This window comes from Steroidobacter agaridevorans, assembly GCF_009932555.1.
Lineage (GTDB): Bacteria > Pseudomonadota > Gammaproteobacteria > Steroidobacterales > Steroidobacteraceae > Steroidobacter > Steroidobacter agaridevorans.
In genome coordinates this window covers 1,337,025-1,385,218 of the sequence record NZ_BLJO01000001.1, presented here as the reverse complement: position 1 = coordinate 1,385,218, position 48,194 = coordinate 1,337,025, and the positions used below count along the sequence as shown (strand labels likewise).

Sequence of the window (48,194 nt, the reverse complement as noted above, 5' to 3'; positions counted from 1 at the left end):
ACGCGGCAAACAACGCCGCATTGGTCGCGCCGGCCTGACCGATCGCCAGCGTGCCGACCGGAATGCCGGCGGGCATCTGCACGATGGACAGCAACGAGTCGATGCCACTGAGCATCTTCGACTGCACCGGCACACCCAGCACGGGCAGGCTGGTCTTGGCAGCCGTCATGCCCGGCAAATGGGCAGCGCCACCGGCGCCGGCGATGATCACTTCCAGGCCGCGCTCGCGCGCCTTTTCGGCGTACTCGAACAGCAAGTCCGGCGTGCGATGGGCCGAGACCACGCGCGTCTCGAATGCGATGCCAAGACGCTGCAAAGTGTCCGCGGCAGGCTGCAAAGTCTCCCAATCGGACTTCGAGCCCATGATGATGCCAACTAACGGTTTCATAAGGGGGATTGTATCAGGGGGCTGTGTTCGACAGGGCGTCGCGTAAGACACGGAACAGCTCGCGCCCGGCGGGCGTGACTTTCTGCGATGACTGCTGCTGTTCCTTGCGCGCCCGCTCGGTGAGCTTGCCGATGGCTTTGCTGTCGATGTGAGGCAATTCGGCTGCCAGGGCGGCAACCGCTTCGCTGCCTTCGCGCAGCAGCCGGTCGCGCCATTGCTCGATGCGATGAAAGCGGGTGGCCTCGACACGCTCTCGGGTGCGTTTGGCGTCCAGCGCCTCGCGGATCGGCTCTGCGTCGATTTTGCGCATCAGCTTGCCGATGTACTGTTTCTGCCGGTACAGGCCGCCATGAGCAGTGATCCGGCGAGCCAGCAGTACGGCATCGCGCAGTTGTTCGGGCAGGGGCAGGGCGTCCAGCTCGCTCTCCGACAGCTCGATCAGCGCCTCGCCGAGCGCCTGCAGATCGTCGCTCTGCCGCTTGCGGGCGCTTTTACTGGGGCGCTCGTCGTAGGAGCCGTCTTGGTCGACGTCGTCGGTCATGTCAGGACAGGCCGTTTCTGGGGGCGCAAGGATGCGGGCATGGCGGTCCCCATGCAAGTCGGTGCTGGGACCGGCCTGATACAATCCAACCATGGCCCAAGTTCCCACGACCTCATCCACCCAGCTCAGCCACTCGCAACAGGACCTGCAGGACCTGGTTGCCCTCGCGATCGAGGAGGGGCGCAAGCTCGGCGCCACCGAGTCCGAGGTCGGCGTCAGCGTCGACACCGGGCTGTCGGTCACCGCGCGTCTCGGCGAAGTCGAGACGCTCGAGTATCAGCGCGATCGCGGCATGGGCATCACCGTCTATCGTGGCAAACGCAAAGGCACGGCGAGCACCGCCGACCTGCGGCCGCAAGCGATCCGCGAGACCGTTGCCAAAGCCTTCAGCATTGCTGGATTCACGGCGGAAGATGAGTGCGCGGGGTTGCCCGATCGCGAAGATCTCGCGACGGAGATTCCGGATCTGCAGTTGTCACATCCTTGGGGCATCGAGCCCGACGCGGCGCGCGATCTTGCGGTTGCTTGCGAAGCGGCGGCGCTCAAAGCCGATAAGCGCATCGGCAATTCCGAGGGCGCGACGCTGTCGAGTCACCAAGGTCTGCGCGTGTTCGGCAATTCGCTCGGCTTCCTCGCCGGCTTTCCGAGCAGCATTCATAGCCTGAGCTGTGTCGTCGTCGCTCAAGAAGACGGCGAGATGCAGCGTGACTATTGGTACAGCTCGGTGCGCGATTGGCGCGAGCTCGAAGATGGCGAATCCATCGGCAAGACCGCAGCGGCGCGCGCGCTGCGTCGTTTGAATGCGAAGAAATTGTCGACGCTGACCGCGCCCGTGCTGTTCGTTCCCGAACTGGCTCGTGGGCTCATGGGACATTTCCTCGGTGCGATTCGCGGCGGCAGCCAGTATCGCCGCGCGTCCTTCCTGCTCGACGCCGCCGGTCAACAGATCTTTCCATCGTGGCTGCAGATCTCGGAACGGCCGCATATTCCCAAGGCGCTGGCCAGCTCGCCGTTCGATAGCGAAGGCGTGGTCACGCGCGATCGCGAGTTGATCAAGGATGGCGTGCTCACCGGGTACATCCTGAGCACCTATTCGGCGCGCAAGCTCGGGTTGCGCACCACGGGCAATGCCGGCGGCGTGCACAATCTCATCGTGTCGCACGGAACCGATGATTTTCAGGCGCTGCTGAAGAAAATGAACCGCGGCCTGATGGTGACCGAGCTGATGGGCCAGGGCATCAACGGCGTGACCGGCGACTATTCGCGCGGCGCCGCCGGCTTCTGGGTCGAGAACGGCGAGATTCAGCATCCGGTCAACGAGATCACCATTGCCGGCAATCTCAAGGACATGTATCGGGACATCGTTGCCATCGGCAGCGACGTCGATGCGCGCGGCGGCATTCGGACCGGTTCGGTGCTGCTCGAGAAGATGACGATCGCAGGCGAGTAGCCGCGAACCTCAACTCTTATTGATTGGATGCATGCTGACCGGGCATGTGATGGCCATGCGTGTGGTGGATGACGTTGGTCTGCTCGACCAGTTCCGCCACCGTCTTTCCCTTCAAGCTGTTCTGTAGCGCCTGCTCCGCGACTCGCGCCGCTTCCACTGCTGGCGCGACGTCTCTGCATTTGCTGAGGCGCGGGCCGGCGATGTCGTGACGCACGGCATCCAGCACGTCGCCCAATTCGATCGTATGCGGATCGCGCGCCGGTACCCAGCTGTCATCTTCCGCGACCAGCAGCAGCTTGCGATGTTCCAGCGCATCCAGGATGGGCGTGAGCGCGGCGCCCGGCAGATCCAGATGCTCGGCGAGACGATTCGTCGTCCAGCTATGCTTTGCCGTTTGGTAGTCGCAGACGATGAGATACATGATGGACAACGCGACGCGCTCGCGCATGCTCGAGTTCAGCGCGATCGCTCCGCGCCCCGGGCGCAGGTACTGCGGGTTCTGCACATAGAACGCCAGCTGTGCGCCGAGCAGCAGGATGAGCCAGGAAACATACAGCCAGATGAGCGCCACGATGACGAACGCGAAGCCGGCGTAGATGACCATCGTGGTGGTCGTGCTGGCAACGAATTGCGCCATCACCATGCCGCTGAATGCCCACGCCGCTCCGGCGGAGACGCCGCCAATCAACGCCGCACGCAATCGCACTTTCGTGTTCGGCACGAAGCCGTACATGAACGTGAACACGCCCGAGACCAGCAGATAAGGCGTGATCCGACCCAGGATCAACAGCATGGTGTCGAAAGGCCGGTAGTGCGAGAGCGTTTCCACGAACGTCGTGCTGCCGAGCGTTGCAATCAATCCCAAGGCCGCGACGATGACGGCCGGCCCGACCACCATGACGCTCAGATACTCGCTGAAGCGACGACCGATGCTGCGGGGCTGCTCGACCCGCCACACGAAATTGAAGCTTTCCTCGACCTTCTGCACGGTCGAGATCAACGTATAGAGCAGGAAGATCAAGCCGATCGAGCCGAGCACTCCGCCGCGCACGTTGTCGACGAAGGCCATCACCTGCTGGGTGATCTCGTAGGCGCGGTCGCCGAGCGGCTCCAGGAAGCTGTACAGTACCGGCTCGAGCTCGCGGTGATAGCCCAGGCCTTTGAGCACCGAGAAGGACAGGGCGATGATGGGCACGATCGACAGCAACGTCGTGTACACCAGGCTCATGCCGCGAAGGGTGAGCTCGCCACGGGCGATATCGCGTATCAGCGCATAGGGATAGCGCAGGATGCGCGTAAGTTTCCACAACGGCCGCCCGATGATGGATTCCGGCGGCTCGAACAGCCAATGTTCCAGGCGAGCTAGCAGCGGCGCGATCATGCTCGATCAGCCTGACATGCGCGTGAGGCGCGAGCAAGTCAATGAGTTACACATCCGGCCACTTCCCATCTCGCATCGTCTGCCTCACCGAGGAGACCACCGAAACGCTGTACCTGCTCGAAGAGGACTGGCGCATCGTAGGTGTTTCGGGCTTCACGGTGCGGCCGCCGCGCGCTCGCAAGGAGAAGCCGAAGGTGTCGGCGTTCACCAGCGCGAAGGTCGATCGCATCCGCGAGCTGGAACCCGATCTCGTGCTCGGCTTCTCCGACCTGCAGGCGGACATCGCCGCCGACCTGGTGCGGCACGGACTGAACGTTCATATTTTCAATCATCGCGACATTGCCGGCATCTTCGGCATGATCGGCATCCTCGGCGGCATGATCGGCTGCGAGGCCAAGGCGGCGCAGCTGTGCGCCAGGCTCGCCGCGAATCTCGACAGCATCCGTGCTTCGGCGGCGCAGTTCACGGCCCGGCCGCGCGTTTATTTCGAGGAATGGGACGAGCCGATGATTTCGGGCATCCGCTGGGTGTCGGAATTGATGAGCGTCGCCGGCGGCGACGATTGTTTCGACGACCACTCCCGTCAGTCGCTGGCGAAGCATCGAATCATCGCCGATCCGCAGGAGGTCGTGCGGCGCGCGCCCGATATCATTCTGGGGTCCTGGTGCGGCAAGAAATTTCAGCCCAAGAGCGTGGCCGCACGCGAGGGCTGGGGCGAAGTGCCGGCCGTCGCCAACGCGCAGCTGCACGAGATCAAGTCATCGATTATTTTGCAGCCCGGGCCGGCGGCGCTGACCGACGGCATCGCCGAGATTCACAACATCTTCAAGGCGTGGCAGGTGAGCCGAGCGGCGCGTTGATGGTGAAATAAAACGTCGCGCCTTCGTTCACCTGGGCCTCGGCCCAGATGCGTCCGCCGTGACGTGCGATGACGCGCTGGGCGGTCACCAGCCCGATGCCGCTGCCCTGGAATTCCGCGTCCGGGTGCAGCCGCTGAAATGGCACGAACAGTTTGTTCGCATACGCCATGTCGAAGCCGACGCCGTTGTCACGTACGAAGTAGATGTGACCGCCGGTGACGCCGGTTTGCACGCCGACAGTCACGCTTGGATGCTCGGCCTTGATCGTGAATTTCCAGGCGTTCGCCAGCAGGCAGTCCATGGCGATGCGGAGCAAGCGCGCATCGCCTTCGACGTGCATGTTGGGGGCGATGTCGAGTTGCACGTTGTGATCGGGATGCTTCTGTCGCAGAGCAGCCGCGGCATCCATGCACACTTGCGTGAGATTCACGGGCCGAATGGCCAGCTCAGCTGTACTGATGCGAGACAAGCCAAGCAGCGCCTCGATGAGGCTCGACATGCGCTGACTCGCATCGTGAATGCGCCGCAGATAATGCAGCGACTTTTCATCCAGCTGTTCGGCGGCGGTCTCTTGCAGGATCTGACTGAATCCGGAGAGGCTGCGCAGCGGTGCGCGCAGATCGTGAGAGACGGCGTAAGCAAACGACTCCAGCTCGCGATTTGCCGCCTGCAGCTGGCGCGTGCGCTCGACCACCCGCTTTTCCAGCTCGGCATTCATCTGCTGCACTTCGCGCTGGGATTCGAGCAGCGCGGAGACGGCTGCGTCATCGCGCCGCTTGTGCCGGCGGAGCAGGATGTATAGCAGGACCGCGGAGCCGAGGATGGCGAGCCAGCCCTTGCTGGTGTGCAAGAGCTGAAGCGTTTCCGGATCCAGGTCCAGCCACGCCAGCCAGCGATCGGTCACGAATATCCAGAGGATGCCAGCCGCCAGATAGATCAATGCGATCGTTCTTGGCATGCGAGCGCGGCAGTTATCCGGTCAGGCGGCGCAGCGCTTCGGCGTATTTCTCGCCGGTCTTCTGGATCACCTCGGCCGGCAGCTTGGGCCCGGGCGGGCGCTTGTCCCACACCAATGTTTCCAGATAGTCGCGCACGAATTGTTTGTCGAAGCTCGGCGGGCTGGTGCCGGGGCGATAACCGTCGGTCGGCCAGAAGCGCGACGAGTCCGGCGTCAGCGCCTCGTCGATCAGCGTCAGATGACCGGCGTCGTCGATGCCGAACTCGAACTTGGTGTCGGCGATGATGATGCCGCGGGTGAGCGCGTATTCAGCGGCGAAGCGATACAAGGCGAGCGCGGTGGCGCGCACCTGTTCGGCGAGGCCGCGCCCCACGATGGAAACCGCCCGCTCGTAATCGATGTTCTCATCGTGCTCGCCAAGCTCGGCTTTGGTCGCCGGCGTGAACAAGGGCTCGGCCAGACGATCGGCCTGTCGCAGACCCGCCGGCAACTGGATGCCGCAGACCGCGCCATTTTGCTGGTAGTCCTTCCAACCCGAACCGATGATGTAACCGCGCACCACGGCTTCGATGGGCAGCGCCTTCAGGCGCTTTACGATCATGTACCGATCGGCAATCGTCGCACGCTCGGCCGGATCGGCGACCACACTTTCCAGCGGCGTGTCCAGGATGTGATTGGGCACGATGTGCTTGGTGCGGTCGAACCAGAAGCGCGAGATCCTGGTCAGCACCGCGCCCTTGCCCGGGATCGGGTCGGGCAGCACCACGTCGAACGCGCTCAGGCGGTCGGTGGTGACGATCAGCATCTGCTTGTCGTCGATGGCGTAGATGTCGCGGACTTTGCCCTGGTAGATGCGCTTGAGGCCGCTCAAGCGCGACTCGAGCATGGGCGGGGAGGGCTGAGTCACTGATTTACTCGATGAAAATGAGAGGAAAAACACTGTTAACCGTCGGGCGAATGGTGGTGCAGCACGAGGCTGGTACCATTGTTAACTGGGCGAGCACATTTTTACTCGCCCAGTAATTGTCGCAGCGGGCGACGAGGGCTTCAAGCATCGATGTTTTGGCAAGGTAAAGCACTGGGCGCGCTGATCGGCGGGGTCACAGCAGGTCCAGTCGGCGCATTGTTTGGCACCTTTATCGGCCACCTGTTCGACGTGCAGGCCGAAAACGGGCTCGCCGGCCGCTTCGGCGGCGGCAGCGATGCGGACGATGCCGCCGCGGCGCAGATGTCCGGCATGGGCGTGCAGGAGGCTTTCTTCCGCGCCACGTTCCAAGTCATGGGACATATGGCGAAGGCCGACGGGCGCGTTTCGGAAAATGAGATCCGCGCGGCGCGCGCCATCATGGCCGAGTTCCGGCTGGGCGAACGGGAAATCGAGTTCGCCATTCAATTGTTCACCCAGGGCAAGGAAAAGGCGTTCCCGCTGGAAGCGACGCTGCGCGGCCTGCGTCGCATGTTGAGCGGCCGGCCCGACGTGTTGCGCATGTTCATCCAGATTCAACTTCAGACCGCGCTGTGGAGCGGCAGCTTCGCTCCAGCGGCGCGACAAGTGATGGCGCGCGTTGCGGCCTCGTTGGGTGTGTCGGCGTACGAGGTCGTGCAGATGGAGGCGCTCTTGCGGATGCAGCAGTCCTCCCGCCAGCCGTTCGAGGCGCGCCCCAGGGTCGATAAAGTCGCGCAGGCCTACGAAGTGCTCGGCGTCACGAGCGATGCGTCCGATGCCGAAGTCACGAAGGCATATCGCCGCTTGATGAATCAAAATCATCCCGACAAGCTGGTGGCGCGCGGCCTGCCGGAGTCGATGATGAAAGTGGCCGAGGAGAAAACCCGGCAAGTGCGCGCCGCCTACGAAGTGCTGCGTGAAGCGCGCGCGATGCGATAGATCACGAGGTCCTTGTCATGCCCAATCAACCCTGGATTGCTCCGTCCATTCTCTCCGCCGACTTCGCCCGCCTCGGCGAAGAGGTGAAAGCGGTGCTCGACGCCGGCGCCGACACCGTCCACTTCGATGTGATGGACAATCACTATGTGCCCAACCTCACCATCGGGCCGCTGGTGTGCGAGGCGTTGCGCAAGTACGGCATCACGGCGCCCATCGATGTGCATTTGATGGTGAAGCCGGTCGATCGAATTGTTCCTGACTTCGCCGCCGCCGGCGCGTCCTGGATCAGCTTCCATCCCGAAGCGAGCGAGCATGTCGATCGCACCATCGGCTTGATCCGCGAGCATGGCTGTCATCCGGGCATCGTGCTCAATCCCGCGACGCCGCTGAACGCGCTCGATTACGTGCTCGACAAGGTCGACATGGTGCTGCTGATGTCGGTGAACCCGGGCTTTGGCGGGCAGAAGTTCATTCCTTCCGCGCTCACCAAGCTGAAGAAAGTGCGCGAGATGATTGCAGCGAGCGGTCGTGACATTCGCTTGCAGATCGATGGGGGAGTGAAGGTCGACAACATCGGCGAGATCGCCGCGGCGGGCGCAGATACCTTCGTCGCGGGCTCGGCCATCTTCGGCTCGAAGGATTACCGCAAGACCATCGCCGACATGCGTAGCGAGATCGCGAAAGCGACCAAATAGCGAACGCCAGAAACAGAGAAGGCCGCTTACGCGGCCTTCATCGGTGAGTCGTCTCGCGACTCGGCGAGGTTCTATTCCTCGTCCTCATCGTCGAAGTCGTCGTCATCATCGTCGTCGTCGTCATCGGTGCGACGATTGGCGGGTGTCGTACCTGCTGTAGCAGCGCCAGCGCCAGCGCGGCCCGCGGCGGCAGCCAGCGGCGGCTTGGTCTTCATCTTCGGACGAGCGCCGAACACGACGATGGTCTTGCCCGTCGCGCGCAGCAGGCCCTGGTCTTCCAGCACCTTCAACACGCGGCCCGCCATTTCACGCGAGCATCCGACCAGACGCGACAGCTCCTGGCGGCTCACTTTGATCTGCATGCCTTCCGGATGAGTCATCGCATCCGGCTCGCTGCACAGATCCATGATGGCGTGCGCGACACGGCCGGTGACATCGACGAACGCCAGGTCACCCAACTTGCGATTGGTGCGATCCAGACGGGTGGCCAGCTGCGTGGCCAGTTCGAACACCAGGCCCGGGCTTTCGGCCGCGAGCTGGCGGAAGCGGGGATAGGTCATTTCGGCGAGCTCGCACTGCTGACGCGTGCGGACCCAGGCGCTGCGGGTGGGCTGTTCGTAGAACAGGCCCATTTCACCGAAGAACTGACCTTTGTTGAGGTAGGCGAGCACCATCTCGTTGCCTTCCTCGTCTTCGATCATGACTTCGACCGAGCCGCTGACGATGTAATACAGCACATCGGGCAGGTCGCCGGCATGGATGACGACGGTCTTGGAAGGCACCGTGCGAATCCGGCAGTAGCTCAGGAACCGGTTGATCGCCGGAATATCGCTCAATGGCCTTGCGCCCTCTTCCATACCCGCCCCTATTCGCCTTGTGCTTGTAACTAAATGACTTTAGTGGGATGACTTGACGACAATATGTCTTGCCGCGCCTTTTAATACAGTATGACCCAACACCGCAAGCTTTTGCTTGCACGGCAAAACTTTACGTCGACTATTTGACGGCACGGCCCAATGTCGTTCAGCCCCAAACTGTCTATTCCGTCACATTCTCACAGCCAGTACGCCGTCCGCGTCATCACTTTGGCGGTGAGCTTCATCAACGCCCGGACCGGCCCCGGCAACTGGGCGCCGCCGGCCAGTTCAGCATTGCGTCCATGACGTTCTTCGTCGGCGCTCATTTGCTGGATGATGGCGCGCGTGCGCGTATCTTCCGCCGGCAAACGTTGTAAATGTCCGTCGAGATGCTCGACCACCTGGCGCTCGGTCTCGGCGACGAAGCCGAGGCTGACTTTGTCTCCCGCCAGGCCGGCGAGGGCGCCGATGGTGAACGAACCCGCGTACCACAGCGGATTCAGCACACTGGTCCGGCCCCCCAGCTGTCGGATGCGCTCGGCGCACCAGGCGAGATGGTCAGTCTCCTCGCGCGCCGCTTCCATCAGCGAAGCCCTGGTTGCATCGGCTCGCGAAACGAACGCTTGCCCCTGATAGAGCGCCTGAGCGGCAACTTCCCCGGAATGATTGATCCGCATCAGCGCGGCGACGTGCCGGCGGTTGGCCGGGTTGTCGGCAATTTCGGGCGTTTCAGGCTGGTTTTCGGCCGGATTGGGCCGGCCCGCGACGTGGCTGGCGAACAGGGTCCGCAGGGTCTGGTCGGCTGGGGTCAACAGGCGGTCGAGGAGGGTGTAACGACGGCCGGTCTCGAGGCTTGAGTCCATGGGATTCATTATATATGTCCCCGCCCAAAGGCCGTTCCGGAGTGCTCCGGAGTCCGCTTCGGGAATCCTGCTCTAAATCCGGCTGTTACTGTGTTTGCATTGACCCCGGTCGTCCATTAGACTTGCCGGCCTTTTCGCCCCCTGGCTGGCAGGGGCGCATGAGTTTTCCCGGAGATTTCAATGAGTACCGTCTTCGCCAATGCGCAAACGGTCCGTCGTGACTGGTATGTGATCGACGCGACCGGCAAGACCCTGGGCCGCCTGGCTTCGCAGGTCGCCTCGCGTCTGCGCGGCAAGCACAAGGCGGCTTACACGCCGAACTGCGACACTGGCGACCACATCGTCATCGTCAACGCCGGCAAGATCCACGTGACCGGTCGCAAGCTGACGGACAAGTTCTATCATCAGCACACCGGCTACATGGGCAACTTGAAGAGCACCAGCTTGGAAAAGCTGCTCGACAAGCACCCCGAGCGCGCCATCGAGTTCGCGGTCAAGGGCATGCTCCCGAAGAACCCGCTCGGTCGGAAGATGTTCAAGAAGCTGCACGTGTTCGCGGGCGACAAGCACCCGCACACCGCGCAGCAGCCGAAGGCGCTCGAGATTTAATTCTTAAGGTACGCATTCAGACATGGCCACCCAGACCAATTACGGCACCGGCCGCCGCAAGACCTCTACCGCCCGCGTGTTCCTGCGCAAGGGCACCGGCAACATCCGCGTGAACGATCGCACGCTCGATGAGTTCTTCGGCCGCAAGACCGCGCGCATGATCGTGCGTCAGCCGCTGGAAGCCGTGAACATGGACAACACTTTCGATGTGGAAGTGACGGTCAAGGGCGGCGGCATCACCGGCCAGGCCGGCGCGATCCGCCACGGCCTGACTCGTGCGTTGATGGAGTACGACGAGACGCTGCGCAAGACCCTGCGCGACGCCGGTTACGTGACCCGCGACGCCCGCGAAGTCGAGCGTAAGAAGGTCGGTTTCCGCAAAGCCCGTCGCGGAACGCAGTTCTCGAAGCGCTAATCGTTCGATTGCTGGGGGATCGTCTAGCGGTAGGACTACGGACTCTGACTCCGTCAACCTAGGTTCGAATCCTAGTCCCCCAACCAATACAGCAAGCCCGCCCCTCGGCGGGCTTGTTCGTTTCTGGAGTAGTGAAGTTTGTGGCCCGCCTTCTTGCAGCGGGCCTTCTTGTTTTTGGGCGTTGTGGTTTTCGGAGTGGTGGCGCTTCGCTCCGTGGCTGGCAGCGTTGCTGGGATAGCCGAGCTTCTCGGAGTGGCAGAGTTGATGTCTGCTTCTAGCGCAGCAGTGATTTGAAGTTTTACTTCGCTGCTTGTCCGGAGCGCGGGGGTCCAGTGCGGATACCCTGTGGCAGCCGAGCTTTTCGGAGTGCAAGGGTCGATCTCGGCTCTTAACGCAGCAGTGATTTGAAGTTTTACTTCGCTGCTTGCTCGGAGGGTGGGAGTCCAGTGCGGGCACCCCGTGGCAGCCGAGCTGTTCGGAGTGCGAGAGTCGATCTCGGTTCATACGCAGCAGTGATTTCGGAGATTTGGTTCGCTGCCCGCCCGGAATTGGGGCCTCCAGTGCGGACCCCGGCGGTAGCGGAGCTTCCGGTGCGAGGGTCAATCTCGGCGTTCAAAGATTCACTTGCTCGCCCGGAAGGGGAGGTGCGGACACCTCTGAGGCTGAGGAGAGGATGACGCTGAGATCGCATCCCGTTGCGAGCGACAGCGAGAAACGCGAGCGCTCGTAGAGCGCGATAGCTGCGAACGAAGTTCGCGTGGTCGGCTCTCGCTTTAGACGCATCGGCAGCGTCAGGGGTGGGGTATCTCCTTCCGGCAGCTTTTCGGCACAGGGACGGGGCCGAAACAGCAGGGCTCACCATGGACGTGACGCGAGGAGCGCAATGCGCTCCGGCGGGCGCCCGGTGCTGGAAGGAGATACCCCACCCCTGGCGATGCGAACCACCGACGCCTCTTCTCCGAGAGCCACTGAGCTTCGATAATCGCGCCGCGCCTGAATCAACGAACCAACGCCGAACCCGAAGCCGAAAGATGCTCAACTCCCTCTACCCACTCATCCGTCCGCTCCTCTTCTCCCTCGAAGGCGAGCGCGCACATGAAGTGACGTTCTCCCTGCTCGAGCTCGCCCACTCACTGGGCATGCTCGGCACGCATGAGTCGAAGCCGGAAGAGGGCATCACACTCATGGGGCTTCGCTTCCCGAACCGGGTCGGTCTCGCCGCCGGGCTCGACAAGAACGCCAAACACATCGACTCCCTCGGTGCACTCGGTTTTGGCTTTATCGAAGCCGGCACCGTCACAGCACAGCCACAAGCCGGCAACGCGAAGCCGCGTTTGTTCCGACTCCCCGAAGCCAACGCACTCATCAATCGCATGGGCTTTCCGAATGACGGAGCCGAAGTGATCGCGCAGCGACTGGCGCAGCGCAAGTTCAAAGGGCCGTGCGGCATCAACATCGGCAAGAACGCGACCACCCCACTCGAAGATGCCGCGCGAAATTACGTCGAATGTTTTCGCGTCGTCGCGCCTCACGCCGACTACGTAACCGTCAACGTTTCGTCACCGAACACGACCAACCTCCGACAGCTGCAGCAGGTCGATCAGTTGCGTCCCATCCTCGATGCACTCCTCGAGGCTCGCGTGCAATCGACCTCAAGCTTGGGCAAGCAGCTGCCGATATTGGTGAAGGTGTCGCCCGATCTGTCGAGTGACGATCTTGCCGCGATCGCGCGGCTGGTTCGCGAGTTGGGCATCGACGGCATGATCGCCACCAACACCACGATCACGCGCGATGTCGTGAAGAGTGTGGCGAACAGCGAGCAGCAAGGTGGATTGAGCGGTGCGCCGATTCGCGCATTGGCGCTGAAGTCCATCCCCGTCCTGCGTGAGCATCTGGGCGAGGACGTGCCGTTGATCGCGGTGGGAGGAATCGATTCAGGCGCGGCGGCGGTTGCTGCCTTGCAGGCAGGTGCAGATCTGATTCAGATCTACACCGGCCTGATTTATCGCGGTCCGAAATTGGTCACGGAGATCCTGAGCGCCGTCAGAAAGTCTTCACGCCCGACGGCGAGCCCAAGATAACCAGATCCGCGGGGCGGCGTGCGAACAGGCCAACGGTCACCACGCCGGCGAGCTGATTGAGGTCGCTCTCCATCTGCACCGGGTCGACGATCGACAGACCGTGCACGTCGAGGATCTGATTGCCGTTGTCGGTGACGAAGCCTTCTCGATAGACCGGTTGTCCCCCCAAGGCAACCAGCTGGCGGGCGACATACGAGCGCGCCATCGGAATCACCTCGACCGGCAGCGGAAACTTGCCGAGCACATTCACCAGCTTGGATTCGTCGGCGATGCAGATGAAGCGCCGCGATGCGGCGGCGACGATCTTCTCGCGGGTCAATGCGCCCCCGCCGCCCTTGATCAGCCGTCGGTGACGATCCGACTCGTCGGCGCCATCGATGTAGAGGTCGAGCTCGCCCGCCGTATTGAGGTCGAGCACATCGATGCCGTGCCGGCGCAAACGCGTCGTCGAGCGCTCGGAACTGGAGACTGCGCCTCGAATGCGCAGCTTTTGCGCAGCCATCGCATCGATAAAGAGATCCACCGTCGACCCGGTTCCAATGCCGAGGATCGAGTCCTCCTCGACGTGGGCGAGGGCGGCGAGGGCGGCTTGCTGCTTCAGCTGATCGGCGTTCATGGTGTGCGGCTCGCGGGCGAGGTATTCGGAAAGGCCTATTTTTCCAGGGTCCGGAAACGACTGTGCCCGCTTTCGCGGGCACAGTCTTCATCATCATCTACTCAGAAGAACTTACTTCTTCTTGGCAGCCTTCTTCTTGCCGCCTTTCTTCTTCGCAGACTTCTTTGCTTTCGTTGCCATGATACTAGATCTCCATGTCGAGTTAGTCCGGGCGCAGTATATACATAAATTAAAAATGGCTAGCAAGAGGCGCGTGCAATTTTGTTGTGCCCGTTCTCATCGCGAGGCTCGTCGGCGACTCATCGATGCATCGTGCGATGCTCATTCGAGCGACTCGATGAAGCTCCATTCGCTCTTGGTGACCGGTGTGATCGACAGTCGGTTGCCGCGCTTGAGCACGATCATGTCCTTGAGCTTGCCGTCGGCATGCTTACGCAGCTCGTCGAGCGCGATGACCCTGTCGAATTTCCTGACGAGCTTCACATCGACCATGTCCCAGCGCGGCTGCTCTGGATCGCTCGCCTCATCGTAGTGATCGTGCTTCTTATCGAACTGCGTGGGGTCCGGATACGCCTCGCGTTGTACGGTGGCAACGCCTGCAATTCCAGGGATTTCGCAGCTGGAGTGATAGAAGAACACCAGGTCGCCCTTCTTCATCTCGCGCATGTAGTTGCGCGCCTGGAAATTGCGCACGCCGTCCCAGCCGGTAGTGCTGTTCTTGGCCTTCGCGAGCTGCTCGATGCCGAACACCGAAGGCTCCGACTTCATCAACCAGTAGTTCATGACGACTCCATGGAATGTGCGTGATGTGTGAAGTATCGCAGACCGCGTTCAGTCAGCATCCCATCCAGCGGCACGTCCCAACGATCGGGTTGCAGACGGGCGACGCGCTGGCATTCGTAGCCGACGCCGATGAGCGTCGGCCGGCGCCAGCGGCGTCCTGCGCGCAGGTGATGCAGGCTGCGATCGTAGAAGCCCGCGCCGCTGCCGAGACGCCAACCGCGCTCGTCGAATGCGACCAGAGGCAGCAGTACCAGGTCGAGTTTGCGCACCGGAATGGCTTCGGCATGACGCCGATCGGGTTCGGCGATGCCGTACCGGTTTACGCGCATCACGCTATCGGTTCGATAACGCACGAAGCGCATGCGGCTATGACGAAAGTCGGTGATGACCGGTAAGTAGAGCAGGCAACCGCGGCGACGTGCGACGTCGATCACATATCGCAGGTCGGCCTCGTGACCGTAAGCGAAATACACGGCGATACGAGACCCGGGGCGCAAGCGATGCGTCCCGTTCAAGAGGCGGGCGAATTGCCGATGGGCTTCGTCGCGTGCAGAGGGTGAGAGCGCACGACGAAGTTGCCGCATCTGCCGGCGCAGTTGCTGACGTTGCAGCAGTGCCGTCGATGCGGAAGAGAGAGAGGAGGCGCTACCCGCCTGTGCCGTCATGAGCCATTGCTCTCGACACGGAGCAATAGGTGGGACGCAGCCATGATAGCTAAGGCTTCCCGTTCGAGACGGACTTGCACACGGCTACCACGAAACCGAATCCCTGGGGTATTAACGTTAGGGTCGAGAGGTAACCCGACACACGTCGAACACCGCAGGCAGCGCCATAACAAAACCATTCTGAGTCTGCGTCCGTAACGCGCATCCGCAGTCCCAAGTTCATCCCACGTCGATCGATCGGCCGAGCGAGAGACTCACCGTGCCCGATATCAGGGTGGATACCGGGGCTTCAAGCCTACAACGGCAATTGTTGTCCTCGGCTCAGCGCCGATTCGACACGCTCGCGCATCTCGCGGACGCGCTCGCTCACTTCGCTCTCGATGGCGTCGTTACGATTGCGCTTGAGCAGCTCGTGCGCCAGGTTGAGCGCCGCCATCACCGCGATCCGGTCCAGGCCGACGATATTGCCGGCGTCGCGGATGTCGCGCATCTTGCCGTTGAGAAATTCCGCCGAGTCGAGCAGCTCGGAGCGCTCTTCGGGCAGGCAGGCGACCTGGTACTCCTTTTCCAGGATTCGCACACTGACACGGACCATACGGTCGCTCATGCGTTGTGCTCCATCGCCTTCAGGCGGCCAATCATCGCTTCGACCCGTGCGCGCACCTGCTCATTCTTCTGTAGCAGCGTGGCACGCTCGGTCATCATCGAGTCCTGTCGCTGGCGCAGGGCGCGGTTCTCTTCCTGCAGTTGGGAGACCAGCGCGACCAGCTCATCCACGCGTCGTTCGAGCTGTTTCAGCTCTTGATCGACACTCGCCCGGGCGGACCCGGTACTGCCAGTGGACGAAAAAGGATTCATGCGGTCGATTATGCGGCCCGCTCCCGAACCGGTCAAACCAGCGCCCGAAATCCGTCAAATCAATCGTCCGGGAGGCACAGTGCTAAGATAGGGGGGATGTTGCAAGTCACATTCGCTGAAGTCGCCCGCGTCCTCGAAGGACTGGGCTCGTCGGTGCCGGCCGCGGAAGCCCACGGTTGTCTGGTCGGCGCGCTGTGCACGTCGCCCGACTACCCGATGGAACGCTGGCTGGAAGAAATTATTCCCGACGCCGACCAGCGCGACGACGAACAGAGCCAGCAGCCGCTGCGTCTGTTGTATGCCGACACGCTCAATGCGTTGCGCGGCGAGGACATGGAATTCGAAGCATTGCTGCCGGATGACGATATTTCACTGGCGACGCGCGCCGGTGGCCTGTCGCAGTGGTGCCAGGGTTTTCTGTATGGATTCGGCACCGGTCAAGTCGGCACGCGCGCCGTGAAGCAGGAAGAGCTGCCCGGCAACGTCAACGAAATTCTCAACGACCTCACGCACATCGGCCGCGCCAGCGTCGAGCTCGACGGCGACGGCAACGAGAGCGAAGAAGAAGCCTACGCCGAAGTCGTCGAATACGTGCGCGTCGGCGTGCAATTGATCCACAACGAACTGATTCCGGTCGCCGCCCACCGCATCGATGTGGGGGATGAAGCACGCGACGACGACCTGGACGACGGCTCCGATCCCAGCACCCTGCATTGATTGATCGCCCAACCAGCGTAGAACATGCGCAAAGATGAATTCGCCCGCCGGCGCCGGCAGCTCATGAAGATGATGGGCCGTGGCGCCATCGCCATCCTGCCCGCCGTGCCCGAGAAGACGCGCAACAGCGACGTCAGCTATCACTATCGGCCCGATAGCGATTTTTTCTATCTGACCGGCTTCGGCGAGCCGGAAGCGGTGGCCGTGCTGATACCGGGACGCGCCCACGCCGAATATGTGCTGTTCACTCGAGAGCGCGATCCGACGCGCGAAACATGGGATGGCAAACGCGCCGGACCGGAAGGCGCGGTGCGCGACTACGGCGCGGACGATGCGTTTCCCATCAACGACATCGACGACATCCTTCCGGGACTGATGGAGCACTGCTCGCGTGTTTACTACACGATGGGCCTGCATCAGGAGTTCGATCAACGCGTGATCGGCTGGGTCAACTCGCTCAAGACGCAGGCGCGCACTGGCGTGCATCCTCCGCAGGAGTTCGTGGCGCTGGATCACTTGCTCCACGACATGCGCTTGTACAAAACGCGCCCCGAGCTGGACGCCATGCGCGAGTCGGCCCGGATCGCGGTCGCTGCCCACAAGCGCGCGATGCAGTTCGTCGAGCCGGGCCGCAAGGAATACCAGGTGATGGCCGAGCTGCTGCACGAGTTCAGGATGAACGATGCGGATATTTCGTATCACCCCATCGTCGGCAGCGGCGCCAATACCTGCATCCTGCACTACCACGAGAACTCCGAAGAGCTGCGCGACGGCGATCTGCTGTTGCTCGACGCCGGCTGCGAATACCAGCTGTATGCCTCCGACATCACGCGCACCTTTCCAGTGGGCGGCCGATTCACGCCCGAGCAGCGGGCCGTGTATGAAGTCGTGTTGGAGGCGCAGTACGCCGCGATCGACAAGACCCGGCCCGGCAATCATTGGAACGAGCCGCACGAGGCGGCGGTGAAAGCCATCACTCAGGGCTTGGTGAAGCTCGGTCTGTTGAAGGGCAAGGTGCCGAACCTGATCAAGGAAGGCGCGTATCGCCGCTTCTACATGCACCGGACCGGTCATTGGCTGGGCATGGATGTGCACGATGTCGGCGACTACAAGATCGGCGATCAATGGCGCGTGCTCGAGCCCGGCATGGCGATGACGGTCGAGCCCGGGATTTATATTCCGGCAGGCCTCAAGGGCGTGCCGAAGCGCTGGTGGAACATCGGCGTGCGCATCGAGGACGACGTGGTGGTGACCAAGGACGGCAACGAGGTGCTGACGGCCGGGCTGGTCAAAGACGCCGACGGCATCGAAAAGCTGATGAATGCATGAGTGACCCCGACGCCACGCCTTTAGTCGTCGATGTCGCCATTGCCGGCGGCGGATTGGTCGGCGCCAGCCTGGCGCTCGCTCTGGCTCAGCTGCAGCTCAAGGTCGCATTGATCGAGGCGGCGCCCTTCGGCGCTGTCGATCAACCGAGCTTCGACGATCGTAGTACCGCGATATCCAACGGCAGCCGACGCATTTTCGAAGCGCTCGGCGTCTGGCCGTTGATCGAACGCGAGGCGACTGCGATCCGTCGCATTCACGTTTCCGATCAAGGACGCTTCGGCTTCACGCGCATCGATGCCAAGGAACAGGGCCTGAGCGCGTTGGGCTACGTGGTTGTGAATCGAGTGATGGGCGCGGCGTTGTGGCACCGGCTGAAGACGGAGCCTTCGATCACCGTGCTCGCACCGGCCAAAGTGCAGTCGATGCAACTGCAACAGCACAGCCAGCGCATCGAATGCGCGATGGAGGGCGGCGTGCGCATCGTGGAAGCGAAGCTCGCGATCGCTGCCGACGGCGCCCGTTCCACCGTGCGGCAATCGGCGGGCATCGGCTCGAGCACTTGGGATTACGAGCAGGTCGCGCTGGTCAGCAACGTGCTCTCACAGCACTTCCACGATCACGTCGCGTACGAGCGTTTCACCAATGCGGGTCCGCTGGCGCTGCTGCCATTGACCGAAGGGCGGTTGGGCGTGGTGTGGACCTTCCGTCCCGACACCGCCAAAGAAATGACGGCCCTGAGCGATGCTGAATTCCTGGCGCGCTTGCAGGACACGTTCGGCTTCCGCCTCGGCCGCTTCACGCGCGTGGGGCAGCGGCAGTTGTATCCGCTGTCGTTGACGCGTTCCGATGAGTACGTCGCCGAGCGCCTCGCCATCGTCGGTAACGCCGCTCAAACGCTGCATCCGATCGCAGGGCAGGGATTCAATCTCGGTCTGCGCGATGCCGTGAGCCTCGCAGAGGTGCTGGCGGATGGGCTCGCTCAGGGGGGCGGTGAATTTGATTCAGGCGACGGCATGTGGCTGCAGCGCTATCGCGAATGGCGGGCCGCCGATCGCAGCAACATCGTGCGCTTCACCGATGGGCTGGTGAGGGTGTTCTCTCAGCCGCTCGGGCCGATCAGGCTGCTACGTAATGCGGGCATGTTGGCGTTCGATCTGATGCCGGCGGCCAAGGATGCGTTATCGCAGTTGTCGTTGGGGGCTGCGGGTCGGGTGCCACGTCTGGCGCGAGGCGCGCCGCTGAAATGAAAAACGGATTTCACATTCTGGTCATTGGCGGCGGCATGGTCGGTGCTTGCGTCGCCGCGCTGGCCGCCAGCAATCGTCACTTCGCCGACCTGCGCATCGCCGTGTTGGAGGCAAACCCGCCGACGCTGCCGCCGCCCGATGCAGTCGACGATATCGATCTGCGCGTATCCGCGATCTCACGCGCTTCAGAGCGCATCCTGAGCGAGATCGGAGCATGGCAGCTGATACCCCGCCAACATGTCTGTGCGTACGACGACATGAGCGTATGGGACGCCGCCGGCAAGCCGCGCGGTCCGGGCTCGATTCACTTCTCCGCCGGCGAATCGGGTGAGCCCAATCTTGGATATATCGTCGAGAACCGCCGCGTGCTGTGGTCGATCTACGACTGCGCCGCCTTTCGCGATCGGGTGACGTTGCTGCGGGGTGAGCTGAGCGGGCTCGAGTTCGAAGACGATCGCGCCACGGCCATCCTGAGCGACGGTCGTCGCATCGATGCGGCGCTGATCGTTGGATCGGACGGCTCCGGTTCCTTGAGCCGCAAGCTTGCCGGTATCGAAACGCGCGGTTGGGAATACGACCAACGCGCGTTCGTCACCCACGTTCGCACCGAACATCCCCATGCCCGAACCGCGTGGCAAAGATTCCTGCCGGATGGACCGATCGCATTCCTGCCGTTGGCCGATGGACGCAGCTCCATCGTGTGGACGACCACGCCCGAACATGCCGAGCGCCTGGTGAGTGAAGCGCCGGAGCAAGTCGCGAGCGAGTTGACGCTGGCGCTCGATGGCACGCTTGGCAAGGTCGAGCTGGCCGGACCTCGCGGACAATTTCCTCTGCGACTCACCCATGCCAAAGACTATTGCCGCGAGCGATTCGTGCTGGTCGGCGATGCCGCTCACGCCATTCATCCGTTGGCGGGGCAGGGGGTGAACCTCGGCTTCCTAGACAGCGCTGCGTTGGTCGAAGTGCTGGCCGAGGAGCTCGATGGCGGCCTGGCCCCTGCATTTATCGGCGAGCGACGCGTCCTGCGTCGTTACGAGCGCTGGCGCAAGAGCGAGAATGCGGTGGCATTGGGATTGGTCGACGGATTGAACAAGCTGTTCGGCAGCCGTGTCGATACTCTCGGCTGGGCGCGTCGCACCGGCTTGAGCATGCTCGACGGGCATGGGCTCGCCAAACGTTTCTTGATGGGGCGCGCGCTCGGCATTCGAGGTGCGGCGCCAGCGCTGGTTCGTTCGCATCGTTAAACTGCACGGACGCAAAGTCACTAAGGGGTGGGCCGGGAGATGCACAGCACGCTCTTCATCCAATCCCCGCCGGCGCTGGGCAACCAGTATGGCGACGATCCCTTTTTGCGTGCCTATTTGCAGCGGCGCCTGCCGGCCGGGATGTTGGCGCAGATCGAGCCGTCGCTCAGCGAGCTCGGCGAGTTGGCCGGCGGTGAGTTGTATCGACTGCAGCTGCAGGACCGGCTCAACGAGCCGACGCTGACGCAGTGGGATGCGTGGGGCAATCGCATCGATCGCATCGAAGTGTCGCCGCTGTGGCGTCGCGCCGCCGAGATTGCGGCGACCCAGGGACTGATCGCCATTCCCTATGAGCGTCGTCACGGCCGCTACTCCCGGATCCATCAGTTCGCAGCCGTTTACTTGTTCCATCCTTCCTCGGATGTTTATACCTGTCCCTTGGCCATGACCGATGGCGCTGCCCGCACGCTGACAGTTTCGGGCAACCAGGCGCTGATCGATCGCGCCGTCATTCGCTTGACCAGTCGTGATCCCGCGCAGGCGTGGACCAGCGGCCAATGGATGACCGAATCGACCGGCGGCTCCGACGTGGGCGCCTCGCTCACGCAAGCCGTGCGTGATGAGTCGGGGCAATGGCGGTTGTACGGCAAGAAATGGTTCACCTCGGCCATTACGTCGCAGATGGCGCTGACGCTCGCTCGTCCGGAGGGCAACGGTCCTGGCGGCAGCGGGCTTGCCATGTTCTTTGTCGAGACTCACAACGACGATGGCGCCTTGAACGGCATCCGCGTCGAGCGCCTGAAAGATAAATTGGGGACTCGCAAGGTGCCGACCGCCGAGCTCACGCTGGACGGTGCACGCGCCGAGCTGGTGGGCGACACCCGTCATGGCACTCGAAACATCGAGCCCATGCTCACCGTGACCCGCGCCTGGAACAGCGTGACCTCAGTCAGCTTCATGCGTCGCGCGCTGGCATTGGCTCGTGCGTATGCCCGTCAGCGACGTGCGTTCGGTGCAAAGCTCGACGAGCTGCCGTTGCACGTCGATACGCTCGCCGGGCTGGAAGCGGAAACGCGGGGCGCGTTCCTGCTGGCCTTCGAGCTGGTCGAATTGATGGGCCGGCAGGAGGCGGGCGAGATCGACGATACGCAGAAGGCGTTGCTCCGGGTGATCACGCCGATTGCCAAGCTACTCACCGCTAAACAAGCCGTCAGCGTCGTGAGCGAGTGCATAGAAGCGTTCGGGGGCGCCGGTTATGTAGAAGATACCGGTCTGCCGCTGTTGTTACGTGACACCCAGGTATTGCCGATCTGGGAAGGCACCACGAACGTGCTGGCATTGGATACCTTGCTGCGTGGAGAGCTCGGCGTCGGCTTGCCGGCATTGCGACAACGCCTACAGCTGGCTATGACGGCTCACGATCGCACCCCTAATATGGACGGTCGCCTGGCCAAGGCCGGCCAGCAGGCGCTGGCCGCAGTCGAGCATGTGTTCGACTGGTTGAGTCACAATGACGACCCGCGCCGCCTGCAGGCTCATGCCCGACGGGTGGCGATGACTCTGGGACGCGCGCTGGAGCTGGCGTTGCTGGTCGAGTTCGGCGATGTCGCCGCGGCCTGCCGGTTCGCCGCCGCGCCCGTGGATTTGCTGGTCGATATCAATAGCGAAGATTCCGCCCGCCTGATCGAATGAACAATCGTCACATCTATGTGCTGTCAGCGGTGCTGGCGCTGATCGGCTTGACGCTGTTCGCGTACAAGTCGCAAGTGCTCGGCTTTCCGCTGCAGCCGCAGGAACAGACGCGTGTCTGGACCATCGAGGCGGCGGTGCGCTTCGATCCGGGCCCGGCGGCGGTCAAAGCGACCTTGCGCATTCCCAATCTGACGCCGGGCTTTTCCATCCTGGACGAGAATTTCATTTCGCGGGGCTTCGGTCATGCGACCCGGTCCGCCCCGGCGGGACGCGAATCTCAATGGACGCTGCGCCAGGCGACCGGCCCGCAGACGCTGTACTACCGCGCGCAGGTGTATCGCGATGCCAGCCGCATCGCCGAGGACACGACGCCGCCCTTTCCCGAACAGCCGGTGCTGGACGAGCCATCGCGTATCGCGATGGAAGGATTGATCGCCGAAGTGCGGCGCCAGTCGGCCGATGTCGCGAGCTTCACGACCGAGCTGCTTCGTCACATCAATCACGCCGAACGCGATCCGTACGTCAGCTTGTTCATGAGCCGGGGCAGCGCGCCGGCGGATGCGGCCGAGCTGGCGACCATCTTTCTTGCCGGCGCTTCGATTCCCGCGCGCATCGCGCACGGCATTCAGCTGCGCAGCGTGCCCGGGCCGGTGCAGTCCCAGCAGCTGCTGGAAGTGCACGACGGCGTGCAATGGTTGTACTTCGATCCCAAGACGCTGGAGCAGGGCTTGCCGCCGGATTTCCTGATCTGGTGGCGCGGCGATGAAGCGATCGCCAGCCTCGAAGGCGGCAGCAATCTGGATGTGACACTCGCGGTTCAGCAGAACCTGCTGGACTCGATGGTGGTGGCCGAGCGCCGGGCCGAGTTGACCGGCTCGCACGCCATGGACTTTTCGCTGTTCGCCTTGCCCATCGCCACGCAGGCGGTGTACGCGGTGCTGATGATGATTCCGATCGGCGCGCTGGTGATCATGCTGCTGCGTAACTTCATCGGCGTGAAGACGTTCGGCACGTTCATGCCGGTGCTGGTCGCGCTGGCGTTCCGCGAGACGCGGCTGCTGTGGGGCATCGTGCTGTTCGCCATCATCGTCTCGCTGGGACTGCTGATCCGGTTCTATCTGGAAAAGCTGCGGCTGTTGCTGGTGCCGCGTCTGACCACCGTGCTGACGGTGGTGGTGCTGTTGATGGCCGGCATCAGTGTGCTGAGTCAGAAACTGGAGCTGCAGCCGGGCCTGTCGATCGCGCTGTTCCCGATGGTCATCCTGTCGATGACCATCGAGCGCATGTCGATCGTGTGGGAGGAGCGCGGCGCGTCGGAGGCGATTCAGGAAGGCATCGGCAGCTTGCTGGTCGCCGCGGTCGCCTACGTCATCATGGGCATCGCGTGGTTGGAACACTTGATCTTCGTGTTCCCGGAATTGCTGCTGCTGGTGATCGCGATGTCGCTGCTGGCCGGCCGTTACACCGGCTATCGATTGCTCGAGCTGCGTCGCTTCAAGGCGCTGGCGCCCTCGGGGAGCGGACCCTGATGTTCGGCCGCTACCGAGGGTTGTCCGATGAGGGAGTGCTTGGGCTCAACAAGCGCAACGGCGATTACATCCTGCGTTTCAATCCGCGGCGGCTGTATCCGCTGGTCGACGACAAGCTGAAGACCAAACGGCTGGCGTTGGCGGCCGGCATTGCGGTTCCGCAGTTGTACGGCGTCATCGAGACGCAGCATGACATCCGACGGCTGCCGGAGATCGTCAGGGATCATCCGGAGTTCGCGCTGAAGCCGGCGCATGGCAGCGCGGGCGATGGCATCGTCGTCATCTCCGGCCGCAGCTCGCAGCGGTATCGAACCATCAGCGGCACGCTGCTCGATGACGATTTCCTGTATCACCACCTGTCCAACGCCATCAACGGGCAGTTCAGTCTGGGCGGCGTGCAGGACGTGGTCATCGTCGAATACATGGTGCGCTTCTCGCCGCTGTTCGAGCGCATCAGTTATCTGGGCGTGCCGGATATTCGAGTGATCGTGTATCGCGGCTTCCCGATCATGTCGATGGTGCGTCTGCCGACGCGGGCCTCGCATGGCAAAGCGAATTTGCACCAGGGCGCGGTGGGCGCGGGCATCGATCTCGCCAGCGGCGTGACTCTGGACGGCGTGGTCGGGACGCAGGTCGTCACGCATCACCCCGATACGACGCATGCGATTTCGGGGCTGAAGATTCCCGATTGGGATGTGATCCTGGATATCTCGGCGCGGTGTTACGAGCTGACCGGCATGGGCTATATCGGCGTCGACATCGTGCTCGATCGCGACCTCGGGCCGTTGGTGCTGGAGCTGAATGCGCGGCCGGGGCTGGCGATCCAGATCGCCAATCGGCAGGGCTTGTTACGTCGTCTGAAAATCTGCGACGAACGCGCCAGCTTCACCGCACCAGCGGCCGAGCGCATCGCCTTCGCTCAGCACGAGTTTCGCCACCCGGTCGGCCCGGTGCTCGCGACTGAAGCGGTTGCCAGCGTCGCCTAGCTAAGGCGCGTTGCGCGGTTCGGAGCTGAGTGCAGGCGAAGAGCCCCTGGTCCTTGCCGCCGGTATGTCCACCGAGGTGAAGAATCCCGCCGACGTTCTGATCGTCACCTTCGCCGGCCGGCAGCTGAAATCCCGCAGGTCGATGCGCATCGGCTTGGTGAATTCCTGGCGGGCCAGGTCGTCGGGCTGATTGTCCACCAGCAGTCCGAGAATCTGCATGCGCTCATCGTCGAGCTTCTTGCAGGCATCCCATTGCACCTTGAACTCATGATCCGGATTGGTGCCCCGGTAAGCGATGGTCAGGACCAGCTGATCCTTGCCGGTGTCGTAGGTCAGCGCCGTTACCGAGACGGCGGCGGCGGGTGCGACGTAGAGCAGGACGGCGAAACCGAGCACCCAGATACGCAGGTGCTGAACCAGTCGACCTAACGTAGCGCGGCGCATGTGAGTTCTCCGGCTAAGTGCGGGGTAACGCATCCACCTTGGCGGCGCAGATGAAGTCGTTCTGCGATAGCCCGCCAATGGCGTGAGTGTTGAAGTTCAAGCGGCAATAGCCATAGCCGACTTCCATATCGGGATGGTGATCCTCGGCGTTGGCGATGTGGGCCACCGCGTTCACGAAGCTCATCGTGTGATAGAAATTGCGGAACTTCCATTCGGCGCGGATGCTCTTGCCATCGGCGGCGAGTTGCCAGTCGCCGCTCACCTGTTTCATCAGCGCTTGCGCTTCATCGAGCGTCAGCGGCGCGACGCCGCCTTCGCAGGGCTTGCAGCGTTGTTCGGCGAGCGAGGTCATGCTGTTTCCCTCCGCGCGTAGGTCCTGGCAATGTAATCCTCGACCAGCGACTGAAACTCTTCGGCGATGTGCTCGCCCTTGAGCGTCGGGCCCTTCGCGCCGTCCACATAAACGGGCGCGACCGGACGCTCGCCGGTGCCGGGCAGGCTGATGCCGATGTTGGCGTGTTTGCTCTCACCCGGGCCGTTCACGACGCAGCCCATCACCGCGACGGTCATGTCTTCGACGCCGACGTATTGCTTGCGCCATTCCGGCATCTGGTGACGGATGTGGGATTGGATCTTTTGCGCCAGCTCCTGGAAATACGTGGACGTGGTGCGGCCACAGCCAGGGCATGCGACCACCATGGGCATGAACGAGCGCAGCCCCATGGTCTGCAGGATCTCCTGCGCAACGATGACTTCCTGGGTGCGATCGCCGCCGGGTTCAGGCGTCAACGACACGCGGATCGTGTCGCCGATCCCTTCCTGCAACAGCACGGCCATGCCCGCGGTGGAAGCGACGATGCCTTTCGACCCCATGCCGGCTTCGGTCAGGCCGAGATGCAGCGCGTAGTCGCAGCGTTTCGCCAGGTTGCGATACACGGCGATCAGATCCTGCACGCCGCTGACCTTGCACGAGATCACGATGCGATTGGAGCCCAGGCCCAGCTCCTCGGCGCGCTTGGCCGATTCCAGAGCCGAGACGACCAGCGCTTCGCGCGTGACATCGCGGGCGTCCATCGGCTCGGCCGACTTGGAATTCTCGTCCATCAGGCGCGTCAGCAGATCCTGATCCAGGCTGCCCCAGTTCACGCCGATGCGCACCGGTTTGTCATTGCGGATCGCGACTTCGATCATTTCCGCGAACTGCGGATCGCGCTTGCTGCCCCGGCCCACATTGCCAGGGTTAATACGGTATTTCGCCAGCGCCTCGGCGCAGGCAGGGTGCGCCTTGAGCAGCTTGTGACCGTTGAAGTGAAAGTCGCCAACGATGGGCACGTGAATGCCCATCTGTGCAAGCCGGTCGCGGACGTGAGGTACGGCCGCGGCGGCTTCGTCGGTATTGACGGTGACGCGCACCAGCTCGGAGCCGGCGCGAGCCAAGGCTTTGATCTGCTGGGTCGTCGAGTCGATATCGGCGGTGTCGGTGTTGGTCATCGATTGCACGACGACCGGGGCGGGACCGCCGACAGTGACCGAGCCGATGCGAACGGGAATGGAGTGACGTCGGGTTGGGCGCATAGATGGGCCTTATTGTAACGCTTCGCACACGAATCGCTGGCTTCGGCTACCATACGCGCACCCATCGCAAGGCACGGCCGGAGAGAGCGGGATCGACCCCGCCGCCGAAGGCGCAACCGCCCGGAAACGCTCAGGCAAATGAACGGCGTGCAAGTGGACAGGCGGAGCTCCGCCCGCCACTCGGCGGGCTCTGGAGAGCAACTGCGACGCGCCTGGCGCTCGTCGGCAGTTCACCGAAGGGGAGAGGTGCGCCGCTGCAAGCGGCGGCCGGATCTCTCAGGTCACAGGACAGAGGGGGCGTTGAACGCGCTGGCGTTCCGCGCTGACCTTTTAACTGGACATATCCCGGAGCATTCGATGGGCCTCAAGACTCCCTTGTTCGACACCCATGTCGCCGCTGGCGCCCGCATGGTCGATTTCGGCGGCTGGGACATGCCGGTCAATTACGGCTCCCAGATCGAAGAGCACCACGCCGTCCGCCGCGATGCCGGCATGTTCGACGTGTCCCACATGCTCATTGCCGATGTCACTGGCGCGCGCGTCCGTGACTACCTGCGCTACCTGCTCGCCAACGATGTCGCCAAACTGAAGGACTCGGGCAAGGCGCTCTACAGCTGCATGCTCAACGAGCAGGGTGGCGTGGTCGACGACCTCATCGTCTATTTCATCAACGAGTCCTGGTTCCGCGTGGTCGTGAACGCCGGCACGCGCGATAAAGACATCGCCTGGTTGAAACGCTTCTCCGACAAGTTCGGTGTCGACATCAAGCCGCGCACCGATCTGGCGATGATCGCCGTGCAAGGACCGAACGCGCGTGCTAAGGCTGCAACGCTGATCGGCAAGTACGCCGACGAAGCGCTGCAATTGAAGACATTCTCGGGCCGTGAGCTCGGCCAATATTTCGTTGCGCGCACCGGCTACACCGGCGAAGACGGCTGGGAAGTGATGCTGCCCGTGGGCGAGGCTCCCAAGTTCTGGAGCGATCTGAAGGCGGCGGGCGTCGCTCAGTGCGGCCTCGGTGCGCGCGACACGCTGCGGCTCGAAGCAGGCATGAATCTGTATGGCAACGACATGGACGAAAACCTGTCGCCGCTCGAGTCGGGTCTCACGTGGACCGTTGCCTTCGATCCGCCGGAGCGTGATTTCGTCGGCCGTGCCGCGCTCGAAGCGCAACGCGCCGCGGGCCTGAAGCGCAAGCTCGTCGGTCTGATTCTCGACGATCGCGGTGTGCTGCGCGGTCATCAGCGCGTCGTCACGCCAGCGGGCGACGGCGAGCTCACCAGCGGCACGTTTTCGCCGACCATGGAGAAATCCATCGGCTTCGCCCGTGTGCCGGTGGCGACAGGCGATCGCGTCGAAGTCGATATCCGCGGCAAGTTACTGGCTGCACGCGTCGTCAAATATCCGTTCGTGCGCAATGGCAAGCCGCTCGTCTCCTGAGCCGCGCCCCTGAATTCGAGTATTCGCATTTTTCTGATTTCATTTTCGCTTTGTTATTGAGGTCATTCCCCATGTCGAACATTCCTGCCGACCTGAAATATCTCGACTCCCACGAGTGGGCGCGCGTCGAAAGCGACGGCACGGTCACCATCGGCATTTCCGATCATGCTCAGGGCGCGCTTGGCGACCTGGTGTTCGTCGAAGTGCCGGAAGTGGGCAAGTCGCTGACCAAGGGCGGCGCTGCTGCCGTGGTCGAGTCGGTCAAGGCCGCTTCCGACGTTTACAGCCCGGTGTCCGGCGAAGTGGTCGCCGCGAACGATGCATTGAGCGGCTCGCCCGAGCTGGTCAACAGCGATCCGTACGGCGCCGGCTGGTTGTTCAAGATCAAGCCGAGCAACAACAGCGAGCTGCAACAGCTGCTCGACGCCAAGGCCTACGAGAAGGTCGTGGCTGACGCCGCCCACTGAGTGCCGCCATGCCGTTCATCCCTCATACCGATACCGAGATCGGCGAAATGCTGGCCGCCATCGGCGCGCCCAGCATCGATGCGCTGTTCGACGAAATCCCGGCGGCGCTGCGGATCAAATCGCTCGCCGCGATTCCCGATGCACTGAGCGAAATGGAAGTCGGGCGCCTCATGCAGGCGCGCGCGAACCAGGACGGTCGCCCACTGAATTTCCTGGGCGCCGGCGCTTACGAGCATCACATTCCCGCCGCGGTCTGGGCGATCGTCACGCGTGGCGAGTTCTACAGCGCGTACACGCCGTACCAGGCGGAAGCGAGCCAGGGCACGCTGCAGCTGTTGTACGAATACCAGACCATGATGAGCAGCCTGACGGGCATGGAAGTCTCGAATGCGTCGCTCTACGACGGCGCATCGGCGCTCGCCGAAGCGTGCTTGATGGCGGTGCGTGCGCATCGCAAGTCGAAGTCGGCTCGCATCGTCGTGCCGTCGACGTTGAATCCTACTTATCTGTCCGTGTCGCGCGCGGTCGTCGAGGGTCAGAACCTCAGCTTCACCGTGCTGCCGTACGAAGCGGGCAAGGGCACGCTGCAGTTCTCGAAGCTCGAAGCGCTGAAGGGCGAAGACCTCACCGCCGTCGTGATCCAGCAGCCGAATTTCTTCGGCCAGATGGAAGACGTCGATGCGATCACGGACTGGGCGCATGCCAATAACGCGCTGGTGATCGCGGTCGTGAATCCGCTGTCGCTGGCGTTGTTCAAGCCGCCGGGCGAGTGGGGCGCGAAAGGTGTCGACATCGTGGTCGGGGACGGTCAGCCGTTCGGTGTGCCGCTGTCTTCGGGCGGTCCGTACTTCGGCTTCATGACTACGCGCATGGAACATGTGCGGCAGATGCCGGGCCGAATCATCGGCCGCACCGTCGACCTCGACGGCAAGCAGGGCTTCACGCTGACGCTGCAGGCGCGCGAACAGCACATCCGCCGCAGCAAGGCGACGTCGAACATTTGTACCAACCAGGGTCTGCTGGTGACCGCGGCAACGATTCACATGTCGTTGCTCGGCGCGGCGGGCCTGGAATCGGTGGCGGCGACTTCGCAGCGGCAGACGACCAAGCTGGTCGAGAAGCTCACACGCATTCCCGGCGTGAAAGTCGTGTTCGACGGTTACCGTTTTCATGAAGCTGTGTTACAGCTGCCGACCAAGGTGAGCGATGTGCTCGACGCCTTGGCCAAACGCAATATCGTCGGTGGATTGGATTTGTCGAAACTCTATCCCGAGCTGGGCAACGCGCTGCTGGTGTGTGCGACGGAAATGCGCACCGACGCGGACCTGGATGCGTATGCCTCGGCTTTGGCCGCCGTCCTGGAGCGCAAGCCGTGAGCATCACCGAACCTTTGATCTTCAAACATTCGCGCTCCGGGCGCAGCGCCGTCGGCCAGTATCCGCAAGGCGCCACCGCCGAAGTGCCGGAGAAGTTTCGTCGTCGCAAGCGCGCGGCGCTGCCGGAAGTGTCGGAGCTGCAGGCGGTGCGCCACTTCACCCGTCTGTCGCAGCTGAATTTCTCGATCGACACGCACTTCTACCCGTTGGGTTCGTGCACGATGAAGTACAACCCGCGGGCGTGTAATGCGTTCGCGATGCTGCCCGAGTTTCTCGGCCGTCATCCGCTGGCGCCGAGCTCACTGAGCCAGGGCTTCCTCGCCTGTATGTATGAATTGCAGGAGATGTTGAAGGAAGTCACCGGCATGAAAGGCGTGTCGCTCACGCCGATGGCCGGCGCGCAGGGTGAATTCGCAGGCGTTGCGATGATTCGTGCGTATCACCGCGCACGCAACGATCTGGAACGCACCGAAATCATCGTTCCCGACGCTGCCCACGGCACCAACCCCGCGACCGCGACCATGTGTGGTTGCACGGTGGTCGAAATCCCATCGTTGGCCAATGGCGACATCGACATCGAGGCGCTCAAGGCGGCGCTCGGCCCGAAGACGGCCGGCATCATGCTGACCAATCCGTCGACGCTGGGTGTGTTCGAACGTCGCATTCAAGAAGTCGCCAAGCTCGTGCACGACGCCGGCGGCTTGCTCTATTACGACGGCGCCAACCTCAACGCGATTCTCGGCAAGGTGCGCCCCGGCGACATGGGCTTCGACGTCATTCACATGAACCTGCACAAGACCTTCTCGACGCCGCACGGCGGTGGTGGTCCGGGTTCAGGTGCGGTCGGCGTCGGCCAGCGTTTGCTGCCGTTCCTGCCCATTCCGACAGTGGGCAAGGAAGGCGACAACTATCGCTGGCTGGACGAGAAGGATGTGCCGCAGACCATCGGCCGTCTGTCTGCATTCATGGGCAACGCCGGCGTGCTGCTGCGTGCGTATGTTTATATGCGCATGCTCGGCCGCGAAGGCATGCACCGAGTGGCGGAATTCTCGGCGCTCAACGCCAACTATCTGCTGGCTCGCCTGAAGAAGGCGGGCTTCGATGCGGCTTATCCGGAGCGTCGCGCCAGCCACGAGTTCATCATCACCATGAAACGCCAGGCCAAGGAGCTGGGCGTGAATGCGATGGACTTCGCCAAGCGCCTGCTCGATTACGGCTTCCATGCACCGACCACCTACTTCCCCCTGCTGGTGCCGGAGTGCCTGCTGATCGAGCCCACCGAGACCGAGGCCAAGGAGGAACTGGATGCCTTCGTCGATGCATTGATCGCGATTCAGGCCGAAGCCGAACAGGATGCGGCCAAGGTCAAAGGCGCTCCTTATACTTTGCCGGTCCGGCGTCTCGACGACGTGCGCGCCGCCAAGCAGCTCGATCTGACCTACGGAATGAGAAGTACTGAATGACAATAACAGAGCGCCCCAAGCTCGCCGGCATGCGCCGGCTGTTGCTCGCATTCGTGAATTCATGGAAGGGTTTCCGGGGCGCGTTCCGTAGCGAAGCGGCGTTCAGGCAGGAAGTGGCCCTGGCGGTGGTATTGCTGCCGCTGGGGACTTACCTGGGCAAAACACCGATCGAAAAGGCCTTGTTGGTCAGCTCGGTCCTGCTGGTGCTGATCGTGGAACTGCTCAACACGGGCATCGAAACCGTGGTCGACCGCATCGGCCTGGAGCGCCACGAGCTGTCCGGGCTGGCCAAAGACGTCGGCTCGACCGCCGTACTGCTATCCTTCGGCGTCCTGGTCGTGATCTGGGGGTTCCTGCTGCTGGGCTGACCGGCCGTCCAGTGAACCCCGGCTCGCGGCTCCTTCAACAGCCTCGAACGCGGTTCACCATGCATAGAACTCTCGCCGTTGCCGGACTGCTGCTGCTTGCCTCCCTGCCTTCTTACTCCCAGGCGCCCGGATCGGCGCCCAGCGCGTCCCCGGTGCCGCCGGCTGCGGTGCCGGTCCCCGATGTCGAGGATTCACGCTGGACCCGCACGCTGGAACGCGTCGCCAGCGGCGTGGTCACCATCCAGGTCGACCTGGCCCGGGCCTTCGACACTGAATGGAATATGTCGAGTCAGGCGACCGGCTTCGTGGTCGACGCCCAGCGCGGCCTGATTCTCACCAATCGTCACGTCGTGACGCCCGGCCCGGTGACGGCCACCGCGGTGTTTCTGAACCGCGAGGAAGTCACGTTGTATCCGGTGTATCGCGACCCGGTGCACGACTTCGGCTTCTATCGTTACGACCCGTCCAAGCTGCGCTTCATCAAGCCCACCGAGTTGAAGCTGCATCCGCAGGGCGCCCAGGTCGGCAGAGAAATCCGCGTCATCGGCAACGACGCCGGCGAACAACTTTCGATTCTCGCGGGCACGCTCGCACGCCTGGATCGCGAGGCGCCGAACTACGGCCTCGGCAAGTACAACGACTTCAACACGTTTTATTACCAGGCCGCCTCGAGCACCTCGGGCGGCTCGTCCGGCTCGCCGGTGATCGATATCGACGGTCGCGTGCTGGCGCTCAACGCGGGCGGCAGCAACGCAGCGGCTTCGAGTTTCTATCTGCCGTTGGATCGAGTGACGCGCGCGCTCGAGGCGATTCAGAAGAACAAACCGGTCGCTCGCGGCACGCTGCAGACGGTGTTCGGTTACACGCCGTTCGACGAAGTGCGGCGCCTCGGGCTGCGCAACGAGTCCGAGATCGAGGTGCGCAAGAAGTTTCCGAACAGCGTCGGCATGCTGGTCGTGTCGGAAGTGCAACGGGGCTCGGCTGCCGAGAACGTGCTCGAGCCGGGCGATGTGCTGGTGCGTATCAACGGTCAGCTCACCGCCGATTTCTCGCTGCTGGCGAGCACGCTCGACGACAACGTCGGCAAGACGGTGAAGCTGGCCATCGAGCGCGGCGGTCAGCAGTTCGAGCGCGAGCTGCCGATCCAGGATTTGTATGAAGTGATGCCGGACGAGTTCCTGGAGTTCGGTGACGCGATCGTTCACAACCTGTCCTGGCAACAGGCGCGTCACATCAATGTTCCGATCAAAGGCGTGTATGTCGCCAACCCTGGTTACATTCTCGGCGCCGCTGGCGTGCCGCGTGGCGCGGTCATCAGCGAGGCGGGCGGCAAGGACATCGGCGGTCTGGGCGACCTCGAAGATGTGCTGTCGAAGCTCGGCGATGGCGAGCGCATCACGGTACGTTTCTTCACCATCGACGATCCGAAGACCGCGCAATGGCGCAGCGTGCGCATGGATCGCCGCTGGTTCCCGGCGCGAGTCTGCAAACGCGACGACAAGCAGGGCTCCTGGCCGTGCACCGCATGGGGCATGGATGGCCTTGCGAAAACGCCGGAGCCGGCCACGACGACGTTCGCGAAGACCGGCGACCCGTTGATCAACAAGCTGGCGCCGTCGCTGGTGCTGGTGAACTTCGACATGCCGTATTCGGTGTCGGGTATCACCGAGCGCAGCTATTACGGCACTGGCCTGATCGTGGATGCGGAGCGCGGCCTGGTGATCGTCGACCGCAACACGGTGCCGTCGCCGCTCGGCGATGTGCGGATCACGTTCGCAGGCTCGATCGAAGTGCCCGGTCGGGTCGAATACGTTCATCCTTTGCACAATATCGCCGCGATTTCTTATGACCCGAAATTGATCGGCGCCACGCCCGCCAAAGCTGCGACGTTGAAATCGGTGGATGTGCAGCCGGGCCAGGAAGTGTGGGCCGTCGGCATGCGCGTCGATGGCAAGGTGCAATCGCGCTCGGCCACGGTCGCGTCGGTGGACCCTGTGGGATTCCCGCTGTCGCGCACGCTGCAATTCCGCGACGCCAACCTGGAAACCATTTCTTTGGTCAACGGACCGGCGGACTACGACGGCGTGCTGGTCGACAAGAGCGGCGCGGTGATCGCGACGTGGGCCAGCTTCGCGTACGAAGCCGGTCGTGAGATTGCGCAGGAGAATCGCGGCATCTCGGCCGAGCTGTTGCAGGAGATGTTGCCGCTGGTCCGCGATGGTCGCGCGCTCCATTCGCTCGAGGCGGAGCTGCAGCCGGTGCCGCTGTCGGTCGCGCGCAAACAGGATTTGCCGGATGACTGGATCCGCCGTTTGGAACAACACAGCCCCGAGCGCCGTCAGGTGTTGAGCGTGGTGCGCACGGTCGGCGGCTCGCCGGCAGATGGACTGCTGCGCTCGGGCGATCTGATTCTGGATATCGATGGCGCCATCGTGAATCGCTTCCGGGAAGTGGAGCGAAGCGTGCAGAAGCCATCGGTGCGAGTCACCGTGTGGCGTGACAAGGGTGTGCAGGCCATCGAGGTGCCGACCGTGGCGCTCGGCGGCCGCGATCTCGATCGCATCGTGGTGTGGGCGGGCGCAGTGCTGCAGAAGCCGCACCGTGCGCTGGCTGCGCAGCGTGGCATCGACCCGGATGGCGTGTTCGTCGCGTACTTCTCGTACGGCTCGCCGGCGACGCGTTATCAGCTGTGGGCCGGCCGGCGCATCGTCGAGGTCGACGGCAAACCTGTCGCCGATTTGGATCAGTTCATCCAGGCGGTGAGCGGGCGCGAAGATCGCAGCTCGCTCAGGCTGCGGACGGTGACGTGGAATGGATCGGTCGAAGTCATGACCCTGAAGCTCGACAAGCGTTTCTGGCCGACCTACGAACTGCGCCGGACCGCGCAGGGCTGGGCCCGGACGGCGCTCGAATAAGACCGTCCGTCGCGCGCGACGAACGGGTGGAGCCCTACTTGCTATCATTGCTCCCATGGCTATAGGACGAGTTCTACAACAGGAGATCCAGGAGGCCGTCGAAGCGCTGCGCGCCGGCGATCTCGTGGCGTTTCCTACCGAGACGGTGTACGGCCTGGGCGCGAATGCCAACAACCCGGACGCGGTGCGTAAGATTTTCCGGCTCAAAGGTCGGCCGTCGACGCATCCGGTGATCGTGCACATCGATCATCCGCGTTATCTGCAACGCTGGGTGCGCGACATGACGCCGGAGGCGAAGAAGCTCGCCGATGCATTCTGGCCGGGCCCGCTGACGCTGGTCGCGAAGCGAGCGCCGGCGGTCAACGACGTGATCACTGGCGGGCAGGACACGGTCGCGATTCGGGTGCCGAATCATCCGGTCGCGCAGCAGTTGCTCAACGCGTTTGGCGGCGGCATCGCTGCTCCATCGGCGAACAAATATGGCCACGTGAGTCCGACGCGTGCGGAACACGTGCGCGAGGAATTCGGCGACGAGCTGAAGTTCGTGCTCGATGGCGGCGACTGCAAGGTCGGCCTCGAGTCCACCATCATCAGCTGCCTCGCCGACGGTCCGCGTGTGTTGCGGCCGGGGAGCATCAGCCTGTCGCAGCTCAAGGCGGTCGTGCCGAACATCCAGACCGGCCCGAATCCCAACACGCCGCGCGTGCCGGGCTCAACGTCGCGGCATTACTCGCCGGCGACGCCGGTCAACGTCGTGCCGAGCCGCCGGCTCGAGACGGTGATGAATGAGTTCACGCAGAATCATGAGAAGGTCGCGGTGCTGGCTCAGCGCCCGCCGGAACGGGCGAATCCTTTCATGACGTGGATCAATGCCGGCATCCGGCCCGACATCTACGCGCGCAACCTTTACGCGAATCTGCGTACGCTCGATAAGGCGTCGGCGAAGATCATCCTGGTCGAGGAAGTCCCCGAAGGTGAGAAGTGGGACGCCGTGCGCGATCGCCTCCGTCGCTCGGCCAGCGCCGAGAACATCGTCACTTACGACCAGGACATCGCTGCCTGGGTCGCCGACTTCGGCGAGGAAGGCGGCCCTCCCGGCTGACGCCGTTGCGCTCTCGCGGGCGCCTGCGCTTCGCTGGGCGCAAGGAGGCAGAGTGCGGAGAGACGAGAACGGTGGCTTCTCGTGGAGGCCGGCAGGCGAGCAACTTCCGGTCCGCATCGTCACCGCGAGCCCTGACGTCGACGTGGCTCGCACACCGTGCTCGGGGCGCGCGGTCCTCGTCCCTGCAAAACCTCTTCTCTGAACGGGAAGCGCTAGTCAGCAGGGACGGTTCGCTCCGCCGCCCACTCGCGCAACTCCGAAATCTTCTCCTCCATGGTGACCGACAGCGGCCGAGTGGTGCGAATCTCCTGGAGGATGTGCGGCGCCGTGGCTGGCGTGCCGCTCGCGTGAGCGGCGTACACGGCCGACACGACAGCCTGTTCGATCTCCGCGCCCGAGAATCCTTCGCACGCAGTGGCCAGTTGCCGCACGTGGTTATCGGCAAGGTTGAGGCTGCGCTTCTTCGCGTGGATCCGCAGGATGTCTTCGCGGATGGCGGCGCTCGGCAGGTCGACGAAGAAAATCTCGTCCAAGCGTCCCTTTCGGACCAGCTCCGGCGGCAGCGAGGAGATGTCGTTCGCCGTCGCCACGACGAACACGCGCGACTTCTTCTCCGCGAGCCAGGTGAGGAACGTGCCGAGCAGCCGGCGAGAGGTGCCGTTGTCGCCATCGCCGACGGAAACGCCTTTTTCGATCTCGTCGATCCACAGCACGCACGGCGACATCGTTTCTGCCGTCGTCAACGATTCGCGCAGATTGCGCTCCGACTCGCCGATGTACTTGTTGTGGATGGCGGCGAAGTCCAGCCGGAGCAGGGGCACGCCATAAATCCCGGCCGCACATTTCGCCGCGACACTCTTACCGCAGCCCTGCACGCCGAGCAGGAGCATGCCTTTGGGCGCCTCCAGCTGAGGCGCGCTGCCGTCGAAGGCGGGCTTCCGCACGCGGAGCCATTCCTTCAGCCGCGTCATGCCGCCGAGATCGGCGAACTGTGCGGTGTCGTACTCGTACGCGAGCACGCCGCCGCGGTTCAGCAACTCATACTTGGCCTGCATGACCGCGGGCAGATCTTCCGGTTTCAGCGCGCCGTCGTCGAAGATGACCTTGCGCGCCAGTCGCTCGGTGTCGCCGGTGGAAAGTCCGCCGAGATTTTCTACGAGCAGTTCCAGCGACTTGCGATCTGTCTTTACACGTGAACCGTAAGTTTGTGTCCACTCCGACGCGACTCGCTCGACGATGGCGTGACGCTCGGCGCGGTCCGGGAACGCGAGCTTGAACCGCACGCACAAATGTTCGAGCTCGCGCGGTAACAGAATCTCGTGACTGATCAGCACCACGTGGCGAGGCACGCGGTCGTAGTTCTGACAGATGTCTTTCAGCAGTCGAACGTTCACCGGATCGGTGAGAAACGGATGGAAGTCGAGCAGGACGTACACGCCGCCGGTCGCGGTCGCGCGCATGCCTTTCAGCAGCGCGGTCGGATCGTCCTGGTGCTGCGGCGGACTGACCAGACTCAGATCCAGCCGGCGCAAACCGTCCGTGACAGTCCACTGGAACACCGGCGTGTGCACGCGGCTGGCGAGCTTCGGCGACAGCGAGGCGAGCAGGGCGATCGCGCGAGGCTCGTCGCGCGTCTCGATGACGATCAGCGGCACCCGGCTCTTCAGCAGCGCTTCCAACTCTTTGCGCGTGTCTGTCGTGTCTGCCATGTGGTGAATCTAACTCCGTGTTCCTTACGTAAAGAGAGCAGCGAAAGGGCCGCCGGACCCGTGCTGTAGTTCCCGCGTCAGAAGTTTTTTCGTTCACGGGCATAAAAACTGTGACGCGCTTCTTGCATCGCCGGACATTTTTGCTAAATTTCGCGCCGGCCTGTGTAAGAGAGCACCACGCGTAAGCTGCAGTGCCGCTCGACCAGAACTTGTGAGAGCTTCAGACGTTCACGAAATCTGTCGCTCTTGTTGGTTGGTTAAGTGTTCGCAGCTTTTGAGAGGTGCCCAACAGGTGTTGCCCCGCGCAGCCAAGCAGTCACTCGCCGTTTCTCCGGCCCACTCCTTCGATTCCACCACGCTGACGGAAACCGAAATCCGTGCGCTGGTCGCCCGCTTCGGTTCGCCGCTGCTGGTGGTGGACTGTGAGCAGGTGCGCCGCCAGTACCGCGCCCTCAAGGCCGCGCTGCCTGGCGTCGATCTTCACTACGCGCTCAAGCCGCTGCCGCACGCCGCGGTGGTGTCGTGCTTGCGCGATGAAGGTGCTTATTTCGACCTCGCCACCACCGGCGAAGTCGAGCTGGTGAAGCAGCAGGGGATTGCCCCGAGCCGCTGCATTCACACTCACCCGATCAAGCGTGACAGCGACATCCGCGACGCGCTCCGCTACGGCGTCACGACGTTCGTCGCGGACAACCCGGACGAGCTGAAGAAGTTCGTGCGCTATCGCAAGCGCGCCGAGCTGCTGATTCGCGTGTCGTTCCGCAGCCCGAATGCCGTGGTCGACCTGTCGAAGAAGTTCGGCTGCGCGCCCGGCGACGTGCTCGGCTTGATCGAGCAGGCGCGCCGTCTCGGCGTGCGTGTGAAGGGACTGTCTTTCCACGTCGGCTCGCAGGCGACCGACCCGGCGAAGTACGTCGAAGCTGTACAGGCGTGCACCAACATCATGGCGGAAGCCGTGCTGGCCGGTCTGCCGTCGCTCGACGTGCTCGACATCGGCGGCGGCTACCCGGTCGCGTACAACGACGAGGTCACGCCGATCGACGAATTCTGCCGTCCGATCCGCGCCGCGCTCGCCAAGCTGCCGCCGCACGTCCGTGTGATCGCCGAGCCGGGCCGCTTCATCGCCGCGCCTGCCGCTATCGCCGTCTCCTCGGTGATGGGCAAGGCCAAGCGCGACGGTCGCTGGTGGTATTACCTGGACGACGGTCTGTACGGTTCGTACAGCGGTCAGATGTTCGACCACGCCAAGTATCCGGTGTCGGTGCTGCGCGAAGGCGGCGAGCTGTTCGAGAGCGTGCTGTCGGGTCCGACTTGCGACTCCATCGACGTGATCGACGAATGCATCATGCTGCCGGAGTTGGAGATGGGCGATCTGGTCGTGGGCCGCATGATGGGCGCCTACACCTGGGCCAGCGCCACCGACTTCAACTTCTTCAAGCGCGCCAAGGTCGTCGTGATGAACGAGACCGCCGACGCGCGGCGTGTGGTTCGCCTGCAGCGCAAGGCTGCCGGCGGTCGAGGCCGCGCTGCCTGAGCGCGGCGGCCTGAATGAGGTCGCCGCTTGCAGGTTAAGGTCGCAGACCATGTCGCTGGCGCGCAGAGCGCCGAAGGCATCGCGGTCGTCATCGATGTGTTTCGTGCCTTCTCGGTCGCCGCGTACGCGTTCTCGCGCGGCGCGGCGGCCGTCATTCCCGTCGCTGAAGTCGATTACGCGCGCCAACTGAAGCGCGAGCATCCGGACTGGTTCCTGATCGGCGAGCGCCACGCGCGTCCGTTACCCGGTTTCGACTGCGGCAATTCGCCCGCCGACCTCGAGAAGCTCGACGTCGCCGGACGCACGCTCATCCATACCACGCACGCCGGAACGCAGGGCCTCACCAACGCCCGGCAAGCTGACGAGGTGATCACGGGTGCGCTGGTGAATGCGGGCGCCATCGTCCGCTATATCCAGGCGCGTCAGCCGTCGATCGTTACGCTGGTCCGCATGGGGCACGAGGCGCGCGAGAACTGCGACGAAGACGATCTGTGCGCCGAGCTGCTGCGTTCTCGGCTGCTAGGCGAGCCAATGCCGGTCGCCGGCATACGCGAACGGCTGCGCAAGGCATCGAGCGCGGAGAAGTTCTTCGATCCCGCCTGCGACTGGGCGCCCGAGCGCGATTTCGATCTGTGCACTCGGGTCGACGAGTTCGATTTCGTATTGCAGCTGGAGACCGGCGCGTCACCGCCGCGCTTGCGCAAGATCGACGTGCCCAAACCCCCTATCGAGATCGTATGAGCCCGGTTCTCCGCACCATCGTGTTGCTGACGTTGTCGAACGTGTTCATGACGTTCGCCTGGTACGCGCACCTGAAGGAGCTGAATCAAAAGCCGTGGATCGTCGCGGCGCTGGTCAGCTGGGGCATCGCGCTGTTCGAATATTTGTTGCAGGTGCCGGCGAACCGCATCGGTTACACGGTCATGACCTTGCCGCAGCTGAAAATTCTGCAGGAAGTGATCACGCTGACGGTGTTCGTGCCGTTCGTGATGTTGTACATGCGCCAGCCGCTCAAGCTCGACTACCTGTGGGCGGCGTTCTGTATGCTGGGCGCGGTTTATTTCGTGTTCCGCAAATGAGCACCGCCATCCATCGCCTGGTCGAAAGCTGCCGAGCCGGCAACGATCCCACCGTGGTCGCACGCCTGCGCTCGGGCTGGGCGGTGATGGGGCAGAAGCAGGTGCTGACGGGCTACTGTCTGCTGCTGCCCGATCCCGTGGTTCCGCACTTGAACGCGTTGGCGCGCGCCGACCGCGATTTGTTCCTCTCCGAGCTCGGCTTGCTGGGCGACGCTGTGCTGGCGGCCACCGGAGCGTTGCGTATCAATTACGCGATCTTCGGAAATGTGGAGCCGGCGCTGCATGCTCACGTGCATCCGCGCTTCGTCGATGAGCCGGAGGCGATGCGCACCGCCAATCCCTGGGGCTACGACTGGCAGCGAGCGCCGGCGTTCGACGTCCAGATTCACGCGCAGCTGCGTGACTTAATTCGCCTGCACCTGGCCCGGCTCGGCGCCGCCGTATAATTTTTCCTGCGTGCTTTCCCGCGCGTTTTTGGCGGATTTCCCAGCAAGTCGCTGTCGACTGGCGCACAGTGTCGCCGCCTGGTGACGATCTCGGGTTTACACTCGGGGTTCGCGATGTAAACTCTGCGCTGCTTGGAAGCATTTTTCGAAGAGTGAGTAGCTCGATATGCGGGTCAAGTCGAGCCTGGCCAGTTACGTCGCAGAACAATTCGCGCCGCTCGGGCGCATTTCCAGTCGTGCGATTTTCGGTGGCGTCGGTGTGTTCATCGACGACCGTCTGCTCGCCATCGTGATGGGCGAGAAACTGTATCTGCACACGGACAAGAGCAACCTCGACGATTATGTCGCGCGCGGCATGCCGCAGTTCAAGCCGTATCCGAACGCGTTCGATCTCACCACCGATCATCACGAAGTGCCGCAAGAGATCGTCAACGACGCCGTACAGCTGAGGGTCTGGGGCGAGCGTGCGCTCAATGCGGCGATCGAGTCGGCGCGCGCCAAGCAAATGGCCGGCATCGAGCGCTCCCGCCACATGAAGCAGGCGAAGAAGCGCGCGAAACAAACCAAATAACCCGGACTAGCTTCGGGTCAGCGCCACCAGCGAAGACAGCGAGCGCACTGGCGCCGAGCACGTCATCCCGCGACACACATAGGCCGCGGTCTCGGGCAGAGGTTTCTTATCGGCAATTGCGGCCGGCAGTCCGGCAGCATCCGCCGCAATAGCGAACACCAATCGTCTCGGCGCATAGACCCTCGAAAGCTCGTCACGCCAGCTCTCGGCTTCTGTCCGCTCGCCGCGCACGATGACGATCTCCGGCGGTTCCAGATGCTCTTCCAGCGCAACGAGCAGAGCGGTGTGCGCATGAGGATAGTGCTGCAAGGCGGGCCAAGCGGCGCGCAGCGTCTTTGCTGCTGCATCGAGATATCGCGTCTCGCCCAGCAAAAGGCCGAGCCGGGTGAGCGCCTGCGCGGCGATGGCGTTGCCCGCTGGCACAGCTTCGTCACTGAACGATCGGGAGCGATGCATGAGCTGCTCGTGATCGTCGGCCGTGAAAAAGAAACCGCCGGACTCGCGATCCTCGAAATGCGCCAGCAGCGCTTCGGCCAGCCCGGTCGCGAAGGTGAGGTCCTCGCTGCGCCAGCGGGTTTGCATCAGTTCCAACACGCCGTCGAGCAGGAACGCGTAATCGTCGAGATAGGCGGCAAAGCGCGCTCGCCCATCCTTGTACGTCGCGAGCAAACGCCCATCGCGCCAGCACTGCTGACGAATGAAATCGACGGCGCGAGCTGCCGCGTCCGCCAGGTCGGACCGACGTAATGCGCGAGCGGCGACGGCGAGGCCGCTGATCGCGAGGCCATTCCACGAAGTCAGCACTTTCTCATCGCGTCCCGGCCAGACACGGCGATTGCGCACTTCCAGCAGCGCGCGGCGCGCACGCTCCAGACGTTTCGTGACTTCGGCGGGCTCGATGCCGAGCTCGGCGGCGATGTCGTCTTCCGACCGAAACACGTGCAGATGCCAGTCCTGGCCTTCGAAGTTCGCCGGGCGGTCGAGGCCGAAGTGAGGCGCGAAGACGGCGTAGTCGTCCGCATCGAGCAGGCGCGACACTTCCTCCGGTTGCCACACGTAGAACTTACCTTCGTGACCTTCGGAGTCGGCATCGAGCGCCGACCAGTAAGCGCCTTCGGGAGACCGCATGTCTCGAATCATCCAATCCGCAGTCTCGCTCGCGATGCGGCTGAACAGCGGCTCGCCGGTCGCCAGCGCGGCGTGCGCATAAACACGCAGCAGCTGACCGTTGTCGTACAGCATTTTTTCAAAGTGCGGGATCATCCAATAAGCATCGACGCTGTAGCGTGCGAAGCCGCCGCCCAGTTGATCGTAGATGCCGCCATCGGCCATGCGCTTGAGCGTCAGCGTGGCCATGTAAAGCGAGTGCAGATCGGGCTCTTCGGCGCCGGCCGTGGCGCGCCACTGCCGTAACAGGAACTCGATGTTTGTTGGATGCGGGAACTTGGGCGCGCCGCCGAAGCCGCCGAATTCCGGATCGAATGCGCCAGCGAGTTGCTGTCGAGCGGCGTGTGCCGGCGCCAGTGTCAACGCCGTGTCGCCCGACGCCGGCGCTGTGTGCAGCTGATCGAACGCTTGTTGTAGCGCCTCGCTCTGCTGGGCGATGTCGGCGCTGCGTTCGCGATAGAACGCGGCGACTCGTTGTAACAGATCGGTGAAGGCGGGCAGGCCGTGGCGCGCCTCCTTGGGAAAATAGGTGCCGCCGAAGAACGGCCGCTGATCCGTTGGGGAGAGAAACATCGTGAGTGGCCAGCCGCCGCCGCGCTGGGTCAGCATCTGCTGCGCAATCTGGTAAATGCGGTCCAGGTCGGGCCGCTCCTCGCGATCCACCTTGATGTTGACGAACAGCTCGTTCATCACCGCGGCGCTGGCCGGATCCTCGAAGGATTCGTGCGCCATGACGTGGCACCAATGGCAGGCGGAGTAGCCGATCGACAGCAAAATGGGCTTGTTTTCGCGCCGGGCCAGCTCCAGCGCCTCGGCGCTCCAGGGGTGCCAGTCGACCGGATTGGAGGCATGTTGCAGCAGGTAAGGGCTCGTCTCCTGCGCGAGACGGTTGCGATGTGTTGATTCGTGCATAGAATGCGCCCACTTTAAATGAACACCTCCCCCGATACACCGACCCCCGCGTTCTCTACGCCCGCCGAGCTGCCCGAGTTGCGCTTGAAGCGGGGTGAGGACCGTCGTCTAGCCGCTGGCCACCTGTGGGTGTTTTCCAACGAAGTGGACACTGCGCGCACGCCGCTGACGGCTTTTCAGCCGGGCGCGCTGTGCCGCGTGGTCTCCGATCGCGACAAATTCATGGGCTACGCCTATGTGAATCCGCGGTCGCTGATCAGCGCGCGAATCCTGGGGCGCAGCGCCCAGCATCCGCCGAGCAAGTCGCTGTTCGTGCATCGACTGCAGGTGGCGCAGTCATTGCGCCACGCGCTCTACGACAAGCCGTTCTATCGGCTGGTGTATGGCGAATCCGATGCGTTGCCGGGCCTGGTGCTGGATAGATTTGGCGACGTGATCGTCGGCCAGATCGCCACGGCGGGCATGGAAGCGTTGCGGCCGGAAATCGAAGCGGCCGTGAAAAAGGTCATCAACCCGGCGGCGCTGGTGTGGAAGAACGACGCTGGCGTGCGCGACCTGGAAGGTTTGGAGCATTACGTCGAGACCGTGTTCGGCGAGGCGCCCGAGTCGGTGGTCGTGGAAGAGGGCGGTGTCGGCTTCCAGGTGCCGCTCGGCAGCGGGCAAAAAACCGGCTGGTTCTTCGATCAAGCCGCCAATCGCCTGGCCTTGCGCAAATACGTCGGCGGAGCGCGAGTGCTCGACGTTTTCAGTTATCTCGGCGCCTGGGGATTGGGCGCGCTCAAGGCGGGCGCGACCGAAGTCACCTGCGTGGATTCGTCGGCGTCGGCTCTGGAGCAGTTGCAGGCAAGTGCGGCGGCCAACGGCCTGAAGCCCTCGGTGATCAAGGGCGATGCGTTCGATGCGATGGAGAAGCTGCATGGCGAAGGCCGTCGCTTCGATGTGGTGGTGATCGATCCGCCGGCGTTCATCAAGCGCAAAAAAGATGTGCCCAAGGGCGAGGCGGCGTACAAGCGGCTCAACCAGCTCGCCATGCAGTTGCTGGACAAGGACGGCATCCTGGTGTCGTGCTCCTGCTCGTACCACCTGGAACCGGACCACCTGCTGACCGCCATTCAGCGAGGTGCACGCCACCTGGGACGTTTCGCGCAGGTGGTGGAAGTCGGCGGCCAGGCCCCCGATCATCCGCTCCACCCGGCGATTCCGGAGACGCGCTACCTGAAGGCGTATTTCTGCCGGGTCGTCACCGACTGAAAGCTCGCCGGGCGGGCGAAGTCAGGGCATTGGTATACTCGCACCGATCATGATTCCCTACCCCGCGATCGATCCGATCATCTTCTCGGTGGGCCCGCTGGCCGTGCGCTGGTATGGGCTCATGTATGTCATTGGCTTCGCGGCCGGATGGTGGCTGGCGCGCCGGCGGGCGGCCCGCGCCGACTCGACCTGGCAGGCAGCCGAGGTCGACGATCTGATCTTCTTCGCCGCCATCGGCGTGATTCTCGGCGGACGCCTGGGCTGGATCCTGTTCTACGGCGGCGAGCAGGTGATCGCGGACCCGCTCACCATCGTCCGCATCTGGGAAGGCGGCATGTCGTTCCATGGCGGCCTGATCGGCGTGGTTCTCGCGGTGGTGCTCTTCGCCCGCCAGCGGCAGCGCCGTTTTGCCGACGTGCTCGACTTCCTCGCGCCGTTACCCGGCATTGGCATCTTCGCCGGCCGCGTCGGCAACTTCATCAACGGCGAGTTGTGGGGCAAGCCGACCGATGTGCCCTGGGGCTTCATCGTCGACCCTGCGCCGCTTTATCCCGTGCAGAAGGCCGAGGCCCAAAATTTATGTGAGCGCTTCGGCGTCGATCCGTGCGTGCTACACGTGCATGCCTCGCAGCTCTATGAAGGCGTGCTCGAAGGGCTCGTGCTGTTCGTCGTGCTCTGGTTGTTCACTCGCAAGCCGCGGCCGCGCCTGGCGCCTTCCGGGCTGTTTCTGATCCTGTACGGCACGTTCCGCTTCCTGGTGGAATTCGTCCGGGTGCCGGATGCAAATCGCGGCTACCTGCTGTTCGACTGGGTGACCATGGGCCAGATCCTGTCGCTGCCGATGATCCTGCTCGGCGTCATCCTGATGGCGTGGGCGTATCGCAGCCAGCAGGCCAGCGGCAACTACGGCGCCAAGCAGCTCGCGACCGCGTCATGAAGCAGTACCTGGAGATGCTCCGGCACGTCCGCGAGCACGGTCTGCGCAAGACCGATCGCACCGGCACGGGCACGCTGTCCGTGTTCGGCTATCAGGCGCGCTTCGATCTGTCGCAAGGCTTTCCGCTGGTCACGACCAAGAAGCTGCACCTCAAATCCATCATCTATGAGTTGCTGTGGTTCCTGAAGGGCGACACCAACGTCAAATATCTGCACGACCACGGCGTGTCGATCTGGGACGAGTGGGCCGATGAGAACGGCGAGCTCGGTCCGATCTACGGCAAGCAGTGGCGCTCGTGGCCCGGCCCGGACGGCAAGACCATCGACCAGATCAGCCGCACGCTCGACCTGATCCGCCGCAATCCCGATTCCCGCCGCATCATCGTCAACGCCTGGAACGTCGGCGAGCTGGAGCAGATGTCGCTCACGCCGTGCCACGCGCTGTTCCAGTTCTGGGTGGGCGAGGGCAAGCTGTCGTGCCAGCTGTATCAACGCAGCGCCGATGTGTTCCTCGGTGTGCCGTTCAATATCGCCTCCTATGCGCTGCTGACGCATATGTTCGCGCAGCAGTGCGATCTCGAGCCCGGCGAATTCATCTGGACCGGCGGCGACACGCATCTGTATCTGAATCACCTGAAGCAGGCCGACGAGCAGCTGGCTCGCGAGCCGTTGCCATTGCCGAAGCTCGTGATCAAGCGCAAGCCGCCATCGATCTTCGAATACGAGTACGAAGACTTTCAGGTCGTCGACTACCAGGCCCACCCGTCCATCAAAGCGCCCATCGCCGTCTAATTTAAATGGCCAAGCAGAACCGTCGCACTCAGTCGCGCAACAAGACTCGCTCGTCCGGCAAAACCAATCGCTCACAAAAGAAGTCGGTTCCTAAAGCGCGCCGGCCTCAGCCCAAAAAGCGGGCGGTGTTGAACTCGCCGCTGGTCGAAGCCCGCAACTCGCCGATTCATGGTCGCGGTGTGTACGCGATCGTGCCCATCAAAAAGGGCGCACGCGTCATCGAGTATCTCGGCGAGCGCATCTCGCACGGCGAGGCCGATGCGCGCTATGAGAAGAAGGGCGACGATGACGGTCACACCTTCCTGTTCATCGCCAGCAATCGCACCGTGATCGATGCCGGCGTCGACGGCAACGACGCGCGCTTCATCAATCACAGCTGCGCGCCGAATTGCGAGACGGTCATCGAAAACAGCCGCGTGTTCATCGACGCCATTCGCAACATCAAGCCGGGCGAAGAGCTGGGTTACGACTATCAGCTCACCTGGGAGAGCACCGACGACCCGGCCGAGCTGGCGCTGTACGCCTGCCGCTGCGGCGCGAAGAAATGTCGCGGCACCATGCTGGACAAGGAGCCGACCGACAAGAAGGACGAAAAGAAAAAGGCCAAGAAAAAAGCCAAGAAGCGCTGAGGCATGGTGCTTTCCATCATCGTCGCCGTGGCCGACAGCGGCGTCATCGGCAGCGGCAATCAGCTGCCGTGGCGGCTGCCCGACGATTTGAAGCGTTTCAAGGCGCTCAGCCTGGGCAAGCCCATCGTGATGGGACGCAAGACTTACGACTCGATCGGCCGGCCGTTGCCGGGACGACTGAATGTCGTGATCTCACGCCAGCCCGGGCTGGAGATTCCGGGCTGCACGGTTGTGACTTCCATCGACGAGGCGCTCGCCGCCGCGCAGCCGGCGCCGGAAATCGTGATCGTCGGCGGCGCCGATATCTACCGGCAAGTGCTGCCACAGGTTCAGATCATCCATCTCACTCGCGTGCATGCGAATGTCGCCGGGGACGTAGTGTTTCCCAAGCTGCAGGAACACGAGTGGCGCGAGGTCGCTAAGGAGTATCATCCGGCCGACGAGCGCCACGCGCACGCTTTCACCTTCAGCACGCTGGAGAGAGTCGGCCCATGACCACCAAGATGCGTTACAACTGTGCGACCTGTCCGGGGTATTGCTGCAGCCACTCGCGCATTGCGGTGAGCGAGCACGATATCGCGCGGCTCGCCAAGCATTTCGACTTGTCGCCCGCCGAGGCCAAGAAGAAGTTCACCTACAACTACAAGACCAAGGAAGTGGACGAGCAGATCCTGCGGCACCAGAAAGATCACATCTACAAAACCATCTGCCGTTTCTTCGACACCGACGAGCGCCGCTGCACGGTGTATGAAGCCCGCCCGAACGTCTGTCGCAAGTATCCGTACGGCAACCGCTGCGGCTATCACGAATTTCTGATGTTCGAGCGTGAGCACCAGGGCGACGACGAGTTCATTCCGTCCGCTTGATTTGAAGTGCGGCTGAACAAGTACATCAGCGAGACCGGTCTGTGCTCGCGACGCGAGGCCGACGCTCGAATCGAAGCGGGGCGGGTGACCATCAACGGCGCGGTCGCGACCTTGGGCACCAAGGTCAACGAAGGCGACGTTGTTTGTGTCGACGGCCAGCCGGTCGGCGGCGAGCAGCAGCACGTCTATATCGCGCTCAACAAGCCGGTCGGCGTCATCTGCACCACCGACCGTGAGATTCCCGGAAACATCACCGACTTCGTCAACTATCGCGAGCGGATCTTTCCCATCGGGCGCCTGGACAAGGAGTCCGAAGGGCTGATCCTGCTGACCAATAACGGCGACATCGTCAACGAGATCCTGCGGGTCGAGAACGCCCACGAAAAGGAATATGTCGTAACGGTCGACCGGCCCGTTACTGAGATCTTTCTCAATGGCATGGCGAGCGGGGTGCGAATCCTCGGCACCGTCACGCGGCCCTGTAAAGTCACACGCATCGC

The 48,194-nt window shown here is 63.2% G+C and carries 49 protein-coding genes, 1 tRNA gene, 1 other RNA gene, 1 pseudogene and 2 riboswitches (1 of these 54 only partly in view); of the genes and pseudogenes, 34 read left to right on the top strand and 18 right to left on the bottom strand.

The genetic code is table 11. The features are described 5' to 3' along the window. On the bottom strand, nt 1-388 hold a 388-nt coding region (gene purE, locus GYH35_RS05840), incomplete at its 3' end, for a 5-(carboxyamino)imidazole ribonucleotide mutase (protein ID WP_235936707.1). A 13-nt stretch (nt 389-401) separates the two neighbouring features. Then, nucleotides 402-929 carry a ribosome biogenesis factor YjgA gene (gene yjgA / locus GYH35_RS05835; RefSeq protein ID WP_161827871.1) on the bottom strand — a complete coding sequence of 176 codons (528 nt, stop codon included), beginning with the start codon at nt 927-929 and terminating at the stop codon, nt 402-404. 91 nt (nt 930-1,020) lie between these two features. Here yjgA and pmbA point away from each other — a divergent pair, with 91 nt between their 5' ends. Continuing rightward, nucleotides 1,021-2,379 (top strand): metalloprotease PmbA, encoded by a 1,359-nt coding sequence (pmbA, locus tag GYH35_RS05830; RefSeq protein WP_161827870.1) that lies wholly within the window; start codon nt 1,021-1,023, stop codon nt 2,377-2,379. 16 nt (nt 2,380-2,395) lie between these two features. Here pmbA and GYH35_RS05825 read toward each other — a convergent pair whose 3' ends face one another. Beyond that, entirely contained in the window at nt 2,396-3,760 is a 1,365-nt protein-coding gene (locus GYH35_RS05825; RefSeq protein WP_161827869.1) for a YhjD/YihY/BrkB family envelope integrity protein, read from the bottom strand. Between the two features lie 41 nt (nt 3,761-3,801). On the opposite strand from GYH35_RS05825, the gene GYH35_RS05820 reads away from it, so the two are divergent. Next, on the top strand, nt 3,802-4,620 hold the full coding sequence (locus tag GYH35_RS05820; protein ID WP_161827868.1) for a cobalamin-binding protein: 819 nt from the start codon (nt 3,802-3,804) through the stop codon (nt 4,618-4,620). On the opposite strand, the gene GYH35_RS05815 is transcribed toward GYH35_RS05820, so the two are convergent. Continuing rightward, nucleotides 4,586-5,578 (bottom strand): sensor histidine kinase, encoded by a 993-nt coding sequence (locus GYH35_RS05815; protein ID WP_161814732.1) that lies wholly within the window; start codon nt 5,576-5,578, stop codon nt 4,586-4,588. The genes GYH35_RS05820 and GYH35_RS05815 overlap by 35 nt on opposite strands. Nucleotides 5,579-5,591: 13 nt before the next feature. Continuing rightward, complete coding sequence (locus GYH35_RS05810) at nt 5,592-6,464, bottom strand: phosphoribosylaminoimidazolesuccinocarboxamide synthase (RefSeq protein WP_161814862.1); 873 nt, start codon at nt 6,462-6,464, stop codon at nt 5,592-5,594. 171 nt (nt 6,465-6,635) lie between these two features. Between GYH35_RS05810 and djlA the strand changes: the two genes are divergently transcribed. Then, nucleotides 6,636-7,463: a co-chaperone DjlA gene (djlA, locus tag GYH35_RS05805; protein ID WP_161814731.1), complete on the top strand. Its 828-nt coding sequence runs from the start codon at nt 6,636-6,638 to the stop codon at nt 7,461-7,463. Between the two features lie 17 nt (nt 7,464-7,480). Next, nucleotides 7,481-8,158: a ribulose-phosphate 3-epimerase gene (gene rpe / locus GYH35_RS05800; RefSeq protein ID WP_161814730.1), complete on the top strand. Its 678-nt coding sequence runs from the start codon at nt 7,481-7,483 to the stop codon at nt 8,156-8,158. A 221-nt stretch (nt 8,159-8,379) separates the two neighbouring features. On the opposite strand, the pseudogene crp reads toward rpe, so the two are convergent. After that, nucleotides 8,380-9,015, bottom strand: a pseudogene (gene crp / locus GYH35_RS05795) (cAMP-activated global transcriptional regulator CRP); the annotation flags it as partial. A 197-nt stretch (nt 9,016-9,212) separates the two neighbouring features. Next, nucleotides 9,213-9,878, bottom strand: a complete 666-nt coding sequence (gene coq7 / locus GYH35_RS05790) for a 2-polyprenyl-3-methyl-6-methoxy-1,4-benzoquinone monooxygenase (RefSeq protein WP_161814728.1) — start codon at nt 9,876-9,878, stop codon at nt 9,213-9,215. A 180-nt stretch (nt 9,879-10,058) separates the two neighbouring features. On the opposite strand from coq7, the gene rplM reads away from it, so the two are divergent. From rplM to GYH35_RS05770, 4 genes are all read left to right on the top strand, one after another. Further along, nucleotides 10,059-10,487: a 50S ribosomal protein L13 gene (gene rplM, locus GYH35_RS05785; protein ID WP_161814727.1), complete on the top strand. Its 429-nt coding sequence runs from the start codon at nt 10,059-10,061 to the stop codon at nt 10,485-10,487. Between the two features lie 22 nt (nt 10,488-10,509). Beyond that, nucleotides 10,510-10,902, top strand: coding sequence for a 30S ribosomal protein S9 (rpsI, locus tag GYH35_RS05780; protein WP_129644918.1), 393 nt, complete (start codon nt 10,510-10,512; stop codon nt 10,900-10,902). A gap of 12 nt (nt 10,903-10,914) precedes the next feature. Then, nucleotides 10,915-10,988: transfer RNA gene (locus GYH35_RS05775), tRNA-Gln, on the top strand. 945 nt (nt 10,989-11,933) lie between these two features. Continuing rightward, nucleotides 11,934-12,983 carry a quinone-dependent dihydroorotate dehydrogenase gene (locus GYH35_RS05770; protein ID WP_161814726.1) on the top strand — a complete coding sequence of 350 codons (1,050 nt, stop codon included), beginning with the start codon at nt 11,934-11,936 and terminating at the stop codon, nt 12,981-12,983. On the opposite strand, the gene rpiA is transcribed toward GYH35_RS05770, so the two are convergent. From rpiA to GYH35_RS05740, 6 genes are all read right to left on the bottom strand, one after another. Continuing rightward, nucleotides 12,946-13,599, bottom strand: a complete 654-nt coding sequence (gene rpiA / locus GYH35_RS05765; protein WP_161814725.1) for a ribose-5-phosphate isomerase RpiA — start codon at nt 13,597-13,599, stop codon at nt 12,946-12,948. The two genes, GYH35_RS05770 and rpiA, sit on opposite strands and share 38 nt — an antisense overlap. Nucleotides 13,600-13,920: 321 nt before the next feature. Next, nucleotides 13,921-14,382: an EVE domain-containing protein gene (locus GYH35_RS05760; RefSeq protein WP_161814724.1), complete on the bottom strand. Its 462-nt coding sequence runs from the start codon at nt 14,380-14,382 to the stop codon at nt 13,921-13,923. Beyond that, a complete protein-coding gene (locus GYH35_RS05755; RefSeq protein WP_268894918.1) occupies nt 14,379-14,978 on the bottom strand; it encodes a 5-formyltetrahydrofolate cyclo-ligase in 600 nt (199 codons plus the stop codon). The genes GYH35_RS05760 and GYH35_RS05755 overlap by 4 nt, the downstream gene beginning before the upstream one ends. 46 nt (nt 14,979-15,024) lie before the next feature. Continuing rightward, nucleotides 15,025-15,211: non-coding RNA, 6S RNA (gene ssrS / locus GYH35_RS05750), on the bottom strand. A gap of 131 nt (nt 15,212-15,342) precedes the next feature. After that, nucleotides 15,343-15,654, bottom strand: a complete 312-nt coding sequence (locus GYH35_RS05745) for a cell division protein ZapA (protein ID WP_129644923.1) — start codon at nt 15,652-15,654, stop codon at nt 15,343-15,345. Next, nucleotides 15,651-15,905, bottom strand: coding sequence for a TIGR02449 family protein (locus tag GYH35_RS05740; protein WP_161814722.1), 255 nt, complete (start codon nt 15,903-15,905; stop codon nt 15,651-15,653). Before GYH35_RS05740 ends, GYH35_RS05745 begins: the two co-directional genes overlap by 4 nt. 96 nt (nt 15,906-16,001) lie before the next feature. Here GYH35_RS05740 and GYH35_RS05735 point away from each other — a divergent pair, with 96 nt between their 5' ends. Genes GYH35_RS05735 through GYH35_RS05705 form a run of 7 tightly spaced genes read left to right on the top strand, consistent with a single transcriptional unit; the run spans nt 16,002 to nt 24,652 of the window. Beyond that, nucleotides 16,002-16,622, top strand: coding sequence for a UPF0149 family protein (locus GYH35_RS05735; protein ID WP_161827867.1), 621 nt, complete (start codon nt 16,002-16,004; stop codon nt 16,620-16,622). Nucleotides 16,623-16,646: 24 nt separating this feature from the next. Then, on the top strand, nt 16,647-17,951 hold the full coding sequence (pepP, locus tag GYH35_RS05730) for a Xaa-Pro aminopeptidase (protein ID WP_161814720.1): 1,305 nt from the start codon (nt 16,647-16,649) through the stop codon (nt 17,949-17,951). Continuing rightward, on the top strand, nt 17,948-19,198 hold the full coding sequence (gene ubiH / locus GYH35_RS05725; protein ID WP_161827866.1) for a 2-octaprenyl-6-methoxyphenyl hydroxylase: 1,251 nt from the start codon (nt 17,948-17,950) through the stop codon (nt 19,196-19,198). Before pepP ends, ubiH begins: the two co-directional genes overlap by 4 nt. Next, nucleotides 19,195-20,445 (top strand): UbiH/UbiF/VisC/COQ6 family ubiquinone biosynthesis hydroxylase, encoded by a 1,251-nt coding sequence (locus GYH35_RS05720; protein WP_161827865.1) that lies wholly within the window; start codon nt 19,195-19,197, stop codon nt 20,443-20,445. The genes ubiH and GYH35_RS05720 overlap by 4 nt, the downstream gene beginning before the upstream one ends. Before the next feature lie 39 nt (nt 20,446-20,484). Further along, entirely contained in the window at nt 20,485-22,137 is a 1,653-nt protein-coding gene (locus GYH35_RS05715) for an acyl-CoA dehydrogenase family protein (protein ID WP_161827864.1), read from the top strand. Then, complete coding sequence (locus GYH35_RS05710) at nt 22,134-23,666, top strand: inactive transglutaminase family protein (RefSeq protein ID WP_161814716.1); 1,533 nt, start codon at nt 22,134-22,136, stop codon at nt 23,664-23,666. Before GYH35_RS05715 ends, GYH35_RS05710 begins: the two co-directional genes overlap by 4 nt. Next, a complete protein-coding gene (locus tag GYH35_RS05705; protein WP_161814715.1) occupies nt 23,666-24,652 on the top strand; it encodes an alpha-L-glutamate ligase-like protein in 987 nt (328 codons plus the stop codon). The genes GYH35_RS05710 and GYH35_RS05705 overlap by 1 nt, the downstream gene beginning before the upstream one ends. Here GYH35_RS05705 and GYH35_RS05700 read toward each other — a convergent pair whose 3' ends face one another. Genes GYH35_RS05700 through ispG form a run of 3 tightly spaced genes read right to left on the bottom strand, consistent with a single transcriptional unit; the run spans nt 24,653 to nt 26,671 of the window. Continuing rightward, nucleotides 24,653-25,096, bottom strand: a complete 444-nt coding sequence (locus GYH35_RS05700; protein ID WP_161827863.1) for a hypothetical protein — start codon at nt 25,094-25,096, stop codon at nt 24,653-24,655. Between the two features lie 13 nt (nt 25,097-25,109). Beyond that, complete coding sequence (locus GYH35_RS05695) at nt 25,110-25,448, bottom strand: 4a-hydroxytetrahydrobiopterin dehydratase (RefSeq protein WP_161814713.1); 339 nt, start codon at nt 25,446-25,448, stop codon at nt 25,110-25,112. After that, a complete protein-coding gene (gene ispG, locus GYH35_RS05690; protein ID WP_161827862.1) occupies nt 25,445-26,671 on the bottom strand; it encodes a flavodoxin-dependent (E)-4-hydroxy-3-methylbut-2-enyl-diphosphate synthase in 1,227 nt (408 codons plus the stop codon). Before ispG ends, GYH35_RS05695 begins: the two co-directional genes overlap by 4 nt. 67 nt (nt 26,672-26,738) lie before the next feature. Further along, nucleotides 26,739-26,826, top strand: a riboswitch (glycine riboswitch). 25 nt (nt 26,827-26,851) lie between these two features. Then, a riboswitch (glycine riboswitch) is annotated at nt 26,852-26,973 on the top strand. A 55-nt stretch (nt 26,974-27,028) separates the two neighbouring features. Here ispG and gcvT point away from each other — a divergent pair. The 7 genes from gcvT to GYH35_RS05655 all read left to right on the top strand — a co-directional run bounded on the left by gcvT (nt 27,029) and on the right by GYH35_RS05655 (nt 35,802). Next, nucleotides 27,029-28,111 carry a glycine cleavage system aminomethyltransferase GcvT gene (gcvT, locus tag GYH35_RS05685; RefSeq protein WP_161814711.1) on the top strand — a complete coding sequence of 361 codons (1,083 nt, stop codon included), beginning with the start codon at nt 27,029-27,031 and terminating at the stop codon, nt 28,109-28,111. Nucleotides 28,112-28,182: 71 nt separating this feature from the next. Then, nucleotides 28,183-28,578 carry a glycine cleavage system protein GcvH gene (gene gcvH / locus GYH35_RS05680; protein ID WP_161814710.1) on the top strand — a complete coding sequence of 132 codons (396 nt, stop codon included), beginning with the start codon at nt 28,183-28,185 and terminating at the stop codon, nt 28,576-28,578. 8 nt (nt 28,579-28,586) lie between these two features. After that, on the top strand, nt 28,587-29,954 hold the full coding sequence (gcvPA, locus tag GYH35_RS05675; RefSeq protein WP_161814709.1) for an aminomethyl-transferring glycine dehydrogenase subunit GcvPA: 1,368 nt from the start codon (nt 28,587-28,589) through the stop codon (nt 29,952-29,954). A gap of 2 nt (nt 29,955-29,956) precedes the next feature. After that, the gene (gene gcvPB, locus GYH35_RS05670; RefSeq protein ID WP_161827990.1) at nt 29,957-31,417 is read left to right on the top strand and encodes an aminomethyl-transferring glycine dehydrogenase subunit GcvPB; all 1,461 of its coding nucleotides are present in this window, start codon (nt 29,957-29,959) and stop codon (nt 31,415-31,417) included. Further along, nucleotides 31,414-31,785: a diacylglycerol kinase gene (locus GYH35_RS05665; RefSeq protein WP_161814708.1), complete on the top strand. Its 372-nt coding sequence runs from the start codon at nt 31,414-31,416 to the stop codon at nt 31,783-31,785. Before gcvPB ends, GYH35_RS05665 begins: the two co-directional genes overlap by 4 nt. A gap of 59 nt (nt 31,786-31,844) precedes the next feature. Then, nucleotides 31,845-34,700: a trypsin-like peptidase domain-containing protein gene (locus GYH35_RS05660; protein WP_161827861.1), complete on the top strand. Its 2,856-nt coding sequence runs from the start codon at nt 31,845-31,847 to the stop codon at nt 34,698-34,700. A 55-nt stretch (nt 34,701-34,755) separates the two neighbouring features. Further along, the gene (locus GYH35_RS05655; protein ID WP_161814706.1) at nt 34,756-35,802 is read left to right on the top strand and encodes an L-threonylcarbamoyladenylate synthase; all 1,047 of its coding nucleotides are present in this window, start codon (nt 34,756-34,758) and stop codon (nt 35,800-35,802) included. A 212-nt stretch (nt 35,803-36,014) separates the two neighbouring features. On the opposite strand, the gene GYH35_RS05650 is transcribed toward GYH35_RS05655, so the two are convergent. Continuing rightward, the gene (locus GYH35_RS05650) at nt 36,015-37,511 is read right to left on the bottom strand and encodes an AAA family ATPase (RefSeq protein ID WP_161814705.1); all 1,497 of its coding nucleotides are present in this window, start codon (nt 37,509-37,511) and stop codon (nt 36,015-36,017) included. 295 nt (nt 37,512-37,806) lie between these two features. Between GYH35_RS05650 and GYH35_RS05645 the strand changes: the two genes are divergently transcribed. The 5 genes from GYH35_RS05645 (at nt 37,807) to GYH35_RS05625 (ending at nt 41,141) form a co-directional block, all read left to right on the top strand. Beyond that, the gene (locus GYH35_RS05645; protein ID WP_407700193.1) at nt 37,807-39,045 is read left to right on the top strand and encodes a type III PLP-dependent enzyme; all 1,239 of its coding nucleotides are present in this window, start codon (nt 37,807-37,809) and stop codon (nt 39,043-39,045) included. A gap of 27 nt (nt 39,046-39,072) precedes the next feature. Then, the gene (locus tag GYH35_RS05640; RefSeq protein ID WP_161827860.1) at nt 39,073-39,786 is read left to right on the top strand and encodes a 2-phosphosulfolactate phosphatase; all 714 of its coding nucleotides are present in this window, start codon (nt 39,073-39,075) and stop codon (nt 39,784-39,786) included. Then, entirely contained in the window at nt 39,783-40,124 is a 342-nt protein-coding gene (locus GYH35_RS05635) for a DMT family protein (RefSeq protein ID WP_161814703.1), read from the top strand. Before GYH35_RS05640 ends, GYH35_RS05635 begins: the two co-directional genes overlap by 4 nt. Then, entirely contained in the window at nt 40,121-40,570 is a 450-nt protein-coding gene (locus GYH35_RS05630) for an HIT family protein (protein ID WP_161827859.1), read from the top strand. Before GYH35_RS05635 ends, GYH35_RS05630 begins: the two co-directional genes overlap by 4 nt. A 166-nt stretch (nt 40,571-40,736) precedes the next feature. Continuing rightward, nucleotides 40,737-41,141 (top strand): TfoX/Sxy family protein, encoded by a 405-nt coding sequence (locus tag GYH35_RS05625; protein ID WP_161827858.1) that lies wholly within the window; start codon nt 40,737-40,739, stop codon nt 41,139-41,141. 6 nt (nt 41,142-41,147) lie between these two features. Here GYH35_RS05625 and GYH35_RS05620 read toward each other — a convergent pair whose 3' ends face one another. After that, nucleotides 41,148-43,220 (bottom strand): thioredoxin domain-containing protein, encoded by a 2,073-nt coding sequence (locus GYH35_RS05620; RefSeq protein ID WP_161827857.1) that lies wholly within the window; start codon nt 43,218-43,220, stop codon nt 41,148-41,150. A gap of 18 nt (nt 43,221-43,238) precedes the next feature. Between GYH35_RS05620 and GYH35_RS05615 the strand changes: the two genes are divergently transcribed. The 7 genes in view from GYH35_RS05615 to rluF are tightly spaced (at most 49 nt apart) and all read left to right on the top strand, a layout consistent with a single transcriptional unit that may run on beyond the window. Further along, nucleotides 43,239-44,471, top strand: coding sequence for a class I SAM-dependent rRNA methyltransferase (locus tag GYH35_RS05615; protein WP_161827856.1), 1,233 nt, complete (start codon nt 43,239-43,241; stop codon nt 44,469-44,471). Between the two features lie 49 nt (nt 44,472-44,520). Continuing rightward, nucleotides 44,521-45,408, top strand: a complete 888-nt coding sequence (gene lgt / locus GYH35_RS05610; protein WP_161814698.1) for a prolipoprotein diacylglyceryl transferase — start codon at nt 44,521-44,523, stop codon at nt 45,406-45,408. Continuing rightward, entirely contained in the window at nt 45,405-46,199 is a 795-nt protein-coding gene (gene thyA, locus GYH35_RS05605) for a thymidylate synthase (protein ID WP_161827855.1), read from the top strand. Before lgt ends, thyA begins: the two co-directional genes overlap by 4 nt. A 5-nt stretch (nt 46,200-46,204) precedes the next feature. Next, nucleotides 46,205-46,828 (top strand): SET domain-containing protein, encoded by a 624-nt coding sequence (locus GYH35_RS05600; protein WP_161827854.1) that lies wholly within the window; start codon nt 46,205-46,207, stop codon nt 46,826-46,828. A 3-nt stretch (nt 46,829-46,831) separates the two neighbouring features. Then, nucleotides 46,832-47,323, top strand: a complete 492-nt coding sequence (folA, locus tag GYH35_RS05595) for a type 3 dihydrofolate reductase (protein ID WP_161814695.1) — start codon at nt 46,832-46,834, stop codon at nt 47,321-47,323. Continuing rightward, complete coding sequence (locus GYH35_RS05590; RefSeq protein ID WP_202624095.1) at nt 47,320-47,694, top strand: YkgJ family cysteine cluster protein; 375 nt, start codon at nt 47,320-47,322, stop codon at nt 47,692-47,694. The genes folA and GYH35_RS05590 overlap by 4 nt, the downstream gene beginning before the upstream one ends. A 6-nt stretch (nt 47,695-47,700) precedes the next feature. Further along, nucleotides 47,701-48,194 carry the 5' portion of a 23S rRNA pseudouridine(2604) synthase RluF gene (gene rluF, locus GYH35_RS05585; protein WP_161814694.1) on the top strand. The gene runs 208 nt beyond the window's last position, so only the first 494 of its 702 coding nucleotides appear in the window; it begins with the start codon at nt 47,701-47,703; its stop codon lies off the right edge, out of view.

Excerpts from the sequence above, each read along its gene's own strand:
- yjgA (WP_161827871.1), bottom strand. The coding sequence starts at position 929 with ATGACCGACGACGTCGACCAAGACGGCTCCTACGACGAGCGCCCCAGT.
- pmbA (WP_161827870.1), top strand. The coding sequence starts at position 1,021 with ATGGCCCAAGTTCCCACGACCTCATCCACCCAGCTCAGCCACTCGCAA.
- GYH35_RS05825 (WP_161827869.1), bottom strand. The coding sequence starts at position 3,760 with ATGATCGCGCCGCTGCTAGCTCGCCTGGAACATTGGCTGTTCGAGCCG.
- GYH35_RS05820 (WP_161827868.1), top strand. The coding sequence starts at position 3,802 with ATGAGTTACACATCCGGCCACTTCCCATCTCGCATCGTCTGCCTCACC.
- GYH35_RS05815 (WP_161814732.1), bottom strand. The coding sequence starts at position 5,578 with ATGCCAAGAACGATCGCATTGATCTATCTGGCGGCTGGCATCCTCTGG.
- GYH35_RS05810 (WP_161814862.1), bottom strand. The coding sequence starts at position 6,464 with ATGCTCGAGTCGCGCTTGAGCGGCCTCAAGCGCATCTACCAGGGCAAA.
- djlA (WP_161814731.1), top strand. The coding sequence starts at position 6,636 with ATGTTTTGGCAAGGTAAAGCACTGGGCGCGCTGATCGGCGGGGTCACA.
- rpe (WP_161814730.1), top strand. The coding sequence starts at position 7,481 with ATGCCCAATCAACCCTGGATTGCTCCGTCCATTCTCTCCGCCGACTTC.
- coq7 (WP_161814728.1), bottom strand. The coding sequence starts at position 9,878 with ATGGACTCAAGCCTCGAGACCGGCCGTCGTTACACCCTCCTCGACCGC.
- rplM (WP_161814727.1), top strand. The coding sequence starts at position 10,059 with ATGAGTACCGTCTTCGCCAATGCGCAAACGGTCCGTCGTGACTGGTAT.
- rpsI (WP_129644918.1), top strand. The coding sequence starts at position 10,510 with ATGGCCACCCAGACCAATTACGGCACCGGCCGCCGCAAGACCTCTACC.
- GYH35_RS05770 (WP_161814726.1), top strand. The coding sequence starts at position 11,934 with ATGCTCAACTCCCTCTACCCACTCATCCGTCCGCTCCTCTTCTCCCTC.
- rpiA (WP_161814725.1), bottom strand. The coding sequence starts at position 13,599 with ATGAACGCCGATCAGCTGAAGCAGCAAGCCGCCCTCGCCGCCCTCGCC.
- GYH35_RS05760 (WP_161814724.1), bottom strand. The coding sequence starts at position 14,382 with ATGAACTACTGGTTGATGAAGTCGGAGCCTTCGGTGTTCGGCATCGAG.
- GYH35_RS05745 (WP_129644923.1), bottom strand. The coding sequence starts at position 15,654 with ATGAGCGACCGTATGGTCCGTGTCAGTGTGCGAATCCTGGAAAAGGAG.
- GYH35_RS05740 (WP_161814722.1), bottom strand. The coding sequence starts at position 15,905 with ATGAATCCTTTTTCGTCCACTGGCAGTACCGGGTCCGCCCGGGCGAGT.
- GYH35_RS05735 (WP_161827867.1), top strand. The coding sequence starts at position 16,002 with ATGTTGCAAGTCACATTCGCTGAAGTCGCCCGCGTCCTCGAAGGACTG.
- pepP (WP_161814720.1), top strand. The coding sequence starts at position 16,647 with ATGCGCAAAGATGAATTCGCCCGCCGGCGCCGGCAGCTCATGAAGATG.
- ubiH (WP_161827866.1), top strand. The coding sequence starts at position 17,948 with ATGAGTGACCCCGACGCCACGCCTTTAGTCGTCGATGTCGCCATTGCC.
- GYH35_RS05720 (WP_161827865.1), top strand. The coding sequence starts at position 19,195 with ATGAAAAACGGATTTCACATTCTGGTCATTGGCGGCGGCATGGTCGGT.
- GYH35_RS05715 (WP_161827864.1), top strand. The coding sequence starts at position 20,485 with ATGCACAGCACGCTCTTCATCCAATCCCCGCCGGCGCTGGGCAACCAG.
- GYH35_RS05710 (WP_161814716.1), top strand. The coding sequence starts at position 22,134 with ATGAACAATCGTCACATCTATGTGCTGTCAGCGGTGCTGGCGCTGATC.
- GYH35_RS05705 (WP_161814715.1), top strand. The coding sequence starts at position 23,666 with ATGTTCGGCCGCTACCGAGGGTTGTCCGATGAGGGAGTGCTTGGGCTC.
- GYH35_RS05700 (WP_161827863.1), bottom strand. The coding sequence starts at position 25,096 with ATGCGCCGCGCTACGTTAGGTCGACTGGTTCAGCACCTGCGTATCTGG.
- GYH35_RS05695 (WP_161814713.1), bottom strand. The coding sequence starts at position 25,448 with ATGACCTCGCTCGCCGAACAACGCTGCAAGCCCTGCGAAGGCGGCGTC.
- ispG (WP_161827862.1), bottom strand. The coding sequence starts at position 26,671 with ATGCGCCCAACCCGACGTCACTCCATTCCCGTTCGCATCGGCTCGGTC.
- gcvT (WP_161814711.1), top strand. The coding sequence starts at position 27,029 with ATGGGCCTCAAGACTCCCTTGTTCGACACCCATGTCGCCGCTGGCGCC.
- gcvH (WP_161814710.1), top strand. The coding sequence starts at position 28,183 with ATGTCGAACATTCCTGCCGACCTGAAATATCTCGACTCCCACGAGTGG.
- gcvPA (WP_161814709.1), top strand. The coding sequence starts at position 28,587 with ATGCCGTTCATCCCTCATACCGATACCGAGATCGGCGAAATGCTGGCC.
- GYH35_RS05665 (WP_161814708.1), top strand. The coding sequence starts at position 31,414 with ATGACAATAACAGAGCGCCCCAAGCTCGCCGGCATGCGCCGGCTGTTG.
- GYH35_RS05660 (WP_161827861.1), top strand. The coding sequence starts at position 31,845 with ATGCATAGAACTCTCGCCGTTGCCGGACTGCTGCTGCTTGCCTCCCTG.
- GYH35_RS05655 (WP_161814706.1), top strand. The coding sequence starts at position 34,756 with ATGGCTATAGGACGAGTTCTACAACAGGAGATCCAGGAGGCCGTCGAA.
- GYH35_RS05650 (WP_161814705.1), bottom strand. The coding sequence starts at position 37,511 with ATGGCAGACACGACAGACACGCGCAAAGAGTTGGAAGCGCTGCTGAAG.
- GYH35_RS05635 (WP_161814703.1), top strand. The coding sequence starts at position 39,783 with ATGAGCCCGGTTCTCCGCACCATCGTGTTGCTGACGTTGTCGAACGTG.
- GYH35_RS05630 (WP_161827859.1), top strand. The coding sequence starts at position 40,121 with ATGAGCACCGCCATCCATCGCCTGGTCGAAAGCTGCCGAGCCGGCAAC.
- GYH35_RS05625 (WP_161827858.1), top strand. The coding sequence starts at position 40,737 with ATGCGGGTCAAGTCGAGCCTGGCCAGTTACGTCGCAGAACAATTCGCG.
- GYH35_RS05620 (WP_161827857.1), bottom strand. The coding sequence starts at position 43,220 with ATGCACGAATCAACACATCGCAACCGTCTCGCGCAGGAGACGAGCCCT.
- GYH35_RS05615 (WP_161827856.1), top strand. The coding sequence starts at position 43,239 with ATGAACACCTCCCCCGATACACCGACCCCCGCGTTCTCTACGCCCGCC.
- lgt (WP_161814698.1), top strand. The coding sequence starts at position 44,521 with ATGATTCCCTACCCCGCGATCGATCCGATCATCTTCTCGGTGGGCCCG.
- thyA (WP_161827855.1), top strand. The coding sequence starts at position 45,405 with ATGAAGCAGTACCTGGAGATGCTCCGGCACGTCCGCGAGCACGGTCTG.
- GYH35_RS05600 (WP_161827854.1), top strand. The coding sequence starts at position 46,205 with ATGGCCAAGCAGAACCGTCGCACTCAGTCGCGCAACAAGACTCGCTCG.
- folA (WP_161814695.1), top strand. The coding sequence starts at position 46,832 with ATGGTGCTTTCCATCATCGTCGCCGTGGCCGACAGCGGCGTCATCGGC.
- GYH35_RS05590 (WP_202624095.1), top strand. The coding sequence starts at position 47,320 with ATGACCACCAAGATGCGTTACAACTGTGCGACCTGTCCGGGGTATTGC.